Genomic DNA, 53,878 nt, shown 5'->3' on the forward strand with positions numbered 1-53,878 from the left:
CGCATCTTCTTGTGGATATGAATACGCATATTGTATGACTTTTTCTTTATTTCCTTCTTTAATAGCTGAAAAAAATTTACGTTCCAATGATATATCATAATTTTGCGGGTCATGCCGGCGACGTTTTGAAATGTATAGATCAGGATTTACGATTTTATAAGAAACGTCTTCTAGTAATTTATTCTTTTTCCAAACAGTATCGTGATCTAATTTTTCATTAAAAATGACGTAATGTAACCAAATACTTATATCAATTAGCGTACTTTTTTTAATCTCGGGTAGAAATTGATAGTAGTCTACTCCTTGTTGCATTTTATTATTACAGTTGAAATATTTCATAAGTTTAATAGCCATTTCATCTGATACTTTTGGATAGGTAGTCGGGCCGATTATAAGTGTTCCTTTTATATGTTCATGATTTGTTATATGGATGCTAATGAAATTCTCAAGATACTTATTCCCTTTGAAAACTGGAAAATTATAAGGAGCGTTTTCTTGATAAATTTCATTAAGATGTTCTTCTTTAGAAGAATAAAACGGACTACCAGTCGTATGAGAAGTAGATTCATATACAATTTTTTTATCCGTAGATAGAAATTGAACAGGAACATGAAACGTTCTATGTACAAGATCACATAAGTGTTGTAGGTCGATAGAATTATTCATTATTTTCTCCTTTTAAATAGTTTTGAAATACTACATATTAATTAAATCTACATTTGTTTTTTTATAAAATATAAATTTCTTATAGTTTGAATTTTTTTAATGACATGAAAGGTGATGTACAGATTAATCTTCGTAGATGTTGTATGAAAATAGACGTAGTGATGGTATCTTACATAAAAGTCCTTTTTATATCTATTATACCAAATTAATAAATATAAAAGAGGTATTTATATATGGAATAAGAAATGTTTCATTCTTCATAAAATCTTAAGAAATCTCCTCAATTTTTGTTAAGAAACGATAGTTATACTTAGAAACAAGTTAAAAACTATTGAACGAATGGGGAGAGGGTTACATGCAACTCATAACATTCTTACATGAATTTATTAAGCATCCGAAACATACTGGTGCAATTGCGCCAAGTTCAAAAATATTAGCAAAGAAAATGGTAGATGTAATTGATTTTCATCGAGCGAAATGCATCGTAGAGTTAGGGCCTGGTACAGGTGTTTTTACGAAAGAAATTATGAAGAGAAAGAAGAAGGAAACAAAATTTCTTCTTATTGAAATTAATGAAGTGTTTTGCAAAGAGTTAAAGAGAAAGTTTAAAGATGAACCGAACGTCATTGTTGTACACGGTTCAGCTGAAAATATAAAGAAGTATATGGAAGAGTTCAATATAGAATGCGTTGATTACGTCTTATCTGGGTTGCCTTTTACCTCTTTACCAGAAGAAGTTTCAAAGCGTATTTTAAACAATGTAATGGAAGCGATACATGAGAACGGTGAATTTATTACATTTCAATATTCACTTGTGAAAAAAGGATTTATCCAGCATTTCTTCCCCGAAATTACGCTCGAAAAAGTGTGGCTCAATTTCCCGCCAGCGTACATCTTTAGCTGTAAAAAAGACCTAAGGAGAGCGTATGCCTAATGGAAGTACATGAATTATTATCCTATATTGAGCAGTACGGTTATTGGGCATTATTTTTCTGTCTATGGCTAGGGATTATCGGTATGCCAATTCCAGACGAAATGATCGTAATGAGTGGTGGTTTCGTATCGTCATTAGGGATATTAAGTATCATTCCAGCATTTTTATTAACCTATTTAGGTGTTGTATCGGGGCTATCATTAGGTTATATATTAGGGAAAATATTTGGTACGAAAGTACTGGATAAGTTAATGAAAAAGAAAAAAGCGAAATATCTTTTGAAATCTCAACAAATGGTAGAGAAGTATGGTCATTATGCGTTAGTCACAAGTTACTTCATACCAGTTGTAAGACATATTGTACCGTATTTAGTGGGAATGAATAACATGTCTTTTAAGGTGTATGCTTTGTATTCCTATACGACAGGATTTGTTTGGACACTCGTTTACTTTGTACTCGGTTCTTTATTTGGACAACATATTGAAAGTATTGTAGCAGTTGCGATAGAGTATGGCGTATATTTTGGTGGGCTTGTTTTTGTTGTTGCGGGAGGCGCATATTTGTACAAGCAAAGAAGAAGTATAGTGATGAGTAAGTAAATAGAATGAAGTTTTACATTTAGGGAGAGTTATTTTGTAAAATAACTCTCCCTTTTAATGTAATAGTTCCTCATTACTTATATTAGGTGTTGTCTGAAATATAGTTATATAAATTGTTAATATGGTTGTATTAATTAAATTAGCTAATACAGTCATATAATCACTTGATGGAGTGATAAGAACGAAGATTGAAAGTATGGCAGAGACAAGTGGAATAAACTTTTGTAGTGTAGTTAACTTTCCATTTTTATGAAGCTTCGAAGATTGAAAGAAGCAAAGTAAGAAAATAAAGGATGTAAATACTAATCCTAAATATCCCCATCCATCTTCAATATACCAAGGTAAAAAGCTCATTCTTGATGTGAAAATAAATAGATTTAATACTAACGTGCTAATGATTAGCGTGTTTAAAATGGTAATATTCTTCTGTTTTTTCATTTGAATTACACTCCGGAATTTTTTTAGACTTCTATTAGTGGACAATAAATCCCCACTAATTAAAGTTTCACTTTACTGAGATGCTTTTGCCATTTCCATCAATCTTTGTTCAATTTCATCCAAATCGAATGAATGGCATATTCTGCGATCTTCTTTATCTAAAATTCGATAGTGTTGAGATAAAATATTTTGTTGTATTTGATAACCGTTTAATTCTTTTATTTGTCGCCACCATACTTTTCCGCCTAAAGTTTTCGGGAAGTTCGTATTGTAATGTGTAAAAGCGATTGTTTTTATAATTTCATTCACATCATCCCCAAAGGTCATTTGGACTGTATCACACTGTTCGAAGAGTGTTACGACACAAACTGCACCTGACCATGTTAGCGTGCGTCTTCCTTTTTCAATTTCTACTAATGTTTTCTTTGATAAACCGATAATTTCTGACATTTTATCTTGTGATAGATTACTTTCAACACGGATGAGTTTTAGTTTTGAATTAACGAGTTCAATAAATTCTTGTTTATCCATTATGCAGCTCCTTTTTCTTTATAGTGTAAAATTACACTAAAGGTGTAATTTTGTCAATCTTAGTATGGAGAGTTCTTTTGTTTGTTTTTTGAGCTTTCTAATTAATATTTCACTTTTAGTTTAAGAAAATGTTAAGAAACCGTACGAGTTTTTATTAAGAAATACGCTCTATACTTAGAAACATCTTAAAGAAAACATAATGAAAGGCGGAATATAGATGAAAAGATTTATTTTTGGATCATTACTTGTTATTGTCGCAGGAGCGGCATATTTATTAAATGGGAGTACTGCAATTGATAGAATGAATCCATTTCTGAATTTAGAATATCGTTACGCAATTATTGATACAGATGGAAAAGAGTTAGGTGGAGATAAAGGTTTTGAATACACAGTTAAAACTTATGATGAGAAGGGAGAAGAGAAAGAAGTAACAATTGATGGAGTAGATAAATTACAAAAAGGCTCATACTGGCATGTCATTACGAAAGGTAAGTTTTTGCATGATAAAGTAGAAATAGAGGTAGATAAAATTCCTGATGGAGCGAAGGCGAAGTTAGGATTATAAAGATAAAACCGATTCTCAATGTGGGAATCGGTTTTATTATTTCATGGTAAAATATAGAAGGGGGGAGTGAGAATTATGCTACTCATCGTGAGCCTTATATTAATTGGGATTATGTGTAGTATGAGAATCGTATCTTTACATATGATAGAGCGAGAAAAGATAGAAGAGAGATATGTATATTGTCCAAAATGTGATGCGAAAATTAGAAGAGGAAATTCTGCTCCTTTTTGTTCGAAATGCAATGTACTATTTTAACTATAGTAAATCCAAAACCACTTTGTATGGTTTTGGGTTTTTCTTTTTAAGAAAATATTAAGAAACCCCGTGACTATTTGTTAAGAAAATCTATTTATACTGAGTTCTGTTGCTTAACGAGAACATCAAGAATTATAACAGGAGGTTTAAATAGATGAAAACAATGTTAGAAGCGAAAGGGATTTCGAAAATATATAAGACAGGCAGTAATACATTTGAAGCGTTGAAAGATATTCATTTACAGGTAACAGAGGGAGAGTTTGTCGGTATTATGGGGCCGTCTGGTTCTGGAAAAACGACGCTTTTGAATGTTCTTTCTACTATTGATACAACATCAAAGGGTGAAATTTTAATTGATGGAAAAGACATTGTGAAGATGAATGATGATGAACTAGCGTTATTCCGTCGTAATCATTTAGGGTTCATTTTTCAAGATTATAATTTATTAGATACGTTAACGGTGCGAGAAAATATTGCATTGCCACTTGCTCTATCAAAAGTGAAAGCGAAAGAAGTAGAATCTCGTGTTGAGACGATTGCGAAGAAGTTTGGAATTGATCATATTTTAAATCAATATCCATATGAAATATCAGGTGGACAAAAGCAGCGCTGCGCAGCATCAAGAGCGATTGTAACAAATCCAAGTATGATTTTTGGAGATGAGCCAACTGGTGCGCTTGATTCTAAGTCAGCGACAGATTTATTAGAAAGCATGAAATCATTAAATGAAAAAGATCGTGCAACGATTTTAATGGTAACGCACGATGCATTCGCTGCAAGTTATTGCAAGCGAGTTGTATTTATTAAAGATGGAGAATTATATAAAGAGTTATATCGCGGGGGGCTTACGCGAAAACAGTTCTTCCAACAAGTTGTTGACGTAATGTCTTCTATTTCTGGAGGTGCTATAAGTGAGCTTGTATAGTATCGCTCTTCGTAATATAAAACGAAATTTTAAAGATTATTTTATATACTTTGCTTCCATGATTTTTAGTATCGTAATTTATTTTACATTTAAATCATTGCAGTACAATTCACAAGTTGGAGAAGCTGGGGACCGGGTTAGTAATGGATTTCAACTTGCGAGTGTTATACTTATTATTTTTGTCGCGATATTTATTATATATTCAAATGGATTTTTTACACGAAAGCGTAAGAAAGAAATAGGACTTTATTCTTTACTAGGTATTCGAAAAAAAGAAATTGGTAAAATGTTGTTTTATGAAAATATGTTAATGGGTTTACTATCATTAGTAATTGGAATTGTGATTGGTAGTTTACTTTCAAAATCATTCCTTCAGTTATTAGTTAGCATGATGGAATTAGGTGTAAATGTTCATTTTGAAGTACCGATTGGAGCGGTTATTGATACAGCAGTTATTTTTTGTTTTATTATTCTTTATACATCTTTCAAAGGATATCGCGTTATTTATCGTTTTAAATTAATTGAATTATTCCGAGCGGACAATGAAGGCGAGAAGATGCCGAAGGGTTCAAAATTAGTAGCTATCATTTCTGTTTTATTAATGGGGATCGGCTACACTTTATCAATAACAGGACTTAAGCATGCGAATAACGATAACTTTATGCCGCTTGCTCTTTCAATTTTATTAGCAACAGTACTTGGTACGTATTTATTCTTTATGTTCTTTACTGTATTTGTATTAAAAAGAGTACGAAATAAAAAATCGAAGTTTTATAACGGAATGCAAATTGTTACGACATCTCAGTTACTATACCGTATTAAAGGAAATGCAAAATCATTAGCTACGATTGCAGTATTAAGTGCAGTAACATTAACAGCAGTTGGAACTTCTGTAACAACGTACTACAACGCATATATGCAGGCGAAGAAATATAAGCCAATTAGTTATTCGTACAAAAAAACTGACGCTCATGTAAATCGTAAAGTAGATGAGGTTTTAAAAGAGGAAAGTGCAAAGAACGAAGTGATTCATCAATATGAGCTAGAAACAGTAAAAGTAATCGGTGAATTTGGTGATGATGTTTCAAATAAAGATGCCTTAAACTCAAGAACGACTGAACTTATGGCACAATCATCATTTAATAAAATCGCAAAATATTTAAATGAAGAAACCGTGGATTTAAAGAAGGCAGAAGCGTATGCATTTGACGCAATGCATGGTGAGGGGAATAAAGATACTGGTGTATATAAAGGGAAGAAGGGAATATTTCCAATTGGTGAAGCCGAACCGATACAGGTAAAAGAAGTAAAAGCACGAAATATTACAAACTTATATGAACTTGTAGTTGTCGTTCCAGATAAAGTGTACGAACAGGCAAAAACGAAAGTTGGATCTCACACTGTACAAAACATTGATGTAAAAGATGAAAGAAATAGTAAAGTACTAACAGAGAAATTAAAACAAGTAATACCAAAAGAAGATGCAGAAGGACAAGGACAGTTCAGTGACTTCTATACTATTTTCCGAGAGGGTATTGAAATGTCAGGATTAATTATGTTTAGTGGTATTTTCTTAGGATTAGTATTTTTACTTGCGACGGGTTCAATCATTTACTTCAAACAATTAACAGAAGCTCATGCAGATCGTGAACGTTACATCGTTCTTCGAAAGCTTGGAGTAACGAAAAAAGAAATGAAAAAGGCAATCGCAAGGCAAATGAGATTTATCTTCTTCATTCCGTTAGTAGTTGGAATTTTACACAGTTTATTTGCGCTAAAAGGATTAGCGACAGTACTTCCGTATGAAATTGCAGTACCATTGTTAATCAGCATCGGTGTATATAGCTTTATTTATATTGGTTATTATTTCTTGACGGTTCGTTCTTATTTTCGGATTGTTAGTAAATAAAAAAGCGAAAGAGAACATTGTGAAAATGATGTTCTCTTTCGTATTTCTAGTCAAAATGAGTTGTGTATAACTAGGGTTTGATAAGGGGAATTTGAAACGGAAAAGAGATGGCAATACCATCTCTTTTCTGTTTCAATGTTCTACGCTATTATCTATTTTCTTTCGATTCACATATAGGAAATGCATCTTGTAGATAAGGAGAAAGATAATCCTTTATTTTAATATTTGAAGTGGAGAAAAGTAGGAGTTAGAGCTTTTGTAATAAACGCTCGCTACTATTCATATCATTTTTGCATAATGGACATTTTGGCTCTTCTTCTAATGAAAAATTTTTACGCATCCACCCAAGGCAGTGTTCTGCTGTGCATTCCCATACAGCTATCGCTTCGGGATCTTCTACAGGCTTATCATTTTTTCTCCAATACATGTGATCGCTCCTCTAAAGTGAAAAGTTTTTTTGAAAAAATAAAAAGGTTGTTAACGTTTTTTGTTAACAACCTTTTACTTGTTAATTATACTGTATTTTTCGCAAAAATGCGAAGTTTAGTAATTATTAAAGTATAATGAAGTATTGATTACACAACCGCAGGATTATAAATCATCGTAAAGTGTCCTTGTAATAATTCAATTTGACAAGGTGTATGAAGCGAGCTTTCTCCATCTGTATCTACTTCTTTTTCTTCTTCTGTTTCAATATGAATGGATTTCGCTTTTACGTGGAAGATGTCATTTTCATTTGAGTCTTCAAATAGTTTCTTTCCGATATAATCTTTAAACGCTTGAATGCCTGTTGATTTTACGACGAAAATATCAAGTGTTCCGTCGTCGCATTTTACGTTTGGGATAAAGGACGGGATCCCGCCAAGATATTCACCGTTTCCAACCATAACAAGGACGGCTTCATCTTCGTATACTTGTCCGTCGTATGTGATTTTTACTGGGAATGTTTCAGCATTTTTGACAGTTCGAATGGTGCTTAAGTAGTAACCAATTTTACCAAGCTTTGCTTTCTCTTCTGCATCAATATTGTTTGATACTTCAGAGACAAGTCCAATCCCCCAGAAGTTTAAGAAGTGTTGTTCGTTTGCTTTTGCGACGTCAACTGGTTTTACATGTCCTTGTGTAATAAGTTTTGCAGCTTCTGCAATGTTTTGCGGAACGCCGAGTGTGCGGGAGAAGTCGTTGCAAGTTCCGCCTGGAATGATTGCAAGTGTAGGTCTAGTTTCAAGAGGTGCTAAGCCATTTGTGCATTCAAATACAGTGCCATCACCACCAAAGACGATAATTAAATCTACTTTACTAGCAAACTCTTGGCAATATTTTGTTGCATCGCCTTGCTCTTTCGTATGAAGGATATGTAAGTCAGGAAAGGCTGCCGCAAGAGGTGGTACGATTTTCGTTAAGTTCGTATGTAAATCACCTTGTCCTGCTTTTGGATTTACGATGAGGAGTACTTTTTCAAATTTTGTTTTTGTCATTATTGTTCTCTCCCTTTGTCTTTTAAGAATCGTGATAGAAAATAAACTTCCACCAGTAATTGATGGAAGTTTATTCTATTATATTATTCCGTTACAACTGAAGCGATAAATGGTAAGTTACGATATTTTTCAGCGCAGTCAATACCGTAGCCAACGATAAATTCGTCTGGAATTTGGAAGCCAACATATTCAGCTTTTAAGTCCACTTTACGTCGCTCAGGTTTATCAAGTAACGTACAGAATTTCAATGCTTTCGGTTTATGCATAAAGAAGTGATCTTTTAAGAAGTGAAGTGTTAAACCAGAATCGATAATATCTTCTACGACAATTACGTTTTTTCCAGTAATGTTTACATCGATATCTTTTAATAGTTTTACTTTTCCAGTTGTTTCTGTTTGATTTCCGTAGCTAGATGCAGAAATAAAGTCGATTGTTACATCATTTTTAATGTGACGAATTAAATCAGCAGCGAATACGAAAGATCCTTTTAATACAGCGATTACTACAATTTCTTCTCCTTCAAAATCATTTTCGATTTGAAGTGCTAGTTCTTTTACTTTTTCTTGTAATTGTTGTTCAGAAATTAAAGTGTCTTTTATTTCAATATTCATTGGAGTCCTCCTACAGTGTAAAACTTGTGAACATTTCGACTGTAAAGGATAGAAAGGAAAAAGTCAAAGAAGATATAAGTTTTTTACAGAAATCCCCACAAAATAGTCAGATGATATGATATACTGATTATATTAAGAAAACGCTTCCATAAAGGGTGATTATGATGAAAAAGAAAGAGTATACTAGTGCAACATTTATAAAAGCATTACTTTTAACAATTGTTCTTGGTAGTTTGGCTTACATAATTGATGTACCAGCGATTCGGATTTCACTAATTGGAATGACTTTAGTATTAGGCGCAATTTCCCACGGTATGATGTCACAGTTGCAAGAAGCTGGAATCGATCATATGAAAGATCATATAGATGAGAAATGAGAAACCTTCACGTATAGAGAGTGAAGGTTTTTTCATTTCTTACAAAAGTGTAAGGTAGTTGTAAGGCAAATCGATAGTTGCTTAGTAGTGTTTTGGATAAACTATAGGTGTAAGGTAAAAGGCAAGCATATTTTAGGTAAATTAAGTTTTAGGCACTCTATATGTGAAAAAGGAGTAGGAGGGCATGGAGAAACGTTGGACGACCTTTTCTTTTTTAGCAACTAGCAACACCGTAATGCTAGCTGGCGAAATGGATTTTTTGCACTTGTTTGATCGAGAAGACGATCATTCTTCTTCTAAATTTACAATGAAATGGAATAAATGGAGCGAAAGTTGTAGGTTTGAAGAAGAGACCCCTAACGAAGAGCAAAAGATTATTTTGACAAACCCTATTAAAGCGTGGGTTGTTCAACGTCGTAAGTGTAACGTCAAAAATCACTTAAAGAAAACTGAGCCGAGACAATTAGTTATCGCTCCAGCCCGTTCTACTCCTAAATCATGCGAAAGTAACATGTAAATATTGAGACACACACCCGAAAAAACATCGTTATATATTGCGATGTTTTTTTATTTTTCTACAATGAAATCTTTAAATGAAATATATTTCATCTGCATCTTATATTTATATCTCTTGTTTATTCTAGTGATACATCCGATGCGAAGTGATGTAAAACGTATAAAAGGAGAGAAATAAAATGAAAAAGAAACTATTACCAATCTGTGCAATGGCACTTTTAACAGTAGGATATTCTTCAGTAGCGAGCGCCGATACTGGAACAGTAACGAAGGAAGAAGCGGCGCAACTGCAGCAAGATAAAGCGAAAAAAGAAGCAGCGATTAAAGAACAGCAAAAAAGTGAAGAAGAGAAAAAGAGACTATCACAAGAACAGTTGAAAAATGATATGGAAAAAAAAGAAGCAACACAAGTACAACAAAAAAATAGTGCAACTAAAAAAGAAGTAGCAAAGCCAGTTGTACAAGGTGAGAAATTACCGAACACAGCATCCAATAATGTAGCAATGATGGGCCTAAGTGCATGTCTTGTAGGGATAGGAACATTATTTGGTTTGAATCGTCGCAATAAAGTTAAGGCGTAAATAAAATATTGTCCTATAAAGAATGGAATAATTTCATATATTAAAAATGGTAGGTTATTCCTACCATTTTTGGCATGGAGGGATGAAACATGAAGTTACTTAATTATATCGGTATCATATTGATGGTCATAGGGCTATTCATGGGATCATATTACGCTATGGAATGGTATAAAGGAAAAAGCTCTGCTCAACAATTAACGAAAGAAGAATTAAAGAGACTTGAAAATATACAACATAATCAACTTTCTTACGAAACACCTGTAAATTCCCAAGTGCCAGCTTCCCAAACAGAACATAAAGCAGGAGAAAAGGTTGCACTGTTAAATATACCGAAAATAAAGAAGAAGTTTTCTATATATTGGGGAGCGGATGAGACAACGCTGAAAAAAGGAGTTGGAATGTTCGTTAGTGATTTAACGACGACGCCATCTGGAGGGGGACATACTGTATTAAGTGGACATAGGGATACTGTATTTACAGATTTAGGAGAGTTAAAAGAAAAAGACACTCTTGTTTTAGAGTATGATAATAAAACTTACACATACGAAATTCAAAAGATATGGATTACCCATGCGGATGATCGTACTGTTATTATAAAAAAAGAAGAACCGATATTAACACTGACGACTTGCTATCCATTTAATTATATAGGGGATGCACCAGATAGATATATTATCGAGGCGAAGTTAACTGCTAGTTATTCAAAGTGAAATTATGATTTCTAAAAGCGGGAGGAGGATACATAAGTTATGGCAAAAAATATTTTAATTGTAGAAGATGAAGATATATTACGTGAAATATTAAAAGATTATTTTTTAAGTGAGCAATATGTAGTGTTTGAAGCAAGAGATGGGAAGGAAGCTTTAGTTGTATTTGAGGAAGAAGAGGTTGATTTAGTTATTTTAGACATTATGTTGCCGGAACTTGATGGGTGGTCTGTTTGCCGAAGGATCCGTAAAACATCCGAGGTTCCTATTATTATGCTAACGGCGCGTGTAGATGAAGATGATACGTTACTTGGATTTGAACTTGGGGCAGATGACTATGTGACGAAGCCATATAGCCCACCAATTTTATTAGCAAGGGCGAAAAGATTGTTAGAGAGTAGAAAAGTGACAAAGCAACTTTTAGAGAATGAAGATGATACATTATCAATTCATGGTATCCATGTCCACTTTCCATCGCGTACTGTTACTGTAGATAAAACAGATATTAATTTAACACATACAGAATTTGAAATATTAGCGTATTTTATGAAAAATCAAGGGATTGTTTTAACGCGAGAGCAACTCATTTCAAGAATTTGGGGATATGAATTTGCTGGTGACGATCGAACTGTTAATAGCCATATTCGTAATTTAAGAAATAAATTAGGAGAGAAAGCAAAGTACATTACAACTGTAGTACGAACAGGTTATAAATTTGAGGGAAATGTATGAGAAAAGGGATTGTACTAAAATTATTTACCCTCACAACAGCATTATGCATGTTAATTTTAGCGACGATATTTATTGGACAAACGATATTTTTTAAACAATATTACGCGAATCGAAAAGTGGAAGATATTAAAGTTAACTTAAATTCCTTTGAGAAGAGTTATTTGAATTATGTAGGAAATACAGAAGAAATTAAGCGACTGGAGCAAGATTTTTTAAGAGAAAATAATACGTGGATTACGACATTAGACCAGAATGGGAATTTAAAACATGCTGATGATTTCTATTTTGAGGTAGCGATAGATCGTAGGCAACAAAAGAGTTTTGGACAACAAATATTCAAAATTCCTTTATACAATCTCATCAATATAGAGGAGATTGATAATAAATCATCAAATACATTTTTAGGACAAGAAATTTATTTTTCTGGCGTGAAAAAAGATGATAGTTATATTCCATTCTCTTTCACGTTAGGTAAGCAAAATTTAAGAGGATCCAATAAACCGTTAGAAAAAGCATTTCAGGAGAAAATGAAATTAGATGAGGAGAAAAAGAGAGCAGCCGAGGAACAACTTGCTAAGGAAAAGAAACCAGCTGTTCAGGAAGAATCTGCTCAGGAATTAGATGCTTACATAGTTGGGCGTGTTACGAAAGTTCAGCTTCCTGATGTAACAGGTCCTATAAATCCAATTTATAAAAATAGCATTTTCTTAGATAACATAAAAGAATTTCAAACTAATTTATTATTAAAAGAGAGCAAGCACATTCAATATGCAATACAAACAATGGATTATGAAAAAAATGATATAAAATATAAATTATTAGTGAAACCAATAACAGAAAGAGACGGATCAGTTACATATATATATGCGATGGCTTCTTTACAGCCTGTAGATGAAGCTGTACAAATGGTGCAAGATTACTACATCTACATCATTGCATTTGTACTCGTTCTCATTTTTCTAGCTTCGTTTTATTACTCTAAACAAATTGCAAAGCCGTTATTAAAAATAAATGATACAACGAAAAAAATAGCGCATTTAGATTTCACAGAACAAATACCGATTACTTCAAAAGATGAAATTGGTGATTTATCGAAAAATATTAATGCATTATCCACTAAGCTCCATTCGCATATTGGACAGCTAGAACAAGATATTGAAAAGGAAAGAAAGTTAGAAAATACGCGGAAAGAATTCATTTCTGGTGTTTCGCATGAATTAAAAACACCGCTGAGTATTATGAAAAGCTGTATTTCTATTTTAAAAGATGGAGTAGCTGAGCATAAAAAGGAATACTATTTTCAGGCGATGGAACGAGAAGTAGATAAAATGGATACGTTAATTTTGGATATGCTGGAGTTAGCTAAATTTGAGTCAGGTACATATAAAATGAAGAAGGGACCATTTTATATTGATGCTGTAATTGAAGATATATGTGAACATCTTTCTGTGGAAATAGAGAAAAAAGAACTGCATGTGCATAAAAATATATGTTCATTTGAAGTAGTTGCAAATCAAGGCCGGATTGAACAAGTCATCGTGAACTTCATTACGAATGCGATACGTTACACACCCAATAAAGAAGATATTATGATTTCTACAATAGATGAGAAGGATCGTATAAAAGTGTGTATTGAAAATAAAGGTACGCACATTGAAGAAGAGCAATTAGATAAAATTTGGGATCGTTTTTATCGCGTGGATGCAGCTCGTCAGCGTTCACAAGGTGGAACGGGTCTTGGGCTAGCTATTTCTAAAAATATTTTGGAGCTACACGAAGCTGAATATGGAGTAAAGAATACAGAAGACGGTGTATTATTTTACTTCTACTTACCGAAAAAAGCGTAGATGGTACATGCTACGCTTTTTTTAATTTATTTTCATATTATCTTTACCTAATCTTTATTTTTAAACAGTATACTTTGGATAGAAAATGAGGTTATGTAAGGAGTCGATGAACCGTGCATAGCAATTGGCTAAGTATAATGGTATTTATTTTCTTTTGTGCATTTATTGTATTTTTAATTGATATTACGATATGAAAAAAAGAGCGCTCATTAAGCGCTCTTTTTCTTCGAATTCAGTTGAAAAGCATTGATGCTCTTGAATAAACGTGGTGAAGTAAGAAATAAAAATATAAGTAAAACGGTACATAGAATATAGGAACCAATCATTGTGCTACCGTTTACGATTAATGAGTATAGAACAGCTGATTGACCTTTCGGTGCATATTGCCCCCAGAAAATAATACCGGCAATAAAATGACAGAAATAGCGAGCAAAGCTACCAACAAATGTAGCGAGAATAATGTAACCAATAACTTTCTTTCCTTCGTTTTGTTTTGATGAAGGTTTGTCTTTACGGCTACCTAAACTGGACTGTTCTAAGTTATTTTCATTAGACGTTAAAAGTGCTTTTTGAATGGGACGATAGAATAAACCAGCAAATCCAATGAATGCGAAAGCAACGAAGTATTCAATTAGTACTTGAATTGGTGTGACGATAATGGCATCGCCTACGACAATTTGTAATAATCCCCAAATTAAGCCTCCTAAGAAAGCTGATTTAAAGCCCCAGCGGTAAGCGATAATAAAAATAGGAATCATAGCAAATGAAATGGAACCGCCTGTTGGAAGTTTGATTGATATTGGTAAAATGTCGATGACCAAGGCGAAGGCTGCAAGAATTGCAGATTCGATCATCGCTTGTAAATTGGTGTTACGCATGTTGTCTCCCCCTAAATCCAAGTTGTACAAAAAAGAATAGGTATCATAGGAGGATACGAAATACGTAAATAAAAAGAGGTATGTATTTCGGACGTTTGCACAATCCCTGCGTTAGCATTAACTAACAGGTTCGAAGGGTCGGAACGAAGTGTTCCCTCTCAGCGGCATGGCTCCCCCAGTGATAACGAGATTCTTTATTTGCTATTGTTTATTGTAAGCGAAATGGATGAGAATGGCAAACGAATACAGTATGACAATAATTGAAATAGAATTGTAGCGAAATGTTAATAAATATGAAGCAAAAGGGTATAGTACAAGAGAAATAGATTGTGCTATAATTTCTCTGAAAATAATTATCATTCTCTTCTGAGGGGGAAGGTTATGAGCTTAGTAGATATTAAAATTGGTGAGAAAGTGCTAGTAAAAAGTGTTCAGTCTTTAGATCATCTATTAAAGAGAAGATTGGCTGCTTTCGGTCTTTCTGAAGGAAGCGAACTTCGCATGAAGCAAAAGGCGATGTTCAAAGGTCCTTGTACATTGGAGTGTCGTGGACAGTTAATTAGTATTCGTCATTGTGACGCGAAAATGATAAAGGTGGAATTAGCGTGAATAAGGTAGCTTTGCTAGGGAATCCAAATACAGGGAAGACATCATTATTTAATGCACTTACTGGTTCTTATGAATATGTAGGAAACTGGAGCGGTGTAACAGTAGAAAAGAAGGTTGGTAAATTAAAAGATAAGCAAGGAACATTAATTGATTTACCAGGTGTTTATGATTTAAATCCAGTTTCGCGTGATGAAGGTGTTGTTACGAATTTTCTACTAACAGATGAATTTCATCACATGTTAAATATAGTGGATTCTTCGCAATTCGAGAGAAATATGCATTTAACGTTGCAATTACTTGAATTTGGAAAGCCAGTTTCAATTGGATTGAATATGGTCGATGTGGCAAAGCAACGAGGCATTGTAATTGATGTAAAACGATTATCAGAACTATTAGGTGTAACAGTCGTTCCTGTCGTTGCAAGAAGTGGAAAAGGCTGTGAAGAATTACTTGCTACTCTTAAAGAAAATGACAAAAACGAGAAAAAGCCATTCATTATTTCATATGGTGTACCAATGGATGAAGGAATTGGAGAGGTAATTTCTCTTTTAGAGAAAGCGGATTATAAGCATCCAAGATGGTTAGCTCTTCAATTTTTAAGCAATAACGACGTAGTAGAAAAGGAAATGAAAGCATTACCAATTTATAAGGAACTTGTAGCCATTCGATCTCGCTTAGAAGGAAAACTTGATTGTACGTTGGAAGAGCATATTTACAAAACTCGTGAAGCGTATATTGAAAAGTTAAAAACAAATGTTATGCAGCATGAGAAAGAAGGAAAAATTCCTTTTTCGGAAAAAATTGATAGATTAATTACACATAAAATTTTAGGACTTCCAATCTTTTTAGCAGTTATGTTTTTTATTTTTCAGGTTACGTTTACGTGGATTGGTACACCTTTATCGGATATGTTAGATGAGTTTTTTGGTGGCCAGCTTACGGATTGGGTGACGGCTGGACTTACAAGTATTGGAGCTTCTGATTTTATTCAAGCACTCGTTACAGAAGGTATTATTGCCGGTGTTGGTGCTGTATTAGTATTCGTTCCACAAATCTTTGCACTATTCTTTTTCATTTCATTATTAGAAGATTCAGGGTATATGGCGCGAATTGCAGTTGTTATGGATAGAATTATGGAGTTCTTCGGTTTAAACGGAAAAGCCTTCATTCCGATGATTATCGGTTTTGGATGTAATGTTCCAGGTATTATGGCAGCGAGAACGATTGAACAAGAAAAGGAACGTTTACTTACAGTTCTTGTAACACCGTTTATGTCGTGTTCAGCACGTTTGCCTGTATATGCACTGTTTGCGGGAGTATTCTTCCCTCAAAGTCAGGCAACTGTTGTGTTTTCTTTATATGTTGCAGGTATTGTTCTTGCATTATTAGTTACAAAAATTATGTCTCTTACCATTTTAAAAGCGGAAAAATCTATTTTCGTTATTGAACTGCCTCCTTACCGCGTGCCACAAGCGAAAACGTTATGGCTAAGCACGTGGGAAAAAGGGAAAGGATTTGTTCGTAAAGCAGGTACATTTATCTTCGGTGGTTCTGTTGTCATTTGGTTATTAAACTATGCAGGTCCATCAGGATTTGGTGTTGATATGGGAGACAGTTATTTAGCGATGATTGGTGGATTTATCGCACCACTATTTGCACCGCTCGGCTTTGGAACGTGGCAAGCTGCGGCATCCCTTTTAACAGGTTTTTTAGCGAAAGAAGTTGTCGTTTCTACAATGGCAATTATTTATGCGGTGAAAGAAGATGTGCTAGGAAATGTAATGGGAGCACATTATACGGCACTATCAGCATATGCATTTATGTTCTTTATTTTATTATATGTTCCGTGTTTAGCGACAGTAGCCGTTATTAAACGTGAAACAGGATCAGCGAAGTGGACGATTTTCTCTGTCGTGTATCCGCTCGTTGTTGCTTATGTATTAACGCTCATTATATACCAAGTTGGGTCCCTACTCGGATTCTAGAAGGAGATGTATTGTGATGATGGTCAATATTATAATTGGAGCTATCATTTTTGGTTATGCAGCATACACGTTAGTTCATTTTGCAAAGAGAAGTAAAAAGGGAAAATGCGCAGCGTGTTCTTTAAATAATTCATGTCAGTCGAAAACTTGTAGTCCGGATATGGAGCAAGTTGCTCATAAAGTGAAACTTTAATCAGTGGGGAGGGCCATTCTCCACTGATTATTAGTTGAACGAATCGGGCGTTTACGGGCAGTTGATCTCCCACCTAAACTTCTTCGCTTCAGCCAAATTTTGAGGTGGGAGTCTTACTGCCCGTTAATGCGGGATAAATAGTAAAAAAGCTTTGCGAATTTCGCAAAGCTTTTTTACTTATTTCTTAATTTTTACAAGTTGTGATGATTCTACACCGTTCTTTCCAGGGAATTCTTTACTTGGATCCTTATCGAATTTTAATACCCCAACAGATTTTTCATCACCTTTTACATTTCCGTAAGTTGCATCATCAACAATTGCGAACATGTCGGCATATGCACGGCCACTTCCGATAATTGTATTGCCTTCGTATTTTAATTTTGCCCCATCAAGTGTAGCATTTTCTACTTTTTCTTTAGCAAATAATACACCTTGTTCTGCTGTTACAGCTGGTAATTTATCAAGTGGTTTTGTGTCATCTTTTTCATTAACTTTGCTAAGTAACTCTTTCTTCACCAGTTCTTCACCAGTTTTCTTATCCATGACAAGAACTTTTTTTCCTTCTAATGTTGTCATTTTCATTTTATAGAAGTCTTTTTCTTTCACTTCTTTTTTATTTTGGTCTGTAATTTTCTGAACTTGTTCTTCTGATCCGTATAGTACAAAGCCGTTCGCTTTTTCTCCTAATAAAGAACAACCTGATAATGCTCCAAGTGAAATTGCTGCTGCTAATCCGATTCCTACTAATTTTTTCATGATGATTTCTCCTTTTATATGTTTTATAGTAAATACATTTTTATATTAGTTCTGAAATGATGAGAAGCTTGTTTGTTGCTTCTGGTATTAGTGTATAAGAAATATTGAAACGTAACTATCGAGTTAGCTTACAGTAACATTACAATAATGTAATTTAGTGAAAGTGCATAAAAATAAGTTAATTCTCACAAGGATTAATGAGAATATATTAGGAATACAATGTTTTATATGGAATGTCATATTATATTGGATGTATTTTGGAAATAACATGTAAGGACATCTTAGTTTTGTTATAATAAACACGTAGGCTGTAAAAATGAATATTCTTTACTGTTAAGGGAGATTTTTCAGTTTTCCAAGTAGTGAATTTGAAATATGAGGTATATCATAGGAGGAATTTGGATGTCTGTATTTAAACGATTACGAGATTTAACAATGTCGAATGTATATTCATTAATTGAAAAAGCGGAAGATCCGGTTAAGATGACGGATCAATATTTACGCGATATGCAAGCAGATGTACAAGAAGCTGAGAAAAGTGTAGCGGCTCAAATTGCACTTGAGAAGAAATTCAAAATATTATTTGAAGAACAAGAAGCACTTGTGAAAAAACGTGAAGAGCAAGCTCATATGGCTGTTCAAGCAAGCAATCTTGATCTTGCGCGTCGTGCTCTTGAAGAAAAACAAAATGCAGAGCAAAAGATGAACGAATATAAAGCAAGCTATGAGCAAAACAAAGCAGCTGCTGATAATCTTCGTCTGAAGCTAGAAGAAATGCGTAAGCAATTAACAGAGCTGAAAAATAAACGTGAAACACTTGTAGCACGTGTAAATGCGGCGAAAGCACAAAAGAATATTAATCAGGCGATGTCTGGATTTGATTCAAACTCAGCAAAAGCTGGTTTAAGCCGTATGGAAGAGAAAGCTCTTCAATTAGAAGCTGAAGCAGAAGCAAGTGGCGAGGTTTATAAAAAAGAAAAGTCATTAGATGATGAATTCGCAAGCTTAAATAAAAATTCTGCTGTTGACGATGAATTAGCTCGTATTATGAAGCAGTATGAGAAATAATATAGAATAGACAAAGAAACCGACATGTCTGAAGAGAATTCATGTCGGTTTTCTATTATTTTTTTAGAGGAGGTTTTGCAATGACATGGACGAATGTAGTAGCCATGCTTGTATGGACTGGAGCGAGTGCAGTACTTTTATTTGCAATTATGTGGGTCGATTCAATTTTTACTAAATACAATGATTTAAAAGAAATAAAGAATGGGAATACAGCTGTAACAACTCGTTTCGTTATGAAATTATTTGCACAAGGGTACATTTTATCCCAATCGATTACGAAAGCAAATGATTTATGGCAAGCGCTACTTGCATCAGCAGTTTCTTTTGTTATTTTGTTAGTGGTAGAAATGTTTATTGAGTTTGTGTTAAAGAAAATAGCTGGCTTAGATTTAGAAGAAGGTACGAAAGAAGGCAGTATTGCACATGCGATGTTGGCCGGATCATTACATATCGTTGGTGCACTTATTTTAGGTGCTTGTTTATAAAGAGAGAAGGAGGGATAAATCGTGAGTTTGTTCAAACGAATTAAAAATATAATGAAGAGCCCAGAGCCACCGAAACCAGAAAAAAGTTTGTTAACGTTAGCTCCTGGCGATATGGTTGAAGTTTCATTAGTCATGTACGAATTAACCGGGAAAACGAGTATGCATTCTCGTAAAGAAATTGTTTTAACACTGCAAGACGGGAAAGATATTCGTTATTTAAAAATTGAAGACCGTGAAAATACGTATTATAAATTATATACACCAATTGATGGTCGTTTAGATTCGATTGATGAAATTCCGACGACAATTGAAATGGATGATACAGAGTATCATATGGAAGAGCAATATAACGGACGTGTCGTTGTGATGGGGAAAACACCATTCTCTGCTTCAGAGGAACAGCATGTATGGGAATTCCAATCAGATAACCGAAAATTATTACGTATTGAATGGCAAAATGGTCGCACAATGATGTATGAGGGAGAAGCAATTATTCCTGCTGATGTACAAATTATAAGAGCAACGTAAGGGGGCGTAATCATGTCAAACCGATTGTTTACCATGATTAAATCGTTCGTGATCCCTATACTTGCTATCGTTACGTTACTTGTTGTTGCTGGATATGCCTTATCAGGTTGTCAAGGCGGAAAGACAAAGTCAATTCAAGACCGTTATCCACTAGAATCTGTCGCAAAAGAAGGTAAACAAGAATCTTACGTGTATAGGGCCGCCAATCGGTCAGTTCCTGAAGTCGCAAAGGAACTCATTAATGAAAGAGAACCGAAGCAAGCATCTAAAGAAGACGAAAATCAAATGTTCCTCGTTTATTCTGATAAGATTTATAACCTGCAAAAGGATAAAGAGAAACCTTCTGATACGTTAATTGAAATAAGTAATAAAGAATTTGTCCGTCAAAATTACCAACCATCCTTCCTGCAAGGATATATTATGGGGAGTATTTTAAACGATATATTCGGTTCACGAAAATCATCATACGGTGATTACCGAGGATATAATGACAGACAAAATCATAAGCCAGTTGTTCCAGAAAGACCACCTACGAAAGAAGAAAAGAAAACCCCGCCTCCAATTACGAAGGAAGGGAAAGGATCTATCATTAAGCGAGGCGATAATGTAGATTCGAAACCTTCCGTAGGAGATACAGGAAGTATTACGAAAAAAGGAAGTAGTACGCCTCCGCCTTCTACTGGAAGCAAAGGTAAAATTACAAAAACACCAGGTGGCTCGAGCGGATCAGATGTGAAGCCGAAATCATCTATTAAAACCCCGCCAAGGAATACATCTCCTCCGAAAACGAGGGTCGGTGGTTCAGGGAAGATTACGAAAAGAAGATAGTTAAAGAGGCCGAAAAGTGGAATTTGCTTTTCGGTCTTTTTTGTTATGGAAATTAATTCCTTGTAGCTAGTACAATTAATGTATAAGGAGGGATTAGTATGACTATGTATAAAAGATTTAGTGTAATTATGTTCCTCGTATTATTTGTAAGCCTACTTATTAGCACAACGATGAAATTTCACTTTGTAGTAGGTATTCTATGGATACTATGTACATGTACTCTTTTTCTGTATGTTCCGCTTCGCTTTCAACAAGAAGTGCCAGCCTTTCAAAAATACGTAGCATGGATTAAGAGAGGAAGAAGATGGGGAGAGTAAAAATATATCAGCGATTATTGAAATATATCGACTTACCGACAAAAACTGACAACAATAGCAACTTCATAATAAGAAGAGGGTGTGCCAAATTGTTGGCACACCCTCTTTATTCATAATGATTAATGAATATCACGCTTCTTAAAGTTACCACCTTTTACTTCTGCTACGTCATAAACTGTAATAAAAGCGTGTGGATCGATTTCATTAATAAGTTCTTTCATTTTACTTTCTTCTAAACGGTTAATTACACAAGAAATTTCTTTGAATTTCTCTCTTGAATAACCACCGTATACTTCGTTGTACGTTGCACTTCGGCCTAAACGATCGCGAATGGTTTCTACCATTAATTCAGGCTCTTTCGTAATGATTTTAAATGCTTTCGAACCACTTAAACCAACTTCAACGATATGAATCACTTTCGAAGCAATAAAGTAAGCAATTGCCGAAAGGATAGCTCCTTGAAGACCGAATACTGTTGATACGAAAATAAATACGAACATGTTTAAGAATAAAATAAGGTCACTTGTTCCAAAAGGTAACTTACGAGAAAGCAATACAGCTAGCATATCGATTCCATCTAATGCGCCGCCGTTACGTAATGCTAGTCCCATACCGAAACCGATGATAATACCACCAACAACTGTAACAAGTAGTGTATCACCTTCAATAATAGCTGGTATTCCGTGCATGACAACGGTACCTATTGCTAATGAAGCAATCCCGATAATAGAATAAATAGCAAAGCTTTTACCGATTTGCTTATATCCTAACCAAACGAAAGGAATGTTAATAACTGCGATTAGAGCTCCTAATGGCAATCCAAATAATCTTGAACTAACGATACTTAAACCAGTCACGCCACCGTCTGATACGTTATTTGGAATTAATACTGCTTCTAATCCGTACGCTGTGATAAATGCCCCAATAATAATCATCAAAGCTTTAGAAGCGATTTTTAGCTTATTGGGCTTGTTTTTGATAATTTTCTCCATGTAATTTCCTCGTTTCAAACTAGTTTCTTATTTGTTACGTCGTTCACACCTAAATTCCATTTTAACATTTAATTTGAAAAAATTCTCCTTTAATGGATGTATGCAGGGAATATTATGACCATAGTATCTTTAAAATATTTTTGAAATGAGTATAAGAAATCCCATCCTTTCAAAGGATGGGAGGCTATTAAGAAATGATAAAACTAAGCACGGATAGCAATAAAGAGAATCCTAAAATGGCTCCGCAAACTTTCATATGACGTTTACGTCCCATCACAACAATTGCGACATATTCACGAATCATTGCATTAGGCCAGTAATAAAATGCAGTTTTTGATCCAATTCCTTGGCTATTAAGCCCTGCTTGTCTTGCATATATACCAGCGCGGAAAAGGTGGAAATTGTTCGTTGTAAAAATACTTCTATACTTACCTTCAGGCTTTAACGAATCCATAATTTCTTTAGAGAACGACATATTTTGATATGTGTTTACAGAGCGATTTTCTTGCACGGTATGTTCAAGCGGAATTCCTTTTTCAACAGCATATTTTTGCATCGCTTCTGCCTCTGGAAGACCTTCATCTGGACCTTGACCACCAGAGAAAATGATTGTTGGTGGTGTATTTACAGCGGCTTGTTTCCAGTAAAAGTCGATTGCTTTATGAATACGACTTGCGAGTAAAGGCGGTACTTTATCATTAATTAAGCCGCTACCAAGAACGATGATGAAATCTTGATTACGCCTTGGTCTGTTGAATTGATATAGAAAATAAGCGCTTAAGAAGTTAGATAAGTGTATAAAGAAATATAAGGTTATAAGAGAAATTCCACCAAAAATAGGTTGCAAATGCGTTGAGAAGAAACTTGCTGGACTTATGAAAAGGAATAATATAGAGAATAAAATACCTAAAGCAGCAATAAGTGTTAAACAGTTAGTAAAACGTCGTCCTTCTCGTTTCATTAAAATTCTCGCATTCAGAAATAGTCCAAACATTAAAGCAACTATAGCAAAAGGTATCATTACAATTAGCGCTAACATGGGAATAATAACGATAAAATGTAAAGAATTACTACCAGACTCATATGAGGCTATAGCGCAAAATAATAGGAATGAACAGAAAAAGGCATTAAATAAAAAGCCGTTTACTATTTTTCGTGGATCCTTTAAGTAAGAGATAAGAAAAATAATAAACAATATAAGAGGGATAATTCCGAAATACATAAATATAGTACACCTCAATTTGTATAATAATTTGACATACCCTTTATATTACATGATTTTATAATTGAAAATGAAAGAAAAAATGATTTTGAATTTTCTCAATAAAACATATGGATACATATGTTACAATGTATGTAAGGCGATATATTAAAAGTAAAATGGTTGAAGAGGCACTCTATGGAGTGTCTTTTCTTTTTGGTATGTAATTGTGCATATTATATTTATTTTCAAGTGAAGAGGATTAAAATATAAGTAATAGGCAGACTTTATAAAGCAGAATTTAATACAAACATTTCCCTCTACTTTTTGTATCTAACAATCGTATAACAATAAACAATTCTGTTTTATAGTGTTTGTTTATGAAGGTGTCTTCTCTAAAGGCACCTTTTTGTTGTTTCATGTAGATACTTTTCACTGTTGGTATAGTGGAAAGTATCTATACTAAACATTAGCAATCTTCCGTATAAATATTATCAATTTACTATATATTCCAGTGGTGTTAACCTACATATGAAAGGCTTTCTTTTTCAAAATATTACCCCTAATAAATTTTTGAAGAAGTCAAATGTCTCCAAAATTGCCATTCATGCTTAGCAAAAAAGAATCCTGCTGGATTCTTTTTTGTGTTCGACAGAATATGACAAATTATATTTGTATAATTTGTTATATTGTTAAATGGTTATTATCGGAAAGAGAAGGAGACTCAAATATGGGATTTAAAAAATTAATTTTAACAGGTGCACTTGTTGCAACTACAGCATTTACTTCAATTGGAACAGCACAAGCAAGTGCAGATTTTAAAGACGTTCCAAACAACCATTGGTCTTATAAAGCGATTATGGATTTAGCAAATAAAAACGTTGTTGCTGGATACGGAAATGGGATTTTTGGATTTGGTGATGATGTAACACGTGAGCAAGTTGCAGCTCTTATGTTCCGTCATTTAAAACCGACAGTAAAAGAACAGTATAACAATCCATATAAAGATGTTACGGATCGTTCAACTATGTTTAAAAAAGAGATTCTTGCTTTAACGGAGATGGGTGTATTCGTTGGAGATAACACAGGGAAATTTAGACCGAAAGATTCGTTAACTCGTGAAGAAATGGCACAAATTTTGACAAGAGGATTCCAATTGCAAATTAGAGGGGATCATAATTTCCCGGATGTAGATAGAAATGGATGGGCGAACCATGCGATTACCGCAATTAAATCAAATTATATTACGGCTGGAACTGGTGATGGTAAATTTGCACCTAAAATGCATGTAAGTCGTGAGCAATATGTTCAATTCTTATATAATGCAACATTACCACTTGAAGAAAGACCAGGAGCAAAACAACCACAACCGAAACCAGAAGTAAAACCTGAAGTGAAGCCAGAAGTAAAGCCTGATCCGAAACGTTTTGCTAATTGTAAAGAAGCAAACGATGCTGGATATTATGATATTACAAGAGACAGCCCGTATTATGGTAAGCATTTAGATCGTGATGGCGATGGAATTGCTTGTGAAAAAAAGAAAAAAGGTAAATAAGAAAAAGCACTCAGACTGAGTGCTTTTTCTTATGGAAGCAAGCTATTTTTGTAGGCGATTCTCATACACTAAAAGTAACGAAATGAAAGTAGGTGACAAAATGCCATCAGTTGTGGAAGGTGTTATTATTGAAAATTGTAACGGAACAATTAACTTAGGTGATAAATATAACGTGCAGCCAATTGAAAAAACGAAAGCTTATAATGGATCGGGATCATCGAATACAGGAATGAAAGTACAAACATTTAGTGGTATTAGTACAGCGGATGTAAGGGATAGCGATGCGAATGATCAGGGAATACAATTTACTTTATAGATAAATATGTAAAATTGCATACAATGATGAACTTGTCCTGTGCTACAATCTAGCTGTGAGCTGTTAATGATTCTTCTGTATTATAGTTGTTAGATTAGAAATATAACATCCTATCAAAAATCATACGTAAAAAAGACACTTCAAACGAAGTGTCTTTTTCATTTTAGTGATACCCTTTAGCAGAGTCTTTATGGATTTTATTTTTAAATATACTGTAGCTCCAAAGTTGATATCCAATAACAATTGGTACCATAACCATCGCCACGAAGAACATAATTTTTAAGTTTAACTGGCTACCCGCTGCGTTATATAACGTTGTGCTGTATGCGTCGTTAATACGTGACGGTAACATTCTTGGGAACATGCCTGCAAAACCAGTCGTCATAAACATTGCGATTGTTAAGCAGACGAATGTGAATGCGAGACCAATTTTATGTTTGTACACCATAATAAGTGCGAGTACACTCATTAACATGGCAAGTACGGGAAGAATGAATAGGACCGGATATTCTGTGAAGTTTTGGAATAAGTTTGTACGATTTGCAGTTGCTACATAGAAAATAGCTAAAATGATAGCAGCAGCCATTGAAAATGGTCTTGCGATTTTATAAGCACGATCAGATACATCACCAGTCGTTTTAATCATAACCCAAAGGGCACCAGATACGACGAATATAGCAGTGAAGAACAGACCTCCTAAAATACCGTAATGATTGAGTAAGCTAAGTAAATTTCCTTCATAGCCATTTTTTCCGATTTGTAATCCGTAATACAGGTTAGCGAACGTAACTCCGAATAAGAAGGCGATTAGGAAACTACCAATTGCAAATGCCCATTTACAAGTTTTTTGCCAAATTGGTGAATCATCTTTATGCATAAATTCAAGTCCAGCAGCACGAGCAAATAGTGCAAGTAATACTAAGAATAACGGTGTATATAGATAACTAAACATATTTGCATACGTAATTGGGAAGGCAGCAAATGTTGCACCACCAGCTGTAATTAACCATACTTCATTACCACCCCAGAAAGGGCCAATTGCTTCTTGTAATTGATTTCGTTCTTGGCGGTCTTTCGTAACGAAAGGAAAAATCATTCCGTTACCAAGTGCATACCCATCAAGAATGAAGTAAACTGTCCAAATTACGCCCCATAAACCGAACCAGATAATTGCGAGCATATCATGAGACATGAGCTGTACCTCCTTCAGTAGCAGGCTCTTCTAATGCAGCAGGGCCTTTTTTCGCGAACTTTAGCATTAAGTATACGTCTGCAATTAAGAGTAGAGTATAGAACAATATTAAACTAATTAATGAGAACCAAATCTGCGGAACAGATATAGGTGATACAGATTCTGCTGTACGCATTAGTTTATAAACTGTCCATGGTTGACGACCTACTTCGGCAACAATCCAACCGGCGTTAATTGCGATATATGGTAGTAAAACAGACCACATTGTAATTTTTAAATAACGTTTTGAGTTTTCTAGTTTTCCTTTTCGGTTTAAGTAGAAGCCATACCAAGTTAATGCCATAAAGAACATACCAAGTGCAACCATTAAGCGGAAACTATAGTACACGAGGTTAACGTTTGGGCGATCTTCTTTCGGGATATCTTTTAAACCAACAATCTCTCCATCAAATGAGTTTGTGTAGAAGAAACTTCCTAACTTTGGAATCGTAAGGAATTCAAAGTTCTTTTCATTTTTTACATCAGGAATTTGAACAATCGAGAATCCTTGTCCTTTTCCAGTTTCCCAAACAGCTTCCATCGCAGCACCTTTAGCTGGTTGATATTTAGCTGCGGATACACCAGACTGATGCCCCATAAACGGTGTAACAGTTGCAGCGAATAAACCTAACAGTAAACCAAATTTGAATGATTTTTTGAAGAACTCCACTTCGTTTTTACGTAATAAATGATAAGCACTAATTGCCATAACGAAGAAAGCACCAACGATATAACAACCAATTACAGTATGGAAGAACATGTTCCAAGCGTATGGATTTGTAACAAGTGCCCAGAAATCATTTAATTCAGCGCGGCCGTTACGTACGACGTAGCCAACCGGATTTTGCATAAAGCCGTTTGCTGTAATAATCCAAAGTGCGGAAATATTTGTTCCAAGTGCAACCATCCACATACAGAAAGCACGGAACTTTGGTGAAATTTTGTCTTTACCGAATAACCATATTCCCATGAAAGTAGATTCTAAGAAGAAGGCAACGAGTGCTTCGATTGCAAGAGGAGATCCGAAAATATCTCCCATATATTTGGAGTACTCAGACCAGTTTGTTCCAAATTGGAATTCCATCGTAATCCCGGTTATAATCCCCATGACGAAATTAATTGTAAATAATTTACCCCAGAAGTTTGCCATTTTGCGATATGTTGGATTCAATGTGCGGGCGTATTGAGTTTCCATACATGCCACTAAAATAACAAGTCCGATTGTCAAAGGTACAAATAAAAAGTGATAAAAAATAGTAATTGCAAATTGAAAACGACTCAGTAACAGAACGTCGGACATAATAAATATTCACTCCTTTTTTACATTATCTACAATTAGTTTATAGTGAAAATAAGAGTGTGGTATGTGAGACTTGTTACAAAGCTGTGTGTATATTTTGAAAGAATTATGTCGGTTATCTAAAAATATATTGCTTTTATAATATTACAATATGCTTTTTGTGTTTTTCATATTTTGGTACACTATGGATGTAGTGTAAATGAGAGAAAAGAGGATTCCTACTATGAAGTCATTAGAAGAGATTATGCAGTACAATGAAAAATTCGTTGAAGAGAAAAAGTATGAAGAGTTTGTAGCAGGGAAATTTCCAAACAAAAAGATGGTTATTATCTCTTGTATGGATACACGTCTTGTTGAACTATTACCGAAAGCGATGAATATGCGTAACGGTGATGTGAAAATTATTAAAGTAGCAGGCGCTGTTATTTCACATCCATTCGGAAGTATTATGCGTAGTATTTTAGTTGCTGTATACGAGCTTGGTGCTGATGAAGTATGTGTAGTTGGTCACCACGATTGCGGTATGGCTAAAATTCAAGCGAGCAGTACAATTGAGAAGATGAAAGAGCGCGGTGTAACAGAAGAAAAATTAGATACACTTCGTTATTCTGGAATCGATTTAGAACAATTCCTGCGTGGCTTCTCTAGTGTAGAAGAAAGCGTAGAACATAGCGTATCAGTACTTCGTAACCATCCGTTACTTCCTGAAGAAGTACCTGTTCACGGTCTTGTTATTAACCCTGACACAGGAAAATTAGATTTAGTTGTGAATGGCTACGACAATTAAGAATTTACTTTGTCATCCTTTTTATCTGGGACAGGATCAAATCCTCCCGGGTGGAAAGGGTGACATTTTAATATACGCTTACATGTAAGCCAAAAACCTTTCAGGGCACCATGTTTTTGAAACGCTTCTAATCCATAATGAGAGCAAGTTGGGTAAAAGCGGCACGTTGGTGGTGTCATTGGAGAAATGAACTTTTGATAAAAGCGTATAATCCCAATAAAAATCTGTTTCATAATGGTCTCCTTTTCAGCATAGTCTTAAAGTATTATAGCACGACTGTACATAATACTTTACTAATGTCGATTTCCGTTATATCATATTGGATATAACGGAATTAAATTAAAAGCGGGAGAGATGTTGTATGCCATCAGTAGAAAGCTTTGAATTAGATCATACGATTGTAAAGGCGCCTTATGTAAGACATTGCGGAGTTCACAATGTAGGTAGTGACGGTATTGTAAATAAATTCGATATTCGTTTCTGCCAACCGAATAAACAAGCAATGAAACCAGATGTTATTCATACGTTAGAACATTTATTAGCATTTAATTTACGTAAATATATTGATCGTTATCCGCATTTCGATATTATCGATATTTCACCAATGGGCTGCCAAACAGGATATTATCTTGTAGTAAGCGGAACACCGACAGTTCGAGAAATCATTGATTTATTAGAACTAACATTAAAAGATGCGGTTCAAATTACAGAAATTCCAGCTGCAAATGAAACGCAGTGTGGTCAAGCGAAGCTTCACGACTTAGAAGGAGCGCAGCGCTTAATGAACTTCTGGTTAAGCCAAGATAAAGATGAACTTGAGAAAGTATTTGGATAGAAAGAAAAACTGCCTGTGAAAGGGCAGTTTTTTTATTGGATTAAGGGCGACTATGTTCTTCTTTTTTATGAAAATATACTAGACACCCTAATATATAAAACAAAGGCAGAACCGAGAAAATAAACAAATGCTTTTGCTTTTTCCTGTTTCTGTATTTCATCAATTCCAAAGTAGAAAGAAAATAATTATAAATGCTAAATTGATTGGAATTTCATTCTACATGTAGCGAAAGTAGTTCGATATTAAAAAGAAGAATATAAGACTAGAAACGAAAAAAAATGGAATACTCATTGATTTTCGTCCGGATTGCAATTCGTTAATTCCTAGAAGAATAAAGGAACAACTGAGAATAAAGTGTACGTATGGGAGAAGTGAAAAATTATCGGTAATAAGGGCATAAGTGCAAAGAGAGAGTCCGAGAAGAGTAATAAGTCCTAAAACAATCCGTAATCCGGTTAGCATTATATAACCTCCTTTTAAATAGACTATTTATCGGAATAGTTCTGAGAAGCTAAGAAATAAAGCGCCAGATCCAGCGAGAAAAGCAAGTATGCCACTAGATTTTCTTTCTTGTTTTATTTCTCCTAGCCCTATAGTGAAAGCCATTAATCCTAAGAAAATGAACATATACGGCATCATTTCTCTATTACCAGTAAAATATCCGTATATTGTTATACATAATGCAATGAGTGCAAAAGTAATCTGTAATCCTTTTAGCATATATATTCCCCCTGTTATTTTATATAGCTAATAATGAGGAAAATCCAAATAAATCCGGTTCCTGAATCTTTTTCTTTATTTGTTTAAGGGTAGTAAAGCTTCTAATAGAAATTGTGAAAGTAGTAGAAAGGTATGTTGACCTGCCAGTAAATTAATACTGAATATGATGTGGGCTAAAATAAGTAGTATACGAAGCGTATTATGAATTCTTCTTGCTGTTTTTTGTATAAGGGTTATCTTCTGGTTTATCAACAGAATGTTTATAAGCGTAGCCTTTGTTAATCGTCATGACGGAGAGTACTAGTATGACTAGGACGATGATAATACCGATAATTAATATTTTCAGCATGAAATCCCTCCTTTTCTTTATTTTACATAATTTTGTATTTGATGAAAACAATAGAAATTAAAAGGATGAAAGAAGGGTGTTACATGGAGACGAAAAAAACATATTATATATCAATAGGAAACGGTCAAATTTCACAAGTGAAGACGGCGGATACGTATAATTTTGAGATTGCCGCAAGTGATGAGGAAATTACGGAGTTAAGAGAGTACTTTGATCAAGCGTATGCAGAAGATTTAGGCTCATTTGTACGTTCTCACGTTCCATTTGTTGAGTATCATCACGATTCAAATAATGACCGATATGATGAACAACTACAAAAAGCATATAAAATGATTTACGATTTAGGAAATCATGAGACGAAAGAATTAGTCGCGCAAATGGGAATAATCAATGGATTATAATTGGATAATATTATGCAGAAAAGCGAGAATATGCTACAATTTGTGGTAGGAAAAACTTGTAACCATCAATAGGGGAGTAATGGCATGTACAAATTTAAAGATTATTACCACAACACTGTACAATTATCGTTTGAACGTTATCCATTTTCTCCTGAGCCAAAGCATGTTTGGGTTGTATGCCGGTACGGGGATCAATGGTTATTAACGCATCATTTACGTCGCGGTCTTGAATTTCCAGGTGGTAAAGTGGAACTCGGGGAAACACCGGAAGAAGCGGCAGTTCGAGAGGTTCATGAAGAAACCGGCGGCATAGTTTCTGATTTAACTTACTTAGGACAATATAAAGTATCTGGAAAAGACAAAATAATCATTAAAAACATTTATTTTGCAACAATTAGTGCGGTAGAAGAACATACGCATTACGAAGAAACGAAAGGATCTGTTTTATTAACAGAAATTCCTGACAACATTAAAACGGATAGAAAATTTAGCTTTATAATGCGCGACGATGTATTGGCGCGTACGATGAAACATATAGAAGAAATCGGCTGTTTTACGAAGTAAAGTGGCCGGTTTCTTTTTTTGTGTAAGAACAAATGTAAATATATCTTTATATTATTTTGGGTATATTATACAATTTTGTAAAGATATATTTACATTTTAGGAGGGGAAAGATGGATAAGGGAAAGGAAACGACTGTTACTATTTCAATGGTTAAATTAAATATCTATGCATTTCTTATAATATTTGTTTTGGCATTTGGAATTAGTTTTTTGCATGCATTTCTTTCAGGCGGGGTTCAATTGGAATTTACGTTACCAACTACATTTCTTTTTATTATCGCAATGCTTGTTCTCATTTGTATTCATGAAGCGATACATTTAATTGGGTTTCGCTATATCGGAGGTGTGCCGTGGAGTGAATTAAAATGGGGCGTCAATTGGAAATTGGGTGTTGCATATGCTCATTCTAAACAGGCAATCACAGTAAAGCAAATGAAGAAAGTGTTAATGCTGCCGTTTTTACCAACTGGAATTTTGCCAATTGTAATTGGGTTAGCTACGAATGTGCAATCCATCTCATTTTTAGGAGTTCTACTAACAGCAGGTTGTATCGGTGACATAGCCCTATATCGAAAAGTTTCAAAGTTTCCAGACGATGCGATAGTGAAAGATCATCCGAGTAAACCACAGTTTACAGTATATGAATCATAAAGGAAGAGGAGGCGTTTTTGAATAACGGCCTCCTCTTATAATTTTTTGTTGATAAGTTGATATTCCTTACTATATCACTAATAAAATTCCATGTACTATCGTATTGTTTTCATCTTTACTTCTAAAAAGGAAAGCACCTCCAACAAATCGTTCACTACACGTGGATGCTCAAAGTCACCCCAAAATGAATCTCTCTTCCACACACCAAGAATCCCTACTCGTTCAGAACCAAGCACATCGTTTTCTGGATGATCTCCAACGTAAAGACATTCTGAGGCCTTAACGTCTAGCTTTTGCAAGGCTCGTTCGAAAATTTCAGGATGTGGTTTTTTAATTCCTTCCGCTTCAGAAACGAGAATTGTATTTGTATACGTATGTATGTTTAGTGCGCGAAGATTGTTCATTTGAAAGTCAGTAAAGCCGTTTGTTATAATGCCGATTTTCATATTTTGTTGTGTTAAATGCTGAAGTAATTCATGCATTTTTTGGAAAGGAATACAATGATGTTGAAAGTTAGTAATGTAGTCGTGCAGCAGTTGCTCTGGCGTTAAAGTAGTAATGTTGTATTCGTAAAGGAGAGTAGCATATACTTTATCTTTCCATGTATAGCCATTATTATCGAGTGCAAGAAACCGAGAACAATACTCTGATTTTTCTATACTTCTTAAGTGAGAGAGAAAGCGATTATATTGATCATGAATAAATTGTTCTAGAGATTGGCGCCGATCTAATAGTGTTCCATCTAAGTCAAATAAGACTGCTCGAATCATAGGAAACCTCCTTACATTTTTATAATTAATTATCGCATATTCGTTAAAAAATGATTATTATATTTTTGTAGAATGGAATAATGGAGGATTATATGAAGAGACTGTATGGCAAGGTAGTAGGGGGTATCGTCGCAATCGGTTTACTAGCAGGGTGCGATAGTTCTATGAAGAGTGTGAAAGAAAAAGAAATTTGTAAAACAGAAGAAGAATGCGTGGAAATAGGAGATAAGAAACTTCAAAAAGTATATGAAAAAGTAGATGGATTATCTGAGCTTGAAGCAGTAGAAGATTATCATATAGAAGAGCGTGAGAGTGCGGATATGAAAGAGGCAGAGCAGAAAAAAGAAGATGATGATGAAAATTATTTCTTTTTAGCTTCTTATTATATTGATGGTGATGAAATTGTAGATCCTTATTTTGAAAAAATAGAACGGAAACGTTTAAATAAAGTATTCGCTGAAGATAAAGAAGCGAAAGAAGAGGTGCTACAACAACGGCAAGATAGAGGGTATCATAAAGATTTATGGGATATGTACCGCACCCTCATCCCAGCTAAATATCGCGGAAATATAACAGAATTTGATTTAATAACGGATGGTTATGACGGTGTTGTTGCCCACGTTATGCCGAGTATGGAGAATCCGAAAGATTGGGTTCTTAGCTTAGATACGCTTGATTCTGCGGTAAATATTGATGAAGTGATGAAAACATTAATTCATGAGACGGCTCACGTGTTGACGCTCGGACATAAGCAAATACCAGTGGATGAAAAGTATGTAAAGGATTTTGAAGAAGATAAAGATATTTCAACGTACAGAAATAATTGTGAAACTCTTTTCTTACAAGAGGGATGTGCGAAAGAAAAATCTTATATTAATCAATTTTATACCTCTTTCTGGAAACCAATTGAGCAGGAGTGGGCAGAAAAGAAAGTGGAAGAAAGTGAAGAAACTCAAATTGAATTTTTTACAGAAAAGCATGATGAGTTTGTATCACAATATGGAACGACAAATGTAGCAGAAGATATTGCAGATACGTTTACAGCATTTATCTTACAAGATTCAAAAAAAGTGAAAGAAGGATCGGAGTTAAAATATAAAAAAATTGCGTTCTTCTATCAGTTCCCTGAGCTTGTAAAAATGAGAGCGGAAGTGTTGTCTGGATTATACGATGTTTCGAAAACGATAGAACAGCAAAGTGGACAATAATGTGAGTGATATATTGTCGCTAAGAAAACGTAAAGGATTTTAATTCTTTGCGTTTTTTCATGTTGATAAAATTGAAAATTCTGTATTTTTGTAAAAAGAAGAAGGAACTGAAGCTTTCAAAGAGAATTAGTATAAAAATGTCACAATTTAGACACAATTATAATGCGCATATTGTAGGGACTAAAAGTTTACTCTCGAGGAGGTAATGAAACGTATGAAAACGATTCTTGCGGTTGCTGGTCTCATTTGGGTAATGTCTCACGGTTTTCCGATTTTTGAAGGAGAGCAAATTCGTAGTGCATTAAATAAAAAGTATGATGATTATCATGTAATAGATCGAAAAGAAAATGTCGTTACAGTACGTGTGAAAGATTGTTTCCATACAGTTACCGTTGCGAATGGCAACGTTACAAATGAAACAAAGATGTGTGATAAAAGGTAAAGAAAGAAGCTGACTATAGTCTATCGTCCTAAGTCAGCTTCTTTTTCGTTTCCCAATTAGAAGTTTTTCAAATGCCTCAACAAACACATACATAAGTGTTGCGAGGACGCAGGTGAGTAGTACGCTTAGTAAAACGAGCGTGAAATTAAATACTTGGAATCCGTAGCTAATTAAGTAGCCAAGACCTTGTTTGGAGACGAGAAGTTCGCCGAATATAACACCGACCCATGATAACCCAACGTTCACTTTTAGCGTTGAAATAATTGCTGGGAAGGATGCGGGGAGAACAACTTGCTTATAACATTGCCATTTATTTGCGCCAAATGTGTCCATCACTTTTATATAGTTAGAATCGACTTCTTGAAATGCGCTGTAAATAACGAGAATGGTAATGATGATGGAAATGATTACGCCCATTGCAATCGAAGAAGAAATATTTGGACCGAAGATTACAATGATAATTGGACCAAGTGCCACTTTGGGCATGGCATTTAGGACGACGAGATATGGATCGAGTACGCGAGCGAGAAGAGGTATCCACCAAAGGAAAGTAGCGATAATAGCGCCGAGCACTGTTCCAAGAATGAAGCCTACTCCCGTTTCAAGTAATGTCGTCCATATGTGGACCCAAAGGGAACCGTCAAGCCATTTACTAAGGAAGAGATCCCAAATGCTTGAAGGAGAGCTAAAGAGTAAAGGATCAATCCACTCTTTTTTGCTAGCTATTTCCCATAGTGCAAAGAAAAGAATGAGCAGTAAAAGCTGTAAAGACCGTGCTAACCATGCGCGCTTGCGTTCTTTCTTACGAAACTGTTCATGCAGTTGTTTTATATTATCCAAGTCGCTCCAGCTCCTTCCATATATCTTGGAAGAGGGATGGGAAGTCATGGTGGTGGCGTGATTGTAACGGTGATAAGGAACGGATGCTTTCTGGGACGATAAATGTTTTTGCAATTTTCCCAGGGTTCGCTTGTAGTAAATAAATACGATCACTCATCGCAATGGCTTCTTCGATATCATGTGTCACGAGTAGTGACGTTTTCTTATATTTGCGTAGTAAGCTGAAAACGAGATCTTCTAGTTTCAATTTCGTTTGATAATCGAGCGCCGAGAAGGGTTCATCTAGCAATAAAATTTTCGGATCGGTCGCTAACGTTCGAACGAGAGCGGCGCGTTGACGCATACCGCCGGACAGTTCACGAGGGTATTGCTCTTCTACATCATGTAGACCGACTTGCTTTAAAAGCTGTAAAGTATGTTCTTTCGTCTGTTCATTGTAAATTTTTCGGGTGTGAAGCCCAAGCATAATATTTTCTTCAATTGTTTTCCATGGGAACAAGTAATCTTGCTGCAACATGTACCCCATGGATGAAGTTTTCGTTGTAATGGGCTCCCCGTCTAAAAAGACGATACCTTCAATTGGATCAAGTAGCCCAGCAATAATGGAGAGGAGTGTCGTTTTGCCGCAACCACTTGGACCGAGTATAGAAATAAATTCGCCTTCTTCCACTTGTAAGCTCATATCCTCGAGAATCAGTTTGGCATTCTCTTTTGCGAAAAAGCAGTGAGAAACGTTACGTATTTGTAAAAAGCTCATACACTTCGCCTCTATTTCTTAATAACGCTTTCGGCAATTTTTGTATTGACGAGCGCTTCATGTGGAACTTCTTTTTGTAATTCACCAGATTCTTTCATAATCGTTTGGAGCTGTTTCCATTCTTCAACATCTAATAGCGGATTTGTCGCATAAGAATGTTGCTTTTTATAACGTTCAATTACCTTTACTGTAATGTCTTTTGAGGTATCTTTAAATAAAGGAGAAACGGCATCAGCAATTTCTTCTGGGCTATGTGTATCAACCCATTGCTGCGCTTTGTAGAGAGCACGTGTGAATTTTTCAGCAGCAGCTTTATCTTTCTTTAAGAAACTTTCTTTTGCCATGAACGTTGTGTACGGAACAGTACCAGACTCATTTCCGAACGAAGCGACAATATATCCTTTACCTTCTTTTTCGAATATACTTGCAGTCGGTTCAAAGAGCTGAACAAATTCTCCTGTACCAGATGCAAAGGCATTTGCAATGTTAGCAAATTCGATGTTTTGAACTAAGTTCGTATCTTTGTGAGGATCAATGCCATTTTTCTTTAAAACGTATTCTCCAACCATTTGCGGCATGCCGCCTTTACGCTGTCCTAAAAATGTAACACCTTTTACTTCATTCCAATTAAAAGAGTCTAATTTTTTGCGCGAAACTAAAAATGTTCCATCTGTTTGTGTAAGTTGTGCAAAGTTAATGATAGGGTCTTTTGCACCTTGTTGATGAACGTAAATGGACGTTTCAGAACCGACGAGGGCAATATCAATGCCGCCAGATAATAGTGCGGTCATCGTTTTATCTCCGCCGGCTGTTGTTTGGAGTTCAATATTTAACCCTTCATCTTTAAAAAATCCTTTTTCAATCCCGACATATAAAGGGGCATAGAAGAGAGAATGGGTAACTTCGCCGATGCGAATGTTTTGAGTTTGTTCCTTTGTACTTTCTTTTTTACTGCTGCAAGCAGCAAATGTGAAAACAGCTAGTAACATGATACAAAAAACAGCTATTAATTTTTTCACTATATGACACCTCCTAGAAGTCACTCTACAAGCATGATATGTAGGTAAGTGCCCATATGTGAGTGTAGATAGCAGGAATTTTTTTGGTGATAAAGAAGTACAAATATAAGGGGTGATAAAATGAAGTACGAATACGATGATAGCGTACATTTACATCTTGATTATTTCGGAACAGAATGTGATATGGAATCGATTGCTTATAAAAGGAAGAATGAAGACGTATGGGATGTGTATTTTAATTTTGGAGCATATGGTCTTCAGAAAGGTGAGATTGAGACAGGTAGATTTATGGACGAATATGCTGGCCATTACGTTTTTTCTGTACATGCCCGTGATCTTAGCTGGGAATTTGGAAGTGCTCAGTTTGAAGAGTGGGTTTTGAGGAATCAAATAGTAGAAAAATCACTGCAAAAATAGGGAGGAATTTTGTGGTCGATTTTCTCATTTTATTGTTTATTTTCGTAGTCGGATTTTTTATTATGCAAGTACTCGTTTACCGATTTGCAAAGAAAAACATCCAAAAATATACAAAGAAAAAATGGGTTCATATGTGGCTAGAGATGAATATGAAAAAGGGCCCAAGATTAGACCTTTTTGATTTTGTAGTTATCGTATTTGTATGTATTATATGGAAAGTATGGGTGTATTCTATTATATGATAAATATGCCCATATCTGTTAAAATGAAGGAGAGCCTATCGTTGTTGGTAGGTTCTTTTCTTATGGTAATATTTTTATGAAGCATAGTTCATTTATTATGCTACTAGAATATAGAAGAGATAAAGAAGGGGTATTTTTTAAGGGGAAATTAAGGATATACGTGTATAATACAAACACATAGGGAGACTAACTGTATACAAATATGTTATTTTGTATATGACAATATGTTTGTTGATGCGAGACGAAGGGGTAAAGGAAAGAGGGAATAAATTGCGTTTTAATGTTTTTACACAGCGACGAAGAAGAGATGAATTTCATTTTAGTTTCTCGGCTCAGCAACCGAGAAAGAATCTATTAATTTCTATCATTCTTAGTGGAATGTGGGCGATTTGTTTAGAAACGCTATTCTTTGTTATGTTAAGGTCTTTCGAATTCGAGAGAACGAAAGAATTTTTCAATGGAACAATACAGCTAAGTATACTCATTATCATTTTGTGGGGTGTACTACTGTACACTATTCATTTAAATAAGGGTATTGTTCATAAGCTTAGGCCGGCTATTCGAGTGTATGTCGTATTATTTTTAATTGCTCATACAATGAATTGGATGTATATCATGGTGCAGGAAGGTATGAACCTTATAGTAGTAAATACATGGGTGTATTTACAATATGGCCAGTATATATTAAGCCTGCTATTTATTTATATGGTATACGTTTTTGCATATAATTTGCTTGGAAGAGTTTTCTTAAGTACAACGATAACTAGCTTAGTTTTAATTATTTTTGTGATGGTGAATCATTTTAAACTTATTTTTAGAGGAGAACCATTTTATCCGTCTGATTTCACACAGGTTGGTCATATGGATTCCGTTATACCAATGGTTATGGATTATTTCAGTTTTAAGACTATAACTTTTACAATAATTAGCATTGTTTTGATTGTGTTGGTAGTTATGTATATACGAAAGTATATTCCAGTTATAAAATCACATATTATTATGAGGGTTATTTTCATATGTGGCTCTGCATTTATGTTGTATGCATATAGTAACTATCCTACTACCTTTATGAATAATATATTTACAAAATCTGGGGTAGACATCCGTGCGTGGAATCAAGCTGCAAATTATAAGGTGAATGGTTTTGTCATCGGATTTTTAAGTAACTTAGATACGACAGTTATTAAAGAGCCAGAGAAATATTCAAAGGAAAATATGCAACAAATTGCAAAGGATATAGAAAAACAATATGGCGAGAAAGTAAAAGCGCAAAAAAAAGCAGAGAAGCCGAACATTATATTTATTATGAGTGAAGCATTCTGGGATCCGACAAAATTAACAAATCTGTCATTTAGCGAAGATCCAGTGCCGAATTTACATCGTTATATGGAGAATTTCCCAGGGGGCCAGACGATAGCTCCTACATTTGGAGGAAATACAGCGAATACAGAATTTGAAGCGTTAACGAGTTATTCGATGAGTCTTTTAATGCCTGGGTCTATACCATATCAACAAGCGATTCCAAGCCAGAAAGAAGTGCCATCTATTGCAAGTGAATTGAAAAAACAAGGGTATTATGCAAGTGCAATTCATGCTTTCAATCGATCGTTTTATAAACGGGAAGATGTATATAAAACATTGGGATTTGATAATTTTAATGCGGAAGACACGATGAAAAATAAAGAAGTAGTTGGAGACAATGTAGGTGATTTATCTATGAGTAGAGAAATAATAGATGAATTAAAAAAGAGAGAACAACCTACGTTTATTCATGCGGTGACGATGCAAAATCATTTTCCATATACGCCAAATATGTTTGGGGAAAATAAAGTAGAAATTAGTGGATTAACCGAAGAGGAATCGAAAGCGGAATTAGAAGCGTATACAGAAGGTGTAAGGCTATCAGATGAAGCGTTGCAATATTTAATCGAGCAGCTTGATGATTTAGACAGGCCTACTTTACTAGTCTTCTTTGGAGATCATTTACCTATGTTAGGAACTAATAAATCTATTTATAAAGAAGCAGGGTATATAGAAAATGAAGAGACGGTAAGAGAAAGATTAATGATGTCAGAAACACCATTGTTAATGTATGCAAACTTTGATTTGCCAAATGACAATTTAGGTTTAGTAAGTCCAATTTATTTTTCTAGTCTTGTTTTTGATTATGCAGGACTAAACCAATCACCGTTTTATCAATTCTTATCGGAAATGCATAAAGAAATACCAGTTCTTAGAGATGAGCTAAAGGTTAATAAAGATGGAGAAGAGATAACGGATTTAACAAAAGAACAAAAAGAAATGTTAGAGCAATATAAAATGATTCAATATGATTTACTTGCTGGAAAACAGTATAGTAAAGAGATACTGTTTAAATAGAAAACAAAAAGAACTTGTATAACGATACAAGTTCTTTTTTTAGTATTTAACGGGGTAACCAGACAAGCTGGGGTTAGGGAGTATTACTTGTACATTTAGTATAAACGAAAATGTAATCGTTTTATTGATTGATTTGTGAGAAGTATGTGAATTTTGTTTTTCGAAAACTGCATTCCTATTACACGATTTTGCATAGATTTTTTATGAATTCAAAAACTTTATAAGTTCTTCATTTAATTCATCTGCTTGATCGATTGGAGAGCCGTGACCGCTATTTGTAAGAGGGTGTAACTGAGAATTTTTAATCCGCTTTTGTGTGAGTTCAGCGCTTTTGTATGGGATAAGTTGATCGTGAACACCGTGAAATATTTTTGTTGGGACGTTAATTTTACTTAAATCTTTCGTTACGTCTTCATTTGCTGCTGCTTGCAATATTTTGATGAGAGCGTAGGAAGCAGACTGCATACCGAGGTAAGAAAACCATTCTAACGTAGCAGACCCTAAATTTCTATTGAAAAATGATAAAGATACATCATTTAAAAATTTAGGCATATTGGCATACATTTGATTAATAAGGACATCTGCTTGTTCTTTTGGGACACCGTAGGGAGATTCTTCACTTTTAACGAAAGAGGGGGAAACGGCATCGACTAATACAAGTTTAGAAATACGATGACCATTATAGCGAGACATGTACCGAATAGAAAGAGCACCACCTACTGAAAACCCGACTAATATAGCATTTTCGACTTGAAGTGCCTCTAGAACAATGGCGATATCGTCTGCTAAACGATCGTATGTGTAGCCAGTCCACGGTTTATCAGATTGCCCGTTCCCACGTATATCCATAGCGATGCAGCGGAAACCGTGCTGTGGTAACACATTGAGTTGATATTGGTACATTTGATGATTTAAAGGCCAGCCATGGACGAAGAAAACAGTTTTACTACCGGGGCCAGGATTAACGTCTTGCACAAAAATATGCACATCTTTTTCGACGGTAACAAACATGAATGATCCTCCTGTTCATACGCTCTTTCCCAAAAGCGTTGTTGTGCTTTTTTATTTTTTTGTGCCAATAATATAACTATTATTGTTTATAGCTTTTATGCTTATATAGTCTGAAGATACTTTGTTTTTTTGGAATGATTTCCCTCAAATGTTCGATTTATCTTTGTTTGTCTATGAAAATCATTTATTATAATAAATGGTATTCTTCGAAATATTATTTTGAAGGGGTGTTGAAGTGAAAGGAAGTTTTTTATCATATAAAGAAGAAGAAAGGAATGCAAAAATTTTTTTATGGGTGTTGTATGTCATACTTAGTGTATACCAGATTTCTTATGCAATTGTATTAGAAAATAAAGCATTGATAGAAAACTGGCATAGAGGAATGTGGCAAATTTTATGTGGAGTAGCAATACTCTGCGTGAATATATACTTAGTAAAAAGAGAGAAAGCAAACTTTGTTAAATATACATGTATATTCGTATACATAGGGATAGAAATTATCAATATAATTTCGTATATTCTTTATAATAAGGTGGCATTTGAGGCGACGAATATAATAGAAATTATACTTATATTCTTTGTACCTATATTTATAAATAAAAGATTTTTTGTGTGCGTACTTGTCACCATTATAGGGAAATATTTAATTTACTTATTTGTATTAGAGGAAGTAAAAGCGTTTATGTTCCTCATTATGTATACACTCGTATTAATAGCAGCATACATCATTTTAAATCGATTTATACAATACCTTTTAGCGGTAAAGAAAAGTATTAAGATTGCTAGTGAATCACAAAAATTAGCAGTAGTTGGAAAAATGGCAGCGTCAGTAGGACATGAAATTAAAAATCCACTTGCTTCATTAAAAGGATTTACGCAATTACAACGAGAGAAGCATGGAAAGGATCCTGTCTACAAACAGATGATATTTGAAATAGAAAATATGAATAGTATGATAAGTGAGTTGATGGAAGTTGCTACATGTAAACCTTCTATTTATAAGAAACAGAATATAGGAGAAATTGCATTACAAGCAGTAACAATTGTTCGTGAAAAAATGAATGAATCCAACATTCAGCTGATTTCTAATGTGGAAGAAAAGGCGATAGAAGTTGAATGCGATGAGCGGAAAATAAGAGGAGTCGTACTATATGTCATGAAAAATGCTCTGGAGGCAATGGAGCAAGGTGGCGTATTAGATTTACGATTAGAAAATAAAGGAAAAGATTATGTGATGCTAAGTGTAATCGATAATGGTTACGGTATTAAGAAGGAAAACCTAGAACGTGTTAAAGAGGCCTTTTATACAACAAAGCAAGATAAAATTGGTCTGGGACTTACGGTAGCGGATCGGATTGTCAACGAGCACCTTGGTAAGTTACATATTTCAAGTGAAAGAGATAAGGGAACGAGAATAGATATTATTCTTCCAAAAAAGTGTGGAAATAATGAAATACAAGTGGGAGAAAAGCTAGGAGTTACCATATGAATAAAGACGACATATTTAAAAATGAAGAAATAAAGGCATTGAAAATATATTTAAGTTTATTTTTTATTATATTTTTTGTATACGATCTTGCCTACGAATTTATTGTACCTTTAATAGGAGGAGAACAAGAAGGAGTAGGACAATTTGAAGATGGTTTAGGTTTATGGCTTTATTTTCTAATGGTGATTTTGTTTTGTATTGGAGTATACTTCATGAAATGGAAGAATCCATTTGCAGTGAAATATATTATTCTAATTGGATACAATCTATTAGATTTTATCCATAATTTTATGATTTACTACGGTAGTGATGCTGAGTTTGATGGTGGGAATATAGTAGAGGGATTTTTTATTTTATTTGCACCAATCTTTGTGAACAAAAGGTATTTCTGGTTAGTTACGGGTATACTTGTTGGCAAGTATGCTCTTACAGGAATCATTATTCAATCTTCACTCGTTTTAATCCCAATGGCATTATATATCGTATTTACCATTATATGTTGGATTATGTTTTTGAGATTTCATTCTTACGTTCGTACGCTTGAGATGATGGATAAGGAAATAGAACAAACAGAAAAACTAGCAACTGTTGGGAAAATGGCCACAGTTATTGGCTACAAAATTAGAGGACCTCTAGCGAATTTAGATAAATTTGTGAATAAGCAAGCAAATAAATATCCAGAGGATAAAATATATAGTGATATTATGAAACAAGAAGTAGAACGAATCCATACAATTGCTACAGAACTTAGTGGATTTGAGAAATCTAAATCACCAGAATCAGAAATTCATAATATAGAAGAAATTATCGCTTATGTTATTCGAGTTATGGGGAAGCCTGCTTTAAAGCAAGGAGTGCACATACAAGGTATTTATAGTAAAGACATACCATCGATTACATGCGATGAAAAACGATTAAAGCAAGTATTTTTTAATTTAATTAAAAATGCGATTGAAGCAATGTTAGTTGGCGGAACGATTACGATTAAAGTGACTGTAGAAGATGCAATCATTGTTCAAGTTAAGGATGAAGGGTGCGGCATCCCAAAAGACAAAATTCCGAAGCTAAATGAAGCTTTTTATACAACGAAAGAAACAGGAACAGGTTTAGGTTTAGTAGTCACAGAAAAAATTATTAAAGACCACAATGGTAAAATGAGTTTTGAAAGTGAAGTTGGAGTTGGAACTACGGTAAAGGTTATATTGCCAATATCATGAAAAACCATTTTTAAAAAGGAGATCACTTATTTGAGAGTGATCTCTTTTTTGTGGAATGAATTGTTGTAAGTGTGGGTTATAGATCAGTGATTAGAAAAATAGAATATACAGCACTCGCAGTAATTCCAGGGGTAATATGAAGGGATATAGCATCACCTCTTGAAACGGGATTTCCAGTTGTAATACTAGTCCAAGTTACAGTAGCGGGACCTATTGCTGGAGTAGGATTAAATACTTGAATTTGCCCCGATCCAGCATCCGTCGGTTTAATGGAAAACACCATAGTTCCAGTAATTTTGTCTGTAGTAGTTAAGGTAATAGTAGATAGGATGTAACTAGAAGTGGGGGCAGTGAGGTTTGTCGGGACATTCCTACAAATATTAATCGTATAAACAGCAGCAGGTAAGTTATTTACATTTATAGACGCAGCCAATCCAACGATACTACCGATCCCGGCAGTGACATATGGAATAACATTGGAGTCAATTCCAGGAGAACCCGCTATACGTTGAAAACCAGCATTTGTTCCTTGAAAAACAATACTTTTTGCTGAGGCACTACCTGCAGTGCCAGTGGGTCCGGTTGGCCCAGTAAAGCCAGTAGATCCAGTAAAGCCGGTCGGTCCGGTGCTACCCGTACGTCCAGTAGGCCCAGTAATGCCAGTAGGCCCAGTGAAGCCAGTAGAGCCGGTCGGTCCGGTGCTCCCAGAAGGTCCAGTAAAGCCGGTGGATCCGATGCTCCCAGAAGGCCCAGTAATGCCAGTGGGTCCAGTGCTCCCAGAAGGTCCGGTACTACCAGTAGGCCCACTCTCTACTAATACGATATAATCTGGAGATACATTCGGAAATCCTTGAGGTGCATCCTTTTTTACAACATAGCCGTTGCTCGTATAAGTGACAACTTGTCCTGTTTTATAGGTGGGAGCGGCTGCTAGACTAAAGGCGGTAGTACTTTGGAAACCAGCTCCGGTAGGCCCGGCAGTGCCAGTGGGTCCAGTAGCCCCAGTGGGTCCAGTGCTACCAGTAGGCCCGGCAGCTCCGGTCGGTCCGGTGCTACCAGTGGGCCCGGCGTTTCCATTAGAACCACTGTTGCGCCTGCCGTCGCAACTAAAACAATTACGTGGGTACATGTACGTTCTCCTTTCTATATTTTGAAAAACTAGTTTTAAAAATAGAACCACTATATATATTATGAATTTTATATTTTTGTGTGTTCGATCGTATTGAGTATGGATTTTAAAAATAGGAGATAATTTGATTGTGTTAGATCTAGCGATGAGTGACATGTTTCTTTCTCCTGCTTAAAATAATGCCTGCCTTGTTAGTTTTTCTTATTTTTTTTAGCAAAATAGGAAGCAGATAGAAAACAAATAAAACCTGTAATCCAGCCAATAGAAGGAGAATACGGAAATATGTGTTGTAATACCATTCCGCTAGAAATAAAAAAGCTACCGAGTAGACTTAAGAAGATGGGGTATCGCAGTAAATTGAACATAGTGATACAAACCCTCCTTTATCACATGTATTAGTCTTAATTTTCAGTATACTATCTTTTGGAAAAATAGTGGTACAATATATGAAGGATACGAGAAGAGAGGATGAAGATTAACGTATGTACGTTACTGTAACAGAAGCAGCATATAAAAAGATTATGGATACGATTCCAAATGAAGCGAAATATATAAAGTTATTTTATGATAATGAAGGCTGCGGTTGTGTAATGAGCGGAATTATCGATTTAGTAGCTGTAGTAGAAAAAGATGAGCGCGATGTGGATATCGAATCTAGCGTAATGAACTTTATCGCAGATCGCACAAAGCTTGTATTTATGGATGATAAGTTAACAGTTGATTGGCATGAAGGTGGAGGAACTTTTCAGCTGAAGAGTCCAAGCCAATTTTATAATCCGAATATGAAGTTACATGTTCGAGTGTAAGTAAGGAAAGGTGGTTCCAAAATGTATTTTGGAACCACCTTTTTTATTGTAGGAGTCGCTATTATTGTCGTTTTTTGTTGGTAAGTCGATATCTTTAAAAAATTGCCGATATAACTCGAGTTGCGCCGATATATTTGGAAAATCACCGATATAGCTTCATGTACAAAACAACGCAAACCTCTCCAGACAATACAAAGATTTTTTCACATAATGAAATGTACATATGATTGAATTTTCTGTATAATTTTATTTGCGGAGGGGATACGCGTGAGAAAATGGGGGATGGAGTTATTAATTTTAAGTGTCGTTACTATTTGGGGGATTAATTTTACGATTGCGAAATATGGACTGTTAGAATTTACAGCAATTGAGTTTACTGCACTTCGGATGATATCAGCGGCACCGCTTATGTTACTCCTTACATTTTTTATTGAAAAGTCGGTTTATATGGAGCGAAAGGATATACCTAGATTAATCATCGTTAGCGTTGTAGGTATTGTACTGTATCAAACGTTATTTATGGAAACTGTCAAATATACATCTGCTACAAATGCCTCTTTACTCATTTCTATTTCACCTATTTTTACAACTGTATTTGCGATTTTTTTAAAACAAGAAAAGTTTTCTTCTCGGAAGTTAATCGGATCTATCATTGCCTTTGGCGGTGCAGCGTTAGTTTTAGTAGCAGGACATTCACTTGCTAGTTCGTTTTATGGGAATGGGATCGGACTCATTACATCAATATGCTGGGGGCTTTATCCTGTCTTAGCAAGTCCATTAATTAAAAAATATTCAGCACTACGTGTTACCGCATGGTCAGCATTAGTTGGTGCGATTCCGCTTTTATTGTTAAGTGGACCATATGTATTTATAATGCCATTTCACATTACACATGGAATGACACTATTTGCCTTACTATATTCCATTTTCTTTGTAACAGTATTTGGTTTAGTCATGTGGTATGTTGGTGTTCAAAAAATTGGCGCATCACATACGATGGTATATATGTATATAACACCGCTTGTAGCTGTTTTATTTGCAGCTGTATGGGCAAATGAATATGTATCGTTTGAACAAATAATCGGTGGAATTATTATTTTCTTTGGCCTATGGTTTGTGAAATCGGAGAAAATAAAAGTACATTCTATTGCGGAGGAACCTATATCAAAATAGGAAAACAGATCATCTATGATCTGCTTTCCTATTTTTTTATTTTTGGTAAGAAGATGAGAAATAAGATAGCAGTAATAAGTGGAATTAAGTTTAAAAATGGAATACGGAAGAGTGTGATAAGAATAATACCTGGAAGAAGAACACCGAGGACAGCGTAGAAAATACTATGATTTTTCGTGTACCAATACAATGAAAGTCCAATAAGTGCAGGGATAATAAGGTGAATGAGAGCCATTAAAAAATAAATCATTAGACGCCCCCTTTAATTGTGTGCTTATTACATCATATCCGTATGTTCATAGATTGATATCATTTTTTTCATAAATGGACGAAAAATGTTTGGAAAAACGTCACAAATTATGAGAATATGATGTTTGAAATCTTGTATAATATTATTTCCTAAAAATATTTAAACAACATAAACGTACTGTTTATGTTGTTTTTAATTTGAGTGAAATGGATGTAAGCAGTATAAACTGGAAAGAAATTTTTTTTGTTGGATAGATCAAAATTACTGAAGAGGAGAACAGCATGATTAGTATGTCATTAAGGTCGTTTAAGATTCAATCGTATTATATACTGGGTATTCTTTTGCTAGGCTGGATGGTAACGCCGTTTTCAGCACATTTTCTAGGTGCAGGAATTGGACTTATTGTAAGTATGTATTGTGTTTGGCTTTTAGGGAGACGAATTGAAAAACTTGGAGATAGTATCGTAAAGAAAACGAAAGCACCGACGCTCGGTATGTTTAACCGTTTTGCCGCTGCTATTTTGGGTGCTATTATTATGTACGAAATTGAGCACCATATGGTGATGTGGGCATTTGCAGTAGGGATTATGGGCGGTTATTTCTTAATTGTTGTTAATTTAGGATACTATAGTATGAAAGACGAGAAAGAATTAATGAAGAGATAAAAACCTCTTTTTAGATGGAATAGATGATCCAGCCACGGATAGAAGCGGTCAGGGCCTTTTTTAGCTCCATGCGATGTGAAACCAGAGAGATGTAGCGAGTAGGGAGAAAGTTTATATATTCGAAGCCGTAATTTGTCTATGTGAAAATGGGTTTACTATGGGATAAGTGATGATATTACAACAGGAAGCGTAACTTTGCATAAAATAGGTTGCCGCTTCCGATAAGTTAACATGAAATCACGTATTAGTATGACCCTTATGTTCTTTAAAAAAGTTGGATATAATACAACAAGTTATTCCGATAATTAGAATAATGTATTTTATCGGTTCACTAGTATGCTGGAATAAATTAATGTTAAGCATTACAAGTCCCCAAAATAATTGAATTGCTCCATAGCTGAATAAAATTTTTCCTGTACGAGACAAATTTTTCATAAGTCGCCCCCTTTCCTGTATATGTAAATTGTATCATGAAAAGCTAAAAACAAATGATTATAAAAAGAATTTTCTGTAAAAATACATAGCGATAAGTTGTTCTGTTGAAGGACCATTTAGTTTAATGGTTAATTGTTTGAACGTTCCTGCAATTTTCTGTGCTAAAATTAATATTGGAGGTGTTTCTTATGGAGGAGTTGCAAGGGATTTTAGAGAAAAGCAATTATACATATGAAATAATTGAACACGAAAAACCAATACTTTCAAGACAAGATGGCTCAGAATATTTTGGGATTGAAGTTGGGCAAACAGCTCCGACTATGATACTAACAACTGATAAAGGATTCTTTGGCTTAATTGTATCTGGAAGCCGTAGCAAAGTTAGTTTTGAGAAAATCGCTTATATTTTAGGGTGTAGTAAAGTGAAATTAGCATCTCCAGAGGAAGTTCAAAAAATTACAAGCTTTCAGGTAGGCAGTGTTCGTATGGTAGGTCTTGGCTTACCTTGTGTGATAGACAACCGACTTTTCCATTATGATTATATTTATGGAGGTACTGGTCAATCAACATTTACTTTAAAACTTGAACCACAAGCCTTAATGGAATTAAATCAAGTGATTGCAACGTTCGATTAATGGGTAATAATACCTTTTTTAAAAACGCATTCTTATCTATAATTGTTTATCAAGATTATGAGTATCTGTGATTTGTATAAGATATAGAAAGAAGCTTACGTAAAAAACGTAAGCTTCTTTTTTATGTAAGTGTGTGTAAACGTAAAGCCGCATTGGGTTTTGTCGGTGAGTACGCGAAACTTTACGGTTACACGACACTTATTCATATGAGTAAGGGTTATTCCAACAGAAAGTTTGTACTTAAGCGATTGGACCGCCTAAGTTAATAATGTCTTCAGAAACGCTGTCGAACTTTTTGAAGTTCGCTTTGAACTCGTTCGCAAGTTCGATTGCTTTTGCTTTGTAAGCAGCTTTATCAGCCCAAGTTTGTTCAGGCATTAACACTTCGTCAGGTACACCTGGTACGTGAAGTGGAACTTCAAGACCGAAGATGTCATGTTTAGCTGTTTCAGTTTTTGCAAGTTCGCCGCTTAATGCTGCTTGAATCATTGCACGAGTGTAGCCTAAGTTCATACGTTTACCAATGCCATATTCGCCACCAGTCCAGCCAGTGTTTACTAAGAATACTTTCGCATCGTGTTTCTCTATTTTTTCACCAAGCATTTCAGCATAGCGAGATGCATCAAGTGGTAAGAATGGTGAGCCGAAGCAAGTTGAGAATGTTGCTTGCGGAGATGTAACACCGCGCTCTGTTCCTGCTAGTTTACTAGTGTAACCACTTAAGAAATGATACATAGCTTGCTCTTTTGATAACTTACTGATTGGAGGCAATACGCCAGATGCATCAGCAGTTAAGAAAATGATTGTATTTGGGTGTCCAGCAACACTTGGCAGTACGATATTGTCAATCGCATGCATAGGGTATGCAGCACGAGTATTTTCTGTTAAAGTAGTATCGTTATAGTCTGCGATACGCGTTTGGTTATTAATGATAACGTTTTCTAAAACAGATCCAAATTTGATTGCATCGAAAATTTGTGGTTCTTTCTCGTGAGAAAGGTTTACACATTTTGCATAGCAACCGCCTTCAATATTGAATACACCGTTATCAGACCAACCATGCTCATCATCACCGATTAATTTACGGTTTGGATCAGCAGATAATGTTGTTTTACCTGTTCCAGATAAACCGAAGAATAGTGCTACGTCGCCTTCTTCACCTACGTTTGCAGAGCAATGCATAGAAAGGATATCTTGTTCAGGTAATAAGAAGTTCATAATAGAGAAGATTGATTTTTTCATTTCTCCAGCGTATTCTGTACCACCAATTAGTACGATACGTTTTTCGAATGAAACCATAATGAATGCTTCAGAGTTTGTACCGTCAACAGCTGGATCAGCTTTGAAGTTCGGTGCAGAAACAATTGTGAACTCTGATTCATGAGTCGTTAATTCTTCTTCAGTTGGACGAATGAATAATTGATGTACAAATAAATTGTGCCATGCATATTCGTTAATAACTTGAATTGGTAGGCGGTAATTGCGGTCAGCGCCTGCGAATCCTTTGAAGACGAATAACTCTTCTTTTTCTTTTAAGTATTCTAAAACTTTAGTATATAATTTATTAAAATGTTCTTCAGAAATCGGTTGATTCACTGCTCCCCAAGCAATTTTGTCAGCAACCGATGCTTCTTTCACAATAAATTTATCTTTAGGAGAACGTCCTGTATATTTTCCTGTTGAAGCAGAAACGGCACCAGTAGAAGTTAATTTCCCTTCATTTCGCATTAATACTTTTTCCACTAATTGCGGAACACTTAGTTGAATCTGTGCATTGCTTCCGTTCAATAATTCGTGTAAACCAATTTGGACATTCACAGTACTCATATTTATATACCATCCTTTTCATTTAATGAAATATTTCTCGTAATCCCCAACAAGAGTATAACACAATTATATAAATAATGTATACTATTTATTTCTTTTTGTTTGTGTGAATGCATTATTTCCTTATTAATATTTCATTCCAGGCTTATTGAGAAAAACTTTCAGGAAAATGTGAATATTAATTGACAAATGAATATCATTTCTTTAGTATAGGTTGGGACGGATACTCTCTTATCCCGAGCTGGCGGAGGGACAGGCCCGATGAAGCCCAGCAACCTCACTTGTAGTGGTAAATATAGGTGAATAGGTGCTAAAACCTGTGCGAGGCTACAGGTCTCGAACGATAAGAGCGAAGGGCAAAAAGCAGTATGCAAGTAGCAAATTAAACCTTTCCTCTATGTAAAGTGGGAAAGGTTTTTCTGTATGCTTGTGTGGGAGAATAAATGTATGTCGCAATTTGTGGCAAATTAAGGATGAGTTCCGTACAATATATACAATTACTGTAGGGAGGTTTACCACATGACAAAAAAACGTCATCTGTTCACATCTGAGTCTGTAACTGAAGGACATCCAGATAAAATTTGTGACCAAATTTCTGATTCAATTTTAGATGCGATCTTATCAAAAGACGCAAATGCACGTGTAGCTTGTGAAACAACTGTAACAACTGGTTTAGTATTGGTAGCGGGGGAAATTACGACTTCTACTTACGTAGATATTCCAAAAATCGTTCGTGAAACAATTCAAGGCATTGGTTACACACGCGCAAAATACGGATTTGATGCAGAAACTTGTGCAGTTTTAACATCTATCGATGAGCAATCTGCTGACATCGCTATGGGTGTTGACCAAGCGCTAGAAGCACGCGAAGGTCAAATGACTGACGCTGAGATTGAGGCAATTGGTGCAGGAGACCAAGGTTTAATGTTTGGTTTTGCATGTAATGAGACACAAGAATTAATGCCACTTCCAATCTCGCTTGCTCACAAATTAGCTCGCCGTTTAACTGAAGTACGTAAAGATGATACATTATCATACCTACGTCCGGATGGAAAAACGCAAGTTACAGTTGAGTATGATGAAAATGGTAAACCTGTACGTGTAGATACAATCGTAATTTCTACACAGCATCATCCAGATGTTACATGGGAAGAAATCGATCGCGATTTAAAAGAGCATGTAATTAAAGCTGTCGTTCCAGCAGAATTAATGGATGGAGAAACGAAATTCTTCATTAACCCAACTGGCCGCTTCGTAATTGGTGGACCACAAGGTGATGCTGGTTTAACAGGACGTAAAATCATCGTTGATACTTACGGTGGATACGCTCGCCACGGTGGCGGTGCATTCTCTGGTAAAGATGCAACGAAAGTTGACCGTTCAGCAGCGTATGCAGCTCGTTATGTTGCGAAAAACATCGTAGCAGCTGGTCTTGCTGAAAAAGCAGAAGTACAACTTGCATACGCAATTGGTGTAGCACAACCAGTATCAATTTCAGTTGATACATTCGGCACTGGTAAAGTATCTGAAGACGTATTAGTAGAACTAGTTCGTAACAACTTCGATCTTCGCCCAGCTGGTATTATTAAAATGCTAGACTTACGTCGCCCAATTTACAAACAAACAGCAGCTTACGGCCACTTCGGACGTACTGATGTAGATCTAACATGGGAACGTACAGACAAAGCTGCAGCTTTAAAAGAGCAAGCTGGTCTATAATATATGAAAAAAAGCTTTGCGCTCACGGCGCAAAGCTTTTTTAGTTTGTTTTATGTACTACTTGGATGCAAGAACCACAATAAACTTCTCCGTCTAGCTCAATGTACTTTTTCATATTCGTCATACCACTTGCCGGAAATGGCATATGAATCCACGTCTTTTCATATGTTTGTATTTCTTTTTCACATGATTTACAAAGGGTGGGTTTCTTACGGAACATAGATGATCATCCTTTCATTTGACGTGCTTTACCCGCGCAAAATGCACTGCTTAGTAAAAATAGCATTGCACATATAATACTTACTAATGTAGCGTATGGGATTGCTCCTTTTAGAGAAAAGCCGACAGTGATAGAAGCGATAAATAAGAGGATGAATGTTGTTGTTAGTTTTTTATAAAGTTCCATAGTATGTAGACCTCCTCATTTAAAGGTAGAACGTTTGAAAATAAAACCTACTATATAGGCAAGTACGAGAGGAATTAATGTGCTAGTCAAATAGTAACGAATACCACCATCAGGCATAAGCACATACAATTTTAAAAAGTTAATATGAAATCCGTAAGCGATGCATTGGAAAAGGGATAATATAATTAGGAGTGGTATAATGGGTACGTATCGTTTCATATTTTGAATCATGTAAAGCTCCTTTAGATGGATAAATATACTTATATTGTATCATGTTGAATTCTTTGCTTCATACATAATTTTACAAGAAAATGAAAGGGAAGATGAAAAATGAGCGTAACCGAACATAAAAAACAAGCACCGAAAGAAGTGCGTTGCAAAATCGTAACGATTTCCGATACACGTACAGAAGAGACGGACAAGAGCGGACAACTATTACATGAATTATTAAAAGAAGCAGGGCATTTGGTGACCTCTTATGAAATTGTAAAAGATGATAAAGAAAGTATTCAGCAAGCGGTGTTAGCTGGTTATCATAGAGAAGATGTTGATGTCGTGTTAACAAATGGCGGTACTGGTATTACGAAACGTGATGTAACGATTGAAGCAGTATCAGCGTTATTAGATAAAGAAATTGTCGGGTTTGGTGAATTGTTCCGCATGATTAGTTATTTAGAAGATATCGGAAGCAGCGCAATGTTAAGTAGAGCGATCGGCGGCACAATTGGGCGCAAAGTAGTCTTTTCGATGCCAGGGTCTAGCGGAGCGGTTCGTCTTGCGATGAATAAATTAATTTTACCGGAATTAGGTCATATTACATTTG

At 35.1% G+C, this 53,878-nt stretch carries 68 protein-coding genes, 1 pseudogene and 2 riboswitches (2 of these 71 only partly in view); of the genes and pseudogenes, 40 read left to right on the forward strand and 29 right to left on the reverse strand.

Annotation, left to right across the window (positions count from 1 at the left end):
* Window positions 1-666: the 5' portion of a helix-turn-helix domain-containing protein gene (locus AC3WTI_RS14645; RefSeq protein ID WP_087958409.1), read on the reverse strand. Its footprint begins 564 nt before the window's first position; the window shows 666 of its 1,230 coding nt (coding positions 1-666); the start codon lies at window positions 664-666; its stop codon lies off the left edge, out of view.
* A 355-nt stretch (window positions 667-1,021) separates the two neighbouring features.
* Here AC3WTI_RS14645 and AC3WTI_RS14650 point away from each other — a divergent pair, with 355 nt between their 5' ends.
* Window positions 1,022-1,600: a class I SAM-dependent methyltransferase gene (locus tag AC3WTI_RS14650; protein WP_087958410.1), complete on the forward strand. Its 579-nt coding sequence runs from the start codon at window positions 1,022-1,024 to the stop codon at window positions 1,598-1,600.
* The gene (locus AC3WTI_RS14655) at window positions 1,600-2,199 is read left to right on the forward strand and encodes a DedA family protein (protein ID WP_087958411.1); all 600 of its coding nucleotides are present in this window, start codon (window positions 1,600-1,602) and stop codon (window positions 2,197-2,199) included. The genes AC3WTI_RS14650 and AC3WTI_RS14655 overlap by 1 nt, the downstream gene beginning before the upstream one ends.
* Window positions 2,200-2,253: 54 nt before the next feature.
* Here the strand turns inward: AC3WTI_RS14655 and AC3WTI_RS14660 are convergent, their stop codons facing one another.
* The gene (locus AC3WTI_RS14660; RefSeq protein WP_087958412.1) at window positions 2,254-2,637 is read right to left on the reverse strand and encodes a hypothetical protein; all 384 of its coding nucleotides are present in this window, start codon (window positions 2,635-2,637) and stop codon (window positions 2,254-2,256) included.
* 72 nt (window positions 2,638-2,709) lie between these two features.
* On the reverse strand, window positions 2,710-3,168 hold the full coding sequence (locus tag AC3WTI_RS14665) for a helix-turn-helix transcriptional regulator (RefSeq protein WP_087958413.1): 459 nt from the start codon (window positions 3,166-3,168) through the stop codon (window positions 2,710-2,712).
* Between the two features lie 217 nt (window positions 3,169-3,385).
* Here AC3WTI_RS14665 and AC3WTI_RS14670 point away from each other — a divergent pair, with 217 nt between their 5' ends.
* The 4 genes from AC3WTI_RS14670 (at window position 3,386) to AC3WTI_RS14685 (ending at window position 6,822) form a co-directional block, all read left to right on the forward strand.
* On the forward strand, window positions 3,386-3,733 hold the full coding sequence (locus AC3WTI_RS14670) for a YxeA family protein (RefSeq protein WP_087958414.1): 348 nt from the start codon (window positions 3,386-3,388) through the stop codon (window positions 3,731-3,733).
* Between the two features lie 75 nt (window positions 3,734-3,808).
* Window positions 3,809-3,988: a hypothetical protein gene (locus AC3WTI_RS14675; RefSeq protein ID WP_087958415.1), complete on the forward strand. Its 180-nt coding sequence runs from the start codon at window positions 3,809-3,811 to the stop codon at window positions 3,986-3,988.
* Between the two features lie 154 nt (window positions 3,989-4,142).
* Complete coding sequence (locus tag AC3WTI_RS14680) at window positions 4,143-4,913, forward strand: ABC transporter ATP-binding protein (RefSeq protein ID WP_087958416.1); 771 nt, start codon at window positions 4,143-4,145, stop codon at window positions 4,911-4,913.
* A complete protein-coding gene (locus AC3WTI_RS14685; RefSeq protein ID WP_087958417.1) occupies window positions 4,900-6,822 on the forward strand; it encodes an ABC transporter permease in 1,923 nt (640 codons plus the stop codon). Before AC3WTI_RS14680 ends, AC3WTI_RS14685 begins: the two co-directional genes overlap by 14 nt.
* Before the next feature lie 247 nt (window positions 6,823-7,069).
* Here the strand turns inward: AC3WTI_RS14685 and AC3WTI_RS14690 are convergent, their stop codons facing one another.
* From AC3WTI_RS14690 to hpt, 3 genes are all read right to left on the reverse strand, one after another.
* Window positions 7,070-7,249, reverse strand: a complete 180-nt coding sequence (locus AC3WTI_RS14690; RefSeq protein ID WP_087958418.1) for a cold-inducible protein YdjO-related protein — start codon at window positions 7,247-7,249, stop codon at window positions 7,070-7,072.
* A gap of 148 nt (window positions 7,250-7,397) precedes the next feature.
* On the reverse strand, window positions 7,398-8,300 hold the full coding sequence (locus AC3WTI_RS14695) for a diacylglycerol/lipid kinase family protein (protein WP_087958419.1): 903 nt from the start codon (window positions 8,298-8,300) through the stop codon (window positions 7,398-7,400).
* 83 nt (window positions 8,301-8,383) lie between these two features.
* Window positions 8,384-8,911, reverse strand: coding sequence for a hypoxanthine phosphoribosyltransferase (gene hpt / locus AC3WTI_RS14700; RefSeq protein WP_087958420.1), 528 nt, complete (start codon window positions 8,909-8,911; stop codon window positions 8,384-8,386).
* A gap of 161 nt (window positions 8,912-9,072) precedes the next feature.
* Here hpt and AC3WTI_RS14705 point away from each other — a divergent pair, with 161 nt between their 5' ends.
* The 6 genes from AC3WTI_RS14705 (at window position 9,073) to AC3WTI_RS14730 (ending at window position 13,671) form a co-directional block, all read left to right on the forward strand.
* Window positions 9,073-9,288 carry a hypothetical protein gene (locus tag AC3WTI_RS14705; RefSeq protein WP_142286657.1) on the forward strand — a complete coding sequence of 72 codons (216 nt, stop codon included), beginning with the start codon at window positions 9,073-9,075 and terminating at the stop codon, window positions 9,286-9,288.
* Between the two features lie 184 nt (window positions 9,289-9,472).
* Window positions 9,473-9,805 carry a hypothetical protein gene (locus AC3WTI_RS14710; RefSeq protein ID WP_097841555.1) on the forward strand — a complete coding sequence of 111 codons (333 nt, stop codon included), beginning with the start codon at window positions 9,473-9,475 and terminating at the stop codon, window positions 9,803-9,805.
* A gap of 178 nt (window positions 9,806-9,983) precedes the next feature.
* Window positions 9,984-10,385: an LPXTG cell wall anchor domain-containing protein gene (locus AC3WTI_RS14715; protein ID WP_087958423.1), complete on the forward strand. Its 402-nt coding sequence runs from the start codon at window positions 9,984-9,986 to the stop codon at window positions 10,383-10,385.
* A gap of 89 nt (window positions 10,386-10,474) precedes the next feature.
* Window positions 10,475-11,095 carry a class D sortase, LPxTATN-specific gene (srtD, locus tag AC3WTI_RS14720; protein WP_097841556.1) on the forward strand — a complete coding sequence of 207 codons (621 nt, stop codon included), beginning with the start codon at window positions 10,475-10,477 and terminating at the stop codon, window positions 11,093-11,095.
* A gap of 39 nt (window positions 11,096-11,134) precedes the next feature.
* Window positions 11,135-11,824: a response regulator transcription factor gene (locus AC3WTI_RS14725; RefSeq protein ID WP_001097099.1), complete on the forward strand. Its 690-nt coding sequence runs from the start codon at window positions 11,135-11,137 to the stop codon at window positions 11,822-11,824.
* Entirely contained in the window at window positions 11,821-13,671 is a 1,851-nt protein-coding gene (locus AC3WTI_RS14730; RefSeq protein ID WP_097841557.1) for a sensor histidine kinase, read from the forward strand. The genes AC3WTI_RS14725 and AC3WTI_RS14730 overlap by 4 nt, the downstream gene beginning before the upstream one ends.
* A 209-nt stretch (window positions 13,672-13,880) precedes the next feature.
* On the opposite strand, the gene thiT is transcribed toward AC3WTI_RS14730, so the two are convergent.
* On the reverse strand, window positions 13,881-14,549 hold the full coding sequence (thiT, locus tag AC3WTI_RS14735; RefSeq protein WP_097841558.1) for an energy-coupled thiamine transporter ThiT: 669 nt from the start codon (window positions 14,547-14,549) through the stop codon (window positions 13,881-13,883).
* Window positions 14,550-14,634: 85 nt separating this feature from the next.
* Window positions 14,635-14,736, reverse strand: a riboswitch (TPP riboswitch).
* 194 nt (window positions 14,737-14,930) lie between these two features.
* Here thiT and AC3WTI_RS14740 point away from each other — a divergent pair.
* Genes AC3WTI_RS14740 through AC3WTI_RS14750 form a run of 3 tightly spaced genes read left to right on the forward strand, consistent with a single transcriptional unit; the run spans window position 14,931 to window position 17,336 of the window.
* On the forward strand, window positions 14,931-15,158 hold the full coding sequence (locus AC3WTI_RS14740; RefSeq protein WP_000060518.1) for a FeoA family protein: 228 nt from the start codon (window positions 14,931-14,933) through the stop codon (window positions 15,156-15,158).
* Window positions 15,155-17,143 carry a ferrous iron transport protein B gene (feoB, locus tag AC3WTI_RS14745; RefSeq protein WP_087958427.1) on the forward strand — a complete coding sequence of 663 codons (1,989 nt, stop codon included), beginning with the start codon at window positions 15,155-15,157 and terminating at the stop codon, window positions 17,141-17,143. Before AC3WTI_RS14740 ends, feoB begins: the two co-directional genes overlap by 4 nt.
* A 16-nt stretch (window positions 17,144-17,159) precedes the next feature.
* Window positions 17,160-17,336: a FeoB-associated Cys-rich membrane protein gene (locus tag AC3WTI_RS14750; RefSeq protein ID WP_087958428.1), complete on the forward strand. Its 177-nt coding sequence runs from the start codon at window positions 17,160-17,162 to the stop codon at window positions 17,334-17,336.
* Window positions 17,337-17,513: 177 nt separating this feature from the next.
* On the opposite strand, the gene AC3WTI_RS14755 is transcribed toward AC3WTI_RS14750, so the two are convergent.
* Window positions 17,514-18,092 (reverse strand): lipoprotein BA_5634 family protein, encoded by a 579-nt coding sequence (locus AC3WTI_RS14755; RefSeq protein ID WP_097841559.1) that lies wholly within the window; start codon window positions 18,090-18,092, stop codon window positions 17,514-17,516.
* A 402-nt stretch (window positions 18,093-18,494) separates the two neighbouring features.
* On the opposite strand from AC3WTI_RS14755, the gene AC3WTI_RS14760 reads away from it, so the two are divergent.
* The 5 genes from AC3WTI_RS14760 to AC3WTI_RS14780 all read left to right on the forward strand — a co-directional run bounded on the left by AC3WTI_RS14760 (window position 18,495) and on the right by AC3WTI_RS14780 (window position 21,318).
* Window positions 18,495-19,160: a PspA/IM30 family protein gene (locus tag AC3WTI_RS14760; RefSeq protein ID WP_000110287.1), complete on the forward strand. Its 666-nt coding sequence runs from the start codon at window positions 18,495-18,497 to the stop codon at window positions 19,158-19,160.
* 80 nt (window positions 19,161-19,240) lie between these two features.
* Complete coding sequence (locus tag AC3WTI_RS14765) at window positions 19,241-19,645, forward strand: DUF350 domain-containing protein (protein ID WP_087958430.1); 405 nt, start codon at window positions 19,241-19,243, stop codon at window positions 19,643-19,645.
* Between the two features lie 21 nt (window positions 19,646-19,666).
* Entirely contained in the window at window positions 19,667-20,173 is a 507-nt protein-coding gene (locus AC3WTI_RS14770) for a DUF4178 domain-containing protein (RefSeq protein WP_087958431.1), read from the forward strand.
* 12 nt (window positions 20,174-20,185) lie between these two features.
* Window positions 20,186-21,001, forward strand: a complete 816-nt coding sequence (locus AC3WTI_RS14775) for a DUF4247 domain-containing protein (RefSeq protein ID WP_097841560.1) — start codon at window positions 20,186-20,188, stop codon at window positions 20,999-21,001.
* Between the two features lie 98 nt (window positions 21,002-21,099).
* Entirely contained in the window at window positions 21,100-21,318 is a 219-nt protein-coding gene (locus AC3WTI_RS14780) for a hypothetical protein (protein WP_087958433.1), read from the forward strand.
* 119 nt (window positions 21,319-21,437) lie between these two features.
* On the opposite strand, the gene AC3WTI_RS14785 is transcribed toward AC3WTI_RS14780, so the two are convergent.
* Window positions 21,438-22,310, reverse strand: coding sequence for a YitT family protein (locus AC3WTI_RS14785; protein WP_000411240.1), 873 nt, complete (start codon window positions 22,308-22,310; stop codon window positions 21,438-21,440).
* 187 nt (window positions 22,311-22,497) lie between these two features.
* A complete protein-coding gene (locus AC3WTI_RS14790; RefSeq protein ID WP_087958434.1) occupies window positions 22,498-23,532 on the reverse strand; it encodes a YdcF family protein in 1,035 nt (344 codons plus the stop codon).
* Between the two features lie 709 nt (window positions 23,533-24,241).
* On the opposite strand from AC3WTI_RS14790, the gene AC3WTI_RS14795 reads away from it, so the two are divergent.
* Entirely contained in the window at window positions 24,242-25,066 is an 825-nt protein-coding gene (locus AC3WTI_RS14795) for an S-layer homology domain-containing protein (protein WP_087958435.1), read from the forward strand.
* 82 nt (window positions 25,067-25,148) lie between these two features.
* Window positions 25,149-25,382, forward strand: coding sequence for a spore germination protein (locus AC3WTI_RS14800; protein WP_142286658.1), 234 nt, complete (start codon window positions 25,149-25,151; stop codon window positions 25,380-25,382).
* A 163-nt stretch (window positions 25,383-25,545) separates the two neighbouring features.
* On the opposite strand, the gene cydB is transcribed toward AC3WTI_RS14800, so the two are convergent.
* The gene (gene cydB / locus AC3WTI_RS14805; protein ID WP_097841561.1) at window positions 25,546-26,574 is read right to left on the reverse strand and encodes a cytochrome d ubiquinol oxidase subunit II; all 1,029 of its coding nucleotides are present in this window, start codon (window positions 26,572-26,574) and stop codon (window positions 25,546-25,548) included.
* Window positions 26,564-27,913, reverse strand: coding sequence for a cytochrome ubiquinol oxidase subunit I (gene cydA, locus AC3WTI_RS14810; protein ID WP_061677535.1), 1,350 nt, complete (start codon window positions 27,911-27,913; stop codon window positions 26,564-26,566). The genes cydB and cydA overlap by 11 nt, the downstream gene beginning before the upstream one ends.
* Window positions 27,914-28,136: 223 nt before the next feature.
* Here cydA and AC3WTI_RS14815 point away from each other — a divergent pair, with 223 nt between their 5' ends.
* Window positions 28,137-28,700, forward strand: a complete 564-nt coding sequence (locus AC3WTI_RS14815; RefSeq protein WP_087958437.1) for a beta-class carbonic anhydrase — start codon at window positions 28,137-28,139, stop codon at window positions 28,698-28,700.
* Here AC3WTI_RS14815 and yidD read toward each other — a convergent pair.
* On the reverse strand, window positions 28,697-28,933 hold the full coding sequence (gene yidD / locus AC3WTI_RS14820) for a membrane protein insertion efficiency factor YidD (RefSeq protein WP_000809334.1): 237 nt from the start codon (window positions 28,931-28,933) through the stop codon (window positions 28,697-28,699). The two genes, AC3WTI_RS14815 and yidD, sit on opposite strands and share 4 nt — an antisense overlap.
* 128 nt (window positions 28,934-29,061) lie before the next feature.
* Between yidD and luxS the strand changes: the two genes are divergently transcribed.
* Window positions 29,062-29,535, forward strand: a complete 474-nt coding sequence (gene luxS / locus AC3WTI_RS14825; RefSeq protein ID WP_001141371.1) for an S-ribosylhomocysteine lyase LuxS — start codon at window positions 29,062-29,064, stop codon at window positions 29,533-29,535.
* A 65-nt stretch (window positions 29,536-29,600) separates the two neighbouring features.
* Here the strand turns inward: luxS and AC3WTI_RS14830 are convergent.
* The 3 genes and pseudogenes from AC3WTI_RS14830 to ytzI all read right to left on the reverse strand — a co-directional run.
* Window positions 29,601-29,705: pseudogene (locus AC3WTI_RS14830) on the reverse strand (DUF3953 domain-containing protein); the annotation flags it as partial.
* Between the two features lie 319 nt (window positions 29,706-30,024).
* Complete coding sequence (locus tag AC3WTI_RS14835; RefSeq protein WP_087958438.1) at window positions 30,025-30,255, reverse strand: YczI family protein; 231 nt, start codon at window positions 30,253-30,255, stop codon at window positions 30,025-30,027.
* A 199-nt stretch (window positions 30,256-30,454) separates the two neighbouring features.
* Entirely contained in the window at window positions 30,455-30,604 is a 150-nt protein-coding gene (gene ytzI / locus AC3WTI_RS14840; RefSeq protein WP_000912935.1) for a YtzI protein, read from the reverse strand.
* A gap of 83 nt (window positions 30,605-30,687) precedes the next feature.
* Here ytzI and AC3WTI_RS14845 point away from each other — a divergent pair, with 83 nt between their 5' ends.
* From AC3WTI_RS14845 to AC3WTI_RS14855, 3 genes are all read left to right on the forward strand, one after another.
* On the forward strand, window positions 30,688-31,005 hold the full coding sequence (locus AC3WTI_RS14845) for an HAD family hydrolase (RefSeq protein WP_087958439.1): 318 nt from the start codon (window positions 30,688-30,690) through the stop codon (window positions 31,003-31,005).
* Window positions 31,006-31,089: 84 nt separating this feature from the next.
* The gene (gene mutTA, locus AC3WTI_RS14850) at window positions 31,090-31,569 is read left to right on the forward strand and encodes an antimutator 8-oxo-(dGTP/GTP)ase (RefSeq protein WP_048529549.1); all 480 of its coding nucleotides are present in this window, start codon (window positions 31,090-31,092) and stop codon (window positions 31,567-31,569) included.
* A 110-nt stretch (window positions 31,570-31,679) separates the two neighbouring features.
* Window positions 31,680-32,219, forward strand: a complete 540-nt coding sequence (locus tag AC3WTI_RS14855) for a DUF3267 domain-containing protein (RefSeq protein WP_087958440.1) — start codon at window positions 31,680-31,682, stop codon at window positions 32,217-32,219.
* 95 nt (window positions 32,220-32,314) lie between these two features.
* On the opposite strand, the gene AC3WTI_RS14860 is transcribed toward AC3WTI_RS14855, so the two are convergent.
* Window positions 32,315-32,989, reverse strand: a complete 675-nt coding sequence (locus AC3WTI_RS14860) for an HAD family hydrolase (RefSeq protein WP_097841562.1) — start codon at window positions 32,987-32,989, stop codon at window positions 32,315-32,317.
* Window positions 32,990-33,081: 92 nt separating this feature from the next.
* Between AC3WTI_RS14860 and AC3WTI_RS14865 the strand changes: the two genes are divergently transcribed.
* Together AC3WTI_RS14865 and AC3WTI_RS14870 are read left to right on the forward strand one after the other, a co-directional pair.
* The gene (locus AC3WTI_RS14865) at window positions 33,082-34,197 is read left to right on the forward strand and encodes a hypothetical protein (RefSeq protein WP_087958442.1); all 1,116 of its coding nucleotides are present in this window, start codon (window positions 33,082-33,084) and stop codon (window positions 34,195-34,197) included.
* A gap of 214 nt (window positions 34,198-34,411) precedes the next feature.
* Window positions 34,412-34,639, forward strand: coding sequence for a hypothetical protein (locus AC3WTI_RS14870; protein WP_000849119.1), 228 nt, complete (start codon window positions 34,412-34,414; stop codon window positions 34,637-34,639).
* Window positions 34,640-34,672: 33 nt separating this feature from the next.
* Here AC3WTI_RS14870 and AC3WTI_RS14875 read toward each other — a convergent pair whose 3' ends face one another.
* The 3 genes from AC3WTI_RS14875 to AC3WTI_RS14885 are packed head-to-tail and all read right to left on the reverse strand — an operon-like array spanning window position 34,673 to window position 37,255.
* Window positions 34,673-35,479 carry an ABC transporter permease gene (locus AC3WTI_RS14875; RefSeq protein ID WP_097841563.1) on the reverse strand — a complete coding sequence of 269 codons (807 nt, stop codon included), beginning with the start codon at window positions 35,477-35,479 and terminating at the stop codon, window positions 34,673-34,675.
* Window positions 35,472-36,236, reverse strand: coding sequence for an ABC transporter ATP-binding protein (locus AC3WTI_RS14880; RefSeq protein WP_087958444.1), 765 nt, complete (start codon window positions 36,234-36,236; stop codon window positions 35,472-35,474). The genes AC3WTI_RS14875 and AC3WTI_RS14880 overlap by 8 nt, the downstream gene beginning before the upstream one ends.
* Window positions 36,237-36,247: 11 nt before the next feature.
* Window positions 36,248-37,255 carry an ABC transporter substrate-binding protein gene (locus AC3WTI_RS14885; RefSeq protein ID WP_142286660.1) on the reverse strand — a complete coding sequence of 336 codons (1,008 nt, stop codon included), beginning with the start codon at window positions 37,253-37,255 and terminating at the stop codon, window positions 36,248-36,250.
* Between the two features lie 120 nt (window positions 37,256-37,375).
* Between AC3WTI_RS14885 and AC3WTI_RS14890 the strand changes: the two genes are divergently transcribed.
* The 3 genes from AC3WTI_RS14890 (at window position 37,376) to AC3WTI_RS14900 (ending at window position 40,293) form a co-directional block, all read left to right on the forward strand.
* The gene (locus tag AC3WTI_RS14890) at window positions 37,376-37,672 is read left to right on the forward strand and encodes a DUF3986 family protein (protein ID WP_087958445.1); all 297 of its coding nucleotides are present in this window, start codon (window positions 37,376-37,378) and stop codon (window positions 37,670-37,672) included.
* Between the two features lie 11 nt (window positions 37,673-37,683).
* Window positions 37,684-37,914 carry a hypothetical protein gene (locus tag AC3WTI_RS14895; protein WP_087958446.1) on the forward strand — a complete coding sequence of 77 codons (231 nt, stop codon included), beginning with the start codon at window positions 37,684-37,686 and terminating at the stop codon, window positions 37,912-37,914.
* A gap of 234 nt (window positions 37,915-38,148) precedes the next feature.
* Window positions 38,149-40,293, forward strand: a complete 2,145-nt coding sequence (locus AC3WTI_RS14900; protein ID WP_253621723.1) for an LTA synthase family protein — start codon at window positions 38,149-38,151, stop codon at window positions 40,291-40,293.
* Between the two features lie 201 nt (window positions 40,294-40,494).
* On the opposite strand, the gene AC3WTI_RS14905 is transcribed toward AC3WTI_RS14900, so the two are convergent.
* Entirely contained in the window at window positions 40,495-41,304 is an 810-nt protein-coding gene (locus AC3WTI_RS14905; protein ID WP_087958448.1) for an alpha/beta fold hydrolase, read from the reverse strand.
* A gap of 235 nt (window positions 41,305-41,539) precedes the next feature.
* Here AC3WTI_RS14905 and AC3WTI_RS14910 point away from each other — a divergent pair, with 235 nt between their 5' ends.
* Complete coding sequence (locus AC3WTI_RS14910; RefSeq protein WP_087958449.1) at window positions 41,540-42,793, forward strand: ATP-binding protein; 1,254 nt, start codon at window positions 41,540-41,542, stop codon at window positions 42,791-42,793.
* Window positions 42,790-44,010, forward strand: a complete 1,221-nt coding sequence (locus tag AC3WTI_RS14915) for an ATP-binding protein (RefSeq protein WP_097841565.1) — start codon at window positions 42,790-42,792, stop codon at window positions 44,008-44,010. Before AC3WTI_RS14910 ends, AC3WTI_RS14915 begins: the two co-directional genes overlap by 4 nt.
* A 76-nt stretch (window positions 44,011-44,086) precedes the next feature.
* On the opposite strand, the gene AC3WTI_RS14920 is transcribed toward AC3WTI_RS14915, so the two are convergent.
* Together AC3WTI_RS14920 and AC3WTI_RS14925 are read right to left on the reverse strand one after the other, a co-directional pair.
* Complete coding sequence (locus tag AC3WTI_RS14920) at window positions 44,087-45,139, reverse strand: collagen-like domain-containing protein (RefSeq protein ID WP_097841579.1); 1,053 nt, start codon at window positions 45,137-45,139, stop codon at window positions 44,087-44,089.
* Between the two features lie 191 nt (window positions 45,140-45,330).
* Window positions 45,331-45,504 carry a hypothetical protein gene (locus tag AC3WTI_RS14925; RefSeq protein WP_097841566.1) on the reverse strand — a complete coding sequence of 58 codons (174 nt, stop codon included), beginning with the start codon at window positions 45,502-45,504 and terminating at the stop codon, window positions 45,331-45,333.
* 117 nt (window positions 45,505-45,621) lie between these two features.
* Between AC3WTI_RS14925 and AC3WTI_RS14930 the strand changes: the two genes are divergently transcribed.
* The gene (locus tag AC3WTI_RS14930) at window positions 45,622-45,945 is read left to right on the forward strand and encodes an iron-sulfur cluster biosynthesis family protein (RefSeq protein ID WP_048529524.1); all 324 of its coding nucleotides are present in this window, start codon (window positions 45,622-45,624) and stop codon (window positions 45,943-45,945) included.
* 267 nt (window positions 45,946-46,212) lie between these two features.
* Window positions 46,213-47,118, forward strand: coding sequence for a DMT family transporter (locus tag AC3WTI_RS14935; RefSeq protein WP_087958452.1), 906 nt, complete (start codon window positions 46,213-46,215; stop codon window positions 47,116-47,118).
* Window positions 47,119-47,146: 28 nt separating this feature from the next.
* Here AC3WTI_RS14935 and AC3WTI_RS14940 read toward each other — a convergent pair whose 3' ends face one another.
* Window positions 47,147-47,368 carry a hypothetical protein gene (locus AC3WTI_RS14940; RefSeq protein ID WP_000639042.1) on the reverse strand — a complete coding sequence of 74 codons (222 nt, stop codon included), beginning with the start codon at window positions 47,366-47,368 and terminating at the stop codon, window positions 47,147-47,149.
* Between the two features lie 281 nt (window positions 47,369-47,649).
* Between AC3WTI_RS14940 and AC3WTI_RS14945 the strand changes: the two genes are divergently transcribed.
* Window positions 47,650-48,033, forward strand: coding sequence for an ATP synthase subunit I (locus AC3WTI_RS14945; protein WP_087958453.1), 384 nt, complete (start codon window positions 47,650-47,652; stop codon window positions 48,031-48,033).
* Between the two features lie 237 nt (window positions 48,034-48,270).
* Here the strand turns inward: AC3WTI_RS14945 and AC3WTI_RS14950 are convergent, their stop codons facing one another.
* Window positions 48,271-48,468 carry a hypothetical protein gene (locus AC3WTI_RS14950; RefSeq protein WP_087958454.1) on the reverse strand — a complete coding sequence of 66 codons (198 nt, stop codon included), beginning with the start codon at window positions 48,466-48,468 and terminating at the stop codon, window positions 48,271-48,273.
* A gap of 188 nt (window positions 48,469-48,656) precedes the next feature.
* On the opposite strand from AC3WTI_RS14950, the gene AC3WTI_RS14955 reads away from it, so the two are divergent.
* Window positions 48,657-49,103 carry an aminoacyl-tRNA deacylase gene (locus AC3WTI_RS14955; protein WP_097841567.1) on the forward strand — a complete coding sequence of 149 codons (447 nt, stop codon included), beginning with the start codon at window positions 48,657-48,659 and terminating at the stop codon, window positions 49,101-49,103.
* Between the two features lie 240 nt (window positions 49,104-49,343).
* Here the strand turns inward: AC3WTI_RS14955 and pckA are convergent, their stop codons facing one another.
* Window positions 49,344-50,930: a phosphoenolpyruvate carboxykinase (ATP) gene (gene pckA, locus AC3WTI_RS14960; RefSeq protein WP_048529517.1), complete on the reverse strand. Its 1,587-nt coding sequence runs from the start codon at window positions 50,928-50,930 to the stop codon at window positions 49,344-49,346.
* Between the two features lie 228 nt (window positions 50,931-51,158).
* Window positions 51,159-51,280: riboswitch (SAM riboswitch) on the forward strand.
* Window positions 51,281-51,449: 169 nt separating this feature from the next.
* Here pckA and metK point away from each other — a divergent pair.
* Window positions 51,450-52,649, forward strand: a complete 1,200-nt coding sequence (metK, locus tag AC3WTI_RS14965; protein WP_048529514.1) for a methionine adenosyltransferase — start codon at window positions 51,450-51,452, stop codon at window positions 52,647-52,649.
* Between the two features lie 40 nt (window positions 52,650-52,689).
* On the opposite strand, the gene AC3WTI_RS14970 is transcribed toward metK, so the two are convergent.
* From AC3WTI_RS14970 to AC3WTI_RS14980, 3 genes are read right to left on the reverse strand one after another with little or no spacing between them, the layout of a single operon-like run.
* Window positions 52,690-52,869 (reverse strand): hypothetical protein, encoded by a 180-nt coding sequence (locus AC3WTI_RS14970; RefSeq protein ID WP_087958456.1) that lies wholly within the window; start codon window positions 52,867-52,869, stop codon window positions 52,690-52,692.
* 6 nt (window positions 52,870-52,875) lie between these two features.
* A complete protein-coding gene (locus AC3WTI_RS14975; RefSeq protein ID WP_087958457.1) occupies window positions 52,876-53,055 on the reverse strand; it encodes a hypothetical protein in 180 nt (59 codons plus the stop codon).
* Window positions 53,056-53,070: 15 nt separating this feature from the next.
* On the reverse strand, window positions 53,071-53,286 hold the full coding sequence (locus AC3WTI_RS14980; RefSeq protein ID WP_087958458.1) for a hypothetical protein: 216 nt from the start codon (window positions 53,284-53,286) through the stop codon (window positions 53,071-53,073).
* A 99-nt stretch (window positions 53,287-53,385) separates the two neighbouring features.
* Between AC3WTI_RS14980 and AC3WTI_RS14985 the strand changes: the two genes are divergently transcribed.
* Window positions 53,386-53,878, forward strand: the 5' portion of a protein-coding gene (locus AC3WTI_RS14985) for a MogA/MoaB family molybdenum cofactor biosynthesis protein (protein WP_087958459.1). Its footprint extends 17 nt past the window's final position; only the first 493 of its 510 coding nucleotides appear in the window; its start codon is at window positions 53,386-53,388; the stop codon falls past the right edge of the window.

It is taken from the genome of Bacillus sp. EB106-02-03-XG38 (assembly GCF_058792175.1).

What these genes read in the sequence shown, in the direction of transcription:
- AC3WTI_RS14650 (WP_087958410.1), top strand. Translation starts at nt 1,022, where the DNA reads ATGCAACTCATAACATTCTTACATGAATTTATTAAGCATCCGAAACAT.
- AC3WTI_RS14655 (WP_087958411.1), top strand. Translation starts at nt 1,600, where the DNA reads ATGGAAGTACATGAATTATTATCCTATATTGAGCAGTACGGTTATTGG.
- AC3WTI_RS14660 (WP_087958412.1), bottom strand. Translation starts at nt 2,637, where the DNA reads ATGAAAAAACAGAAGAATATTACCATTTTAAACACGCTAATCATTAGC.
- AC3WTI_RS14665 (WP_087958413.1), bottom strand. Translation starts at nt 3,168, where the DNA reads ATGGATAAACAAGAATTTATTGAACTCGTTAATTCAAAACTAAAACTC.
- AC3WTI_RS14670 (WP_087958414.1), top strand. Translation starts at nt 3,386, where the DNA reads ATGAAAAGATTTATTTTTGGATCATTACTTGTTATTGTCGCAGGAGCG.
- AC3WTI_RS14675 (WP_087958415.1), top strand. Translation starts at nt 3,809, where the DNA reads ATGCTACTCATCGTGAGCCTTATATTAATTGGGATTATGTGTAGTATG.
- AC3WTI_RS14680 (WP_087958416.1), top strand. Translation starts at nt 4,143, where the DNA reads ATGAAAACAATGTTAGAAGCGAAAGGGATTTCGAAAATATATAAGACA.
- AC3WTI_RS14690 (WP_087958418.1), bottom strand. Translation starts at nt 7,249, where the DNA reads ATGTATTGGAGAAAAAATGATAAGCCTGTAGAAGATCCCGAAGCGATA.
- AC3WTI_RS14695 (WP_087958419.1), bottom strand. Translation starts at nt 8,300, where the DNA reads ATGACAAAAACAAAATTTGAAAAAGTACTCCTCATCGTAAATCCAAAA.
- hpt (WP_087958420.1), bottom strand. Translation starts at nt 8,911, where the DNA reads ATGAATATTGAAATAAAAGACACTTTAATTTCTGAACAACAATTACAA.
- AC3WTI_RS14705 (WP_142286657.1), top strand. Translation starts at nt 9,073, where the DNA reads ATGATGAAAAAGAAAGAGTATACTAGTGCAACATTTATAAAAGCATTA.
- AC3WTI_RS14710 (WP_097841555.1), top strand. Translation starts at nt 9,473, where the DNA reads ATGGAGAAACGTTGGACGACCTTTTCTTTTTTAGCAACTAGCAACACC.
- AC3WTI_RS14715 (WP_087958423.1), top strand. Translation starts at nt 9,984, where the DNA reads ATGAAAAAGAAACTATTACCAATCTGTGCAATGGCACTTTTAACAGTA.
- srtD (WP_097841556.1), top strand. Translation starts at nt 10,475, where the DNA reads ATGAAGTTACTTAATTATATCGGTATCATATTGATGGTCATAGGGCTA.
- AC3WTI_RS14725 (WP_001097099.1), top strand. Translation starts at nt 11,135, where the DNA reads ATGGCAAAAAATATTTTAATTGTAGAAGATGAAGATATATTACGTGAA.
- AC3WTI_RS14730 (WP_097841557.1), top strand. Translation starts at nt 11,821, where the DNA reads ATGAGAAAAGGGATTGTACTAAAATTATTTACCCTCACAACAGCATTA.
- thiT (WP_097841558.1), bottom strand. Translation starts at nt 14,549, where the DNA reads ATGCGTAACACCAATTTACAAGCGATGATCGAATCTGCAATTCTTGCA.
- AC3WTI_RS14740 (WP_000060518.1), top strand. Translation starts at nt 14,931, where the DNA reads ATGAGCTTAGTAGATATTAAAATTGGTGAGAAAGTGCTAGTAAAAAGT.
- AC3WTI_RS14750 (WP_087958428.1), top strand. Translation starts at nt 17,160, where the DNA reads ATGATGGTCAATATTATAATTGGAGCTATCATTTTTGGTTATGCAGCA.
- AC3WTI_RS14755 (WP_097841559.1), bottom strand. Translation starts at nt 18,092, where the DNA reads ATGAAAAAATTAGTAGGAATCGGATTAGCAGCAGCAATTTCACTTGGA.
- AC3WTI_RS14760 (WP_000110287.1), top strand. Translation starts at nt 18,495, where the DNA reads ATGTCTGTATTTAAACGATTACGAGATTTAACAATGTCGAATGTATAT.
- AC3WTI_RS14765 (WP_087958430.1), top strand. Translation starts at nt 19,241, where the DNA reads ATGACATGGACGAATGTAGTAGCCATGCTTGTATGGACTGGAGCGAGT.
- AC3WTI_RS14775 (WP_097841560.1), top strand. Translation starts at nt 20,186, where the DNA reads ATGTCAAACCGATTGTTTACCATGATTAAATCGTTCGTGATCCCTATA.
- AC3WTI_RS14780 (WP_087958433.1), top strand. Translation starts at nt 21,100, where the DNA reads ATGACTATGTATAAAAGATTTAGTGTAATTATGTTCCTCGTATTATTT.
- AC3WTI_RS14785 (WP_000411240.1), bottom strand. Translation starts at nt 22,310, where the DNA reads ATGGAGAAAATTATCAAAAACAAGCCCAATAAGCTAAAAATCGCTTCT.
- AC3WTI_RS14790 (WP_087958434.1), bottom strand. Translation starts at nt 23,532, where the DNA reads ATGTATTTCGGAATTATCCCTCTTATATTGTTTATTATTTTTCTTATC.
- AC3WTI_RS14795 (WP_087958435.1), top strand. Translation starts at nt 24,242, where the DNA reads ATGGGATTTAAAAAATTAATTTTAACAGGTGCACTTGTTGCAACTACA.
- AC3WTI_RS14800 (WP_142286658.1), top strand. Translation starts at nt 25,149, where the DNA reads ATGAAAGTAGGTGACAAAATGCCATCAGTTGTGGAAGGTGTTATTATT.
- cydB (WP_097841561.1), bottom strand. Translation starts at nt 26,574, where the DNA reads ATGTCTCATGATATGCTCGCAATTATCTGGTTCGGTTTATGGGGCGTA.
- cydA (WP_061677535.1), bottom strand. Translation starts at nt 27,913, where the DNA reads ATGTCCGACGTTCTGTTACTGAGTCGTTTTCAATTTGCAATTACTATT.
- AC3WTI_RS14815 (WP_087958437.1), top strand. Translation starts at nt 28,137, where the DNA reads ATGAAGTCATTAGAAGAGATTATGCAGTACAATGAAAAATTCGTTGAA.
- yidD (WP_000809334.1), bottom strand. Translation starts at nt 28,933, where the DNA reads ATGAAACAGATTTTTATTGGGATTATACGCTTTTATCAAAAGTTCATT.
- luxS (WP_001141371.1), top strand. Translation starts at nt 29,062, where the DNA reads ATGCCATCAGTAGAAAGCTTTGAATTAGATCATACGATTGTAAAGGCG.
- AC3WTI_RS14835 (WP_087958438.1), bottom strand. Translation starts at nt 30,255, where the DNA reads ATGCTAAAAGGATTACAGATTACTTTTGCACTCATTGCATTATGTATA.
- ytzI (WP_000912935.1), bottom strand. Translation starts at nt 30,604, where the DNA reads ATGCTGAAAATATTAATTATCGGTATTATCATCGTCCTAGTCATACTA.
- AC3WTI_RS14845 (WP_087958439.1), top strand. Translation starts at nt 30,688, where the DNA reads ATGGAGACGAAAAAAACATATTATATATCAATAGGAAACGGTCAAATT.
- mutTA (WP_048529549.1), top strand. Translation starts at nt 31,090, where the DNA reads ATGTACAAATTTAAAGATTATTACCACAACACTGTACAATTATCGTTT.
- AC3WTI_RS14855 (WP_087958440.1), top strand. Translation starts at nt 31,680, where the DNA reads ATGGATAAGGGAAAGGAAACGACTGTTACTATTTCAATGGTTAAATTA.
- AC3WTI_RS14860 (WP_097841562.1), bottom strand. Translation starts at nt 32,989, where the DNA reads ATGATTCGAGCAGTCTTATTTGACTTAGATGGAACACTATTAGATCGG.
- AC3WTI_RS14865 (WP_087958442.1), top strand. Translation starts at nt 33,082, where the DNA reads ATGAAGAGACTGTATGGCAAGGTAGTAGGGGGTATCGTCGCAATCGGT.
- AC3WTI_RS14870 (WP_000849119.1), top strand. Translation starts at nt 34,412, where the DNA reads ATGAAAACGATTCTTGCGGTTGCTGGTCTCATTTGGGTAATGTCTCAC.
- AC3WTI_RS14880 (WP_087958444.1), bottom strand. Translation starts at nt 36,236, where the DNA reads ATGAGCTTTTTACAAATACGTAACGTTTCTCACTGCTTTTTCGCAAAA.
- AC3WTI_RS14890 (WP_087958445.1), top strand. Translation starts at nt 37,376, where the DNA reads ATGAAGTACGAATACGATGATAGCGTACATTTACATCTTGATTATTTC.
- AC3WTI_RS14900 (WP_253621723.1), top strand. Translation starts at nt 38,149, where the DNA reads ATGCGAGACGAAGGGGTAAAGGAAAGAGGGAATAAATTGCGTTTTAAT.
- AC3WTI_RS14905 (WP_087958448.1), bottom strand. Translation starts at nt 41,304, where the DNA reads ATGTTTGTTACCGTCGAAAAAGATGTGCATATTTTTGTGCAAGACGTT.
- AC3WTI_RS14915 (WP_097841565.1), top strand. Translation starts at nt 42,790, where the DNA reads ATGAATAAAGACGACATATTTAAAAATGAAGAAATAAAGGCATTGAAA.
- AC3WTI_RS14920 (WP_097841579.1), bottom strand. Translation starts at nt 45,139, where the DNA reads ATGTACCCACGTAATTGTTTTAGTTGCGACGGCAGGCGCAACAGTGGT.
- AC3WTI_RS14925 (WP_097841566.1), bottom strand. Translation starts at nt 45,504, where the DNA reads ATGTTCAATTTACTGCGATACCCCATCTTCTTAAGTCTACTCGGTAGC.
- AC3WTI_RS14930 (WP_048529524.1), top strand. Translation starts at nt 45,622, where the DNA reads ATGTACGTTACTGTAACAGAAGCAGCATATAAAAAGATTATGGATACG.
- AC3WTI_RS14940 (WP_000639042.1), bottom strand. Translation starts at nt 47,368, where the DNA reads ATGATTTATTTTTTAATGGCTCTCATTCACCTTATTATCCCTGCACTT.
- AC3WTI_RS14945 (WP_087958453.1), top strand. Translation starts at nt 47,650, where the DNA reads ATGATTAGTATGTCATTAAGGTCGTTTAAGATTCAATCGTATTATATA.
- AC3WTI_RS14950 (WP_087958454.1), bottom strand. Translation starts at nt 48,468, where the DNA reads ATGAAAAATTTGTCTCGTACAGGAAAAATTTTATTCAGCTATGGAGCA.
- AC3WTI_RS14955 (WP_097841567.1), top strand. Translation starts at nt 48,657, where the DNA reads ATGGAGGAGTTGCAAGGGATTTTAGAGAAAAGCAATTATACATATGAA.
- pckA (WP_048529517.1), bottom strand. Translation starts at nt 50,930, where the DNA reads ATGAGTACTGTGAATGTCCAAATTGGTTTACACGAATTATTGAACGGA.
- metK (WP_048529514.1), top strand. Translation starts at nt 51,450, where the DNA reads ATGACAAAAAAACGTCATCTGTTCACATCTGAGTCTGTAACTGAAGGA.
- AC3WTI_RS14970 (WP_087958456.1), bottom strand. Translation starts at nt 52,869, where the DNA reads ATGTTCCGTAAGAAACCCACCCTTTGTAAATCATGTGAAAAAGAAATA.
- AC3WTI_RS14975 (WP_087958457.1), bottom strand. Translation starts at nt 53,055, where the DNA reads ATGGAACTTTATAAAAAACTAACAACAACATTCATCCTCTTATTTATC.
- AC3WTI_RS14980 (WP_087958458.1), bottom strand. Translation starts at nt 53,286, where the DNA reads ATGATTCAAAATATGAAACGATACGTACCCATTATACCACTCCTAATT.